42 protein-coding genes and 1 tRNA gene are annotated in these 43698 nt (G+C 55.4%); 22 read left to right on the forward strand and 21 right to left on the reverse strand.

Features of this window, described 5'->3' with window-relative positions:
• From PHP98_04850 to PHP98_04870, 5 genes are all read left to right on the forward strand, one after another.
• Nucleotides 1-74: transfer RNA gene (locus tag PHP98_04850), tRNA-Ile, on the forward strand.
• A 704-nt stretch (nucleotides 75-778) separates the two neighbouring features.
• Entirely contained in the window at nucleotides 779-1093 is a 315-nt protein-coding gene (locus PHP98_04855) for a hypothetical protein (protein MDD5482961.1), read from the forward strand.
• A complete protein-coding gene (locus tag PHP98_04860; protein ID MDD5482962.1) occupies nucleotides 1090-2988 on the forward strand; it encodes an ankyrin repeat domain-containing protein in 1899 nt (632 codons plus the stop codon). Before PHP98_04855 ends, PHP98_04860 begins: the two co-directional genes overlap by 4 nt.
• Complete coding sequence (locus PHP98_04865) at nucleotides 2985-4010, forward strand: hypothetical protein (GenBank protein ID MDD5482963.1); 1026 nt, start codon at nucleotides 2985-2987, stop codon at nucleotides 4008-4010. Before PHP98_04860 ends, PHP98_04865 begins: the two co-directional genes overlap by 4 nt.
• Nucleotides 4011-4033: 23 nt before the next feature.
• On the forward strand, nucleotides 4034-5629 hold the full coding sequence (locus PHP98_04870) for an ATPase, T2SS/T4P/T4SS family (GenBank protein MDD5482964.1): 1596 nt from the start codon (nucleotides 4034-4036) through the stop codon (nucleotides 5627-5629).
• Nucleotides 5630-5821: 192 nt separating this feature from the next.
• Here the strand turns inward: PHP98_04870 and PHP98_04875 are convergent, their stop codons facing one another.
• On the reverse strand, nucleotides 5822-6553 hold the full coding sequence (locus PHP98_04875; protein ID MDD5482965.1) for an MBL fold metallo-hydrolase: 732 nt from the start codon (nucleotides 6551-6553) through the stop codon (nucleotides 5822-5824).
• Between the two features lie 174 nt (nucleotides 6554-6727).
• Here PHP98_04875 and PHP98_04880 point away from each other — a divergent pair, with 174 nt between their 5' ends.
• Both PHP98_04880 and dapF read left to right on the forward strand, forming a co-directional pair.
• Nucleotides 6728-7006: an HU family DNA-binding protein gene (locus tag PHP98_04880; GenBank protein MDD5482966.1), complete on the forward strand. Its 279-nt coding sequence runs from the start codon at nucleotides 6728-6730 to the stop codon at nucleotides 7004-7006.
• Between the two features lie 66 nt (nucleotides 7007-7072).
• Nucleotides 7073-7900, forward strand: a complete 828-nt coding sequence (gene dapF, locus PHP98_04885; GenBank protein MDD5482967.1) for a diaminopimelate epimerase — start codon at nucleotides 7073-7075, stop codon at nucleotides 7898-7900.
• Here the strand turns inward: dapF and larC are convergent.
• The 11 genes from larC to PHP98_04940 all read right to left on the reverse strand — a co-directional run bounded on the left by larC (nucleotide 7827) and on the right by PHP98_04940 (nucleotide 19882).
• A complete protein-coding gene (larC, locus tag PHP98_04890) occupies nucleotides 7827-9170 on the reverse strand; it encodes a nickel pincer cofactor biosynthesis protein LarC (protein MDD5482968.1) in 1344 nt (447 codons plus the stop codon). The genes dapF and larC overlap by 74 nt on opposite strands.
• The gene (larB, locus tag PHP98_04895) at nucleotides 9167-9967 is read right to left on the reverse strand and encodes a nickel pincer cofactor biosynthesis protein LarB (protein ID MDD5482969.1); all 801 of its coding nucleotides are present in this window, start codon (nucleotides 9965-9967) and stop codon (nucleotides 9167-9169) included. The genes larC and larB overlap by 4 nt, the downstream gene beginning before the upstream one ends.
• A gap of 13 nt (nucleotides 9968-9980) precedes the next feature.
• Complete coding sequence (locus tag PHP98_04900) at nucleotides 9981-10880, reverse strand: Gfo/Idh/MocA family oxidoreductase (protein MDD5482970.1); 900 nt, start codon at nucleotides 10878-10880, stop codon at nucleotides 9981-9983.
• A complete protein-coding gene (locus PHP98_04905; GenBank protein MDD5482971.1) occupies nucleotides 10877-11485 on the reverse strand; it encodes a Gfo/Idh/MocA family oxidoreductase in 609 nt (202 codons plus the stop codon). Before PHP98_04905 ends, PHP98_04900 begins: the two co-directional genes overlap by 4 nt.
• A 375-nt stretch (nucleotides 11486-11860) precedes the next feature.
• A complete protein-coding gene (locus PHP98_04910) occupies nucleotides 11861-12616 on the reverse strand; it encodes a hydrogenase (protein MDD5482972.1) in 756 nt (251 codons plus the stop codon).
• Nucleotides 12617-12627: 11 nt separating this feature from the next.
• The gene (locus tag PHP98_04915; GenBank protein ID MDD5482973.1) at nucleotides 12628-14142 is read right to left on the reverse strand and encodes an NADH-quinone oxidoreductase subunit C; all 1515 of its coding nucleotides are present in this window, start codon (nucleotides 14140-14142) and stop codon (nucleotides 12628-12630) included.
• Nucleotides 14139-15623, reverse strand: coding sequence for a proton-conducting transporter membrane subunit (locus PHP98_04920; GenBank protein MDD5482974.1), 1485 nt, complete (start codon nucleotides 15621-15623; stop codon nucleotides 14139-14141). The genes PHP98_04915 and PHP98_04920 overlap by 4 nt, the downstream gene beginning before the upstream one ends.
• 4 nt (nucleotides 15624-15627) lie before the next feature.
• The gene (locus PHP98_04925; GenBank protein MDD5482975.1) at nucleotides 15628-16263 is read right to left on the reverse strand and encodes a hydrogenase; all 636 of its coding nucleotides are present in this window, start codon (nucleotides 16261-16263) and stop codon (nucleotides 15628-15630) included.
• Nucleotides 16264-16274: 11 nt separating this feature from the next.
• Nucleotides 16275-17186, reverse strand: a complete 912-nt coding sequence (locus PHP98_04930; protein ID MDD5482976.1) for an NADH-quinone oxidoreductase subunit H — start codon at nucleotides 17184-17186, stop codon at nucleotides 16275-16277.
• A gap of 9 nt (nucleotides 17187-17195) precedes the next feature.
• The gene (locus PHP98_04935; GenBank protein MDD5482977.1) at nucleotides 17196-19181 is read right to left on the reverse strand and encodes a proton-conducting transporter membrane subunit; all 1986 of its coding nucleotides are present in this window, start codon (nucleotides 19179-19181) and stop codon (nucleotides 17196-17198) included.
• Between the two features lie 2 nt (nucleotides 19182-19183).
• Complete coding sequence (locus PHP98_04940) at nucleotides 19184-19882, reverse strand: PTS sugar transporter subunit IIA (GenBank protein ID MDD5482978.1); 699 nt, start codon at nucleotides 19880-19882, stop codon at nucleotides 19184-19186.
• Nucleotides 19883-20422: 540 nt separating this feature from the next.
• On the opposite strand from PHP98_04940, the gene PHP98_04945 reads away from it, so the two are divergent.
• The 3 genes from PHP98_04945 (at nucleotide 20423) to PHP98_04955 (ending at nucleotide 21566) form a co-directional block, all read left to right on the forward strand.
• On the forward strand, nucleotides 20423-20821 hold the full coding sequence (locus tag PHP98_04945) for a hypothetical protein (protein MDD5482979.1): 399 nt from the start codon (nucleotides 20423-20425) through the stop codon (nucleotides 20819-20821).
• 18 nt (nucleotides 20822-20839) lie between these two features.
• Nucleotides 20840-21193: a hypothetical protein gene (locus PHP98_04950; protein MDD5482980.1), complete on the forward strand. Its 354-nt coding sequence runs from the start codon at nucleotides 20840-20842 to the stop codon at nucleotides 21191-21193.
• 199 nt (nucleotides 21194-21392) lie between these two features.
• Complete coding sequence (locus PHP98_04955; GenBank protein MDD5482981.1) at nucleotides 21393-21566, forward strand: hypothetical protein; 174 nt, start codon at nucleotides 21393-21395, stop codon at nucleotides 21564-21566.
• A gap of 47 nt (nucleotides 21567-21613) precedes the next feature.
• Here the strand turns inward: PHP98_04955 and PHP98_04960 are convergent, their stop codons facing one another.
• Together PHP98_04960 and PHP98_04965 are read right to left on the reverse strand one after the other, a co-directional pair.
• Nucleotides 21614-22312 (reverse strand): hypothetical protein, encoded by a 699-nt coding sequence (locus PHP98_04960; GenBank protein ID MDD5482982.1) that lies wholly within the window; start codon nucleotides 22310-22312, stop codon nucleotides 21614-21616.
• Between the two features lie 196 nt (nucleotides 22313-22508).
• Nucleotides 22509-22760 (reverse strand): zinc ribbon domain-containing protein, encoded by a 252-nt coding sequence (locus PHP98_04965; protein ID MDD5482983.1) that lies wholly within the window; start codon nucleotides 22758-22760, stop codon nucleotides 22509-22511.
• A gap of 93 nt (nucleotides 22761-22853) precedes the next feature.
• Here PHP98_04965 and PHP98_04970 point away from each other — a divergent pair, with 93 nt between their 5' ends.
• Complete coding sequence (locus PHP98_04970) at nucleotides 22854-23858, forward strand: D-alanyl-D-alanine carboxypeptidase (protein MDD5482984.1); 1005 nt, start codon at nucleotides 22854-22856, stop codon at nucleotides 23856-23858.
• 173 nt (nucleotides 23859-24031) lie between these two features.
• Here PHP98_04970 and PHP98_04975 read toward each other — a convergent pair whose 3' ends face one another.
• From PHP98_04975 to PHP98_04985, 3 genes are all read right to left on the reverse strand, one after another.
• A complete protein-coding gene (locus PHP98_04975) occupies nucleotides 24032-25003 on the reverse strand; it encodes a KpsF/GutQ family sugar-phosphate isomerase (protein ID MDD5482985.1) in 972 nt (323 codons plus the stop codon).
• Between the two features lie 47 nt (nucleotides 25004-25050).
• Nucleotides 25051-26715, reverse strand: coding sequence for a carbon starvation CstA family protein (locus PHP98_04980; protein ID MDD5482986.1), 1665 nt, complete (start codon nucleotides 26713-26715; stop codon nucleotides 25051-25053).
• 99 nt (nucleotides 26716-26814) lie between these two features.
• Nucleotides 26815-28140 (reverse strand): Gfo/Idh/MocA family oxidoreductase, encoded by a 1326-nt coding sequence (locus PHP98_04985; protein ID MDD5482987.1) that lies wholly within the window; start codon nucleotides 28138-28140, stop codon nucleotides 26815-26817.
• Between the two features lie 387 nt (nucleotides 28141-28527).
• Here PHP98_04985 and PHP98_04990 point away from each other — a divergent pair, with 387 nt between their 5' ends.
• The 5 genes from PHP98_04990 to PHP98_05010 all read left to right on the forward strand — a co-directional run bounded on the left by PHP98_04990 (nucleotide 28528) and on the right by PHP98_05010 (nucleotide 33340).
• Nucleotides 28528-29052, forward strand: coding sequence for a DJ-1/PfpI family protein (locus tag PHP98_04990; protein ID MDD5482988.1), 525 nt, complete (start codon nucleotides 28528-28530; stop codon nucleotides 29050-29052).
• Nucleotides 29053-29400: 348 nt separating this feature from the next.
• Nucleotides 29401-30282, forward strand: a complete 882-nt coding sequence (locus tag PHP98_04995; GenBank protein MDD5482989.1) for an NAD(P)-dependent oxidoreductase — start codon at nucleotides 29401-29403, stop codon at nucleotides 30280-30282.
• Nucleotides 30283-30352: 70 nt separating this feature from the next.
• Nucleotides 30353-31507, forward strand: a complete 1155-nt coding sequence (locus PHP98_05000) for a 4-phosphoerythronate dehydrogenase (protein ID MDD5482990.1) — start codon at nucleotides 30353-30355, stop codon at nucleotides 31505-31507.
• A 119-nt stretch (nucleotides 31508-31626) separates the two neighbouring features.
• Nucleotides 31627-32655, forward strand: a complete 1029-nt coding sequence (gene rlmN / locus PHP98_05005) for a 23S rRNA (adenine(2503)-C(2))-methyltransferase RlmN (GenBank protein ID MDD5482991.1) — start codon at nucleotides 31627-31629, stop codon at nucleotides 32653-32655.
• Nucleotides 32656-32674: 19 nt separating this feature from the next.
• A complete protein-coding gene (locus PHP98_05010) occupies nucleotides 32675-33340 on the forward strand; it encodes a hypothetical protein (protein ID MDD5482992.1) in 666 nt (221 codons plus the stop codon).
• 4 nt (nucleotides 33341-33344) lie between these two features.
• On the opposite strand, the gene PHP98_05015 is transcribed toward PHP98_05010, so the two are convergent.
• On the reverse strand, nucleotides 33345-34391 hold the full coding sequence (locus tag PHP98_05015) for a Gfo/Idh/MocA family oxidoreductase (protein MDD5482993.1): 1047 nt from the start codon (nucleotides 34389-34391) through the stop codon (nucleotides 33345-33347).
• 7 nt (nucleotides 34392-34398) lie between these two features.
• A complete protein-coding gene (locus tag PHP98_05020; GenBank protein MDD5482994.1) occupies nucleotides 34399-35193 on the reverse strand; it encodes a ThuA domain-containing protein in 795 nt (264 codons plus the stop codon).
• 185 nt (nucleotides 35194-35378) lie between these two features.
• Between PHP98_05020 and PHP98_05025 the strand changes: the two genes are divergently transcribed.
• From PHP98_05025 to PHP98_05035, 3 genes are all read left to right on the forward strand, one after another.
• A complete protein-coding gene (locus tag PHP98_05025) occupies nucleotides 35379-36275 on the forward strand; it encodes a helix-turn-helix transcriptional regulator (protein ID MDD5482995.1) in 897 nt (298 codons plus the stop codon).
• 178 nt (nucleotides 36276-36453) lie between these two features.
• Nucleotides 36454-38085, forward strand: coding sequence for an FAD-binding oxidoreductase (locus PHP98_05030; protein ID MDD5482996.1), 1632 nt, complete (start codon nucleotides 36454-36456; stop codon nucleotides 38083-38085).
• Nucleotides 38086-38220: 135 nt separating this feature from the next.
• Nucleotides 38221-39438, forward strand: coding sequence for a 6-phosphofructokinase (locus PHP98_05035; GenBank protein MDD5482997.1), 1218 nt, complete (start codon nucleotides 38221-38223; stop codon nucleotides 39436-39438).
• Between the two features lie 81 nt (nucleotides 39439-39519).
• Here the strand turns inward: PHP98_05035 and PHP98_05040 are convergent, their stop codons facing one another.
• Nucleotides 39520-40827, reverse strand: coding sequence for an ATP-dependent 6-phosphofructokinase (locus PHP98_05040; GenBank protein MDD5482998.1), 1308 nt, complete (start codon nucleotides 40825-40827; stop codon nucleotides 39520-39522).
• Between the two features lie 485 nt (nucleotides 40828-41312).
• Between PHP98_05040 and PHP98_05045 the strand changes: the two genes are divergently transcribed.
• The 3 genes from PHP98_05045 (at nucleotide 41313) to PHP98_05055 (ending at nucleotide 42457) form a co-directional block, all read left to right on the forward strand.
• The gene (locus PHP98_05045; GenBank protein MDD5482999.1) at nucleotides 41313-41558 is read left to right on the forward strand and encodes an AbrB/MazE/SpoVT family DNA-binding domain-containing protein; all 246 of its coding nucleotides are present in this window, start codon (nucleotides 41313-41315) and stop codon (nucleotides 41556-41558) included.
• A gap of 1 nt (nucleotide 41559) precedes the next feature.
• Complete coding sequence (locus PHP98_05050; GenBank protein MDD5483000.1) at nucleotides 41560-41967, forward strand: type II toxin-antitoxin system VapC family toxin; 408 nt, start codon at nucleotides 41560-41562, stop codon at nucleotides 41965-41967.
• A 211-nt stretch (nucleotides 41968-42178) separates the two neighbouring features.
• The gene (locus tag PHP98_05055) at nucleotides 42179-42457 is read left to right on the forward strand and encodes a hypothetical protein (GenBank protein MDD5483001.1); all 279 of its coding nucleotides are present in this window, start codon (nucleotides 42179-42181) and stop codon (nucleotides 42455-42457) included.
• Here PHP98_05055 and PHP98_05060 read toward each other — a convergent pair.
• The gene (locus PHP98_05060; protein ID MDD5483002.1) at nucleotides 42408-43520 is read right to left on the reverse strand and encodes an IS91 family transposase; all 1113 of its coding nucleotides are present in this window, start codon (nucleotides 43518-43520) and stop codon (nucleotides 42408-42410) included. The genes PHP98_05055 and PHP98_05060 overlap by 50 nt on opposite strands.
• Between the last annotated feature and the right edge of the window lie 178 nt (nucleotides 43521-43698).

The raw sequence follows: 43698 nt of genomic DNA on the forward strand, positions 1-43698 counted from the left end.
GGGCCCGTAGCTCAGTTGGTCAGAGCAGGGGACTCATAATCCTCTGGTCGTAGGTTCAAATCCTACCGGGCCCACCCCAATATTTACACGCCAAATACGCATAAAACCCTTATTTATCAATACTACATTAATTTTGCGTTGCGTCAGTTTGGCGCAGATGCAAGGCGGCAAGGGCGCCGGTGTATTAAACCGTTCCATTTAAACATGATACACTTTTGCGTAGAAGTTTAAATAGGACCGGCGGATCGCCAGCAGGGAAAGTTTTGGATGGCGGCACTGCCGCCTTAGCATACTCCAAACCCTTGCCAACACAGCAGATGCGCCAAAATGACGCAACCACTTGCTCTGGCGAACATAAGTTGTTTTGCTTTTGGTATTCATAACCTGTTGGGTTAAAAACAAACATGATGCGAAAAATTGTTTGCACGTTGCAGGCATTGAAAAAAATTATTTTAACGCTTATGTTCGCGCAAAATTAAGGTAATAAGAAGGGGGGCACATACCAAAGTGTCCGGCATTTTTTTCCGGAATTACCGGTGTGGCCGAACGATTTGCCTGATTTTCGCGCCCCGGATTTGATTGCTGCCTTTTTTTTATCTTCCCGCCCGTATTCCGCTGATATTATTGGCCAATTCCAATTTTATTCGCCCCGCTCTTTGAGTTCAAAGAATTCTGAAGCGTTGATCCCGGTTTTCTAATATTGCTATTCCTAATCGGGTGTGATAGTGTTTTTGGCAAGAATCAAAATGCTATTTTGAAAAGTATAGGAAAGTTAATCATGAATGATGAAGGAATCAAGGTAAAATGTATTTATGCTGGCAATAAATCAGATTGTAACGCCTGTAGTCACGCTGTTACTCATGTAAAAAGCATAAATTGCAGCGTGCCGAGCGACGCTTGCGCGGAGGTCGGCCAAAAACATGTCAAAACAATGGTTGTTTGTAAAAACGCGATGTCAAAACAAGAATGCAATCAATGCGCTCATGCAAAACCGCATTTGATGCATTGCGGCTGTCATGTCGTTACTCAATCCTGTAATACAATCTGCGCGGAAGAAGGTAAACAGAAAAGCGGAAGCGAGAATTGTCCATGAATGAGACAACAGCGCAAAACGAAAAGGAACTCTGGTATTTTACCAGAGGCGGGCACGATCACGGGCCATTTACGAGCGACGAATTGATGGATGCCGCCAATAACGGCCATATTTTTCCAACTGATGAAGTGTGGAACGATGAGATGGACTATAAAGTGAAAGCTTCGGAGGTGGAAGGTTTATTCAAAAGCACGGCCGCCCGAGACGAACTCCATCAGCGCATCCTGCAGGCCGAACATAAAATTATGCGCGAGTTAAGGAAATCCGGGTTGGATAAAGCCTTTTCCAGCTCGCGCGCCGCACCGCACCGGGTTCCATTCGTGGATACGCTCATATCATTGCCGGGTCGTATTCCCGCCTCCCAACGTCGGATCAATGTTAAACGGATTTTGATCATCGGGGTTGTTATGGCTTTTGTTGCCATTGCGGTTTTTGTCATTACCAGGCGTTCAGCCCTGTTGCCTTATTCCATAATAGGAGGCAAAGATGTTGTCTGCCTATCTCTGTTTGAGGCCGTTACGCGCGGCAACTTTAACCAGGTTAAAGCGAATCTGGCATTGCCGGAAAATAATGTAAACGTTAAAAACTCAGACGGCTGGACGCCGCTGCATTTGGCCATTATGTTCAATCGTTTGGAAATCTCCGGGTTGTTGTTATCGCATGGAGCTGATATTCAGCCCGCAGATATGGTCCATGGGTTGACTCCTTTACACTTGGCCAGTTATCAAGGGCAGACGGAAATTGTTGACATCTTGTTGGCGCGCGGGGCGGATGTTAACGCCCGGGATGCGAGTCAGGCAACCCCGTTGCATAAAGCGGCGCTGAACGGTCACGCTGAAACTCTGCGCCGGTTGCTGGCCAAGGGCGCCGACATCAACGCCGCGCAGTCTGATGGCTGTTCGGTATTACATTTGGCCGTCGGTATGAGGCATAAGGATGCAGTCGCGGCGCTATTGGAAAAAGGGGCCATGCCTGATACGTTCAACCGTGGCGATCAAACGCCGCTTCAGACCGCCGCGATTTTTGGTTACAAGGAGATTGCCGAGCTGCTCATCGCCAAGGGTGCCAACACGCATGCCATGCAAAAAACAACATGGGCTACCCCGCTACATCTTGCGGCAGCCCATGGACAGCGGGATGTCTGCGATCTTTTATTGGCCAAAGGCGTTGAAATCAACGCAAAAACACGCCAAGATGCCACGCCGCTTCTGCTGGCCATCGTAAACGGCTCCGAGGCGGTTGCCGGCCTGTTGATTGAACGGGGCGCGGATGTCAAGCTTGGAGACAAGGCCAGCCGATTTCCGTTGTTGGAGGCCGCAAAAAAAACATCATGTTTACTTGTGCAACAGTTGCTTGACCGCGGAGCCGACCCAAATGTTAAAGATGACCTCGGCTGGACGCCGTTGCATATTGCCGCCGACGGCAACAATCTGGAATTGGCTGGATTATTGGCTGCCCGCGGTGCGGATTTAAACGTTATGATGGCCTATCATTGGACCCCATTGCGCTTGGCGGTAGAACGCGGTCAGACTGAAATAATGGTCTGGCTGATAAACAAAGGAGCAGACGGCAATATAGGTGATTATTCAAAGCTGATTCCGTTGAACGCGGCCGTGTCTGCGGGCAAAAAGAATATCGTGGAAATTCTCTTGTCCCGCGCGACCAATATCAACGTAAACGCGGTGACAACGGAAGGGCAAAGCTCATTACATGCGGCGGCGGCGAGCGGTAATCAGGAGATGGCCGTTTTGCTTATTGCCGGAGGAGCTAATCTTTATCTCAAGGATAGCGCCGGGCGGACGCCCTCCGACCTGGCCCGGGCCAATGGCTATCCGGCGTTGGCTGAGCTTTTGGAACCGAAGACTATGAAAAAACAAAACGGCAACGCGTTATGAAATATCTTACAACAATTGTCAGCATTAGTTTGATGTTTAGTACCGTATCCCGGGTTTATTCTGAGCCGGCTCCGGCCAGTAATGCCGCTCCAGTAATTGCTTTTGAGTTTTATAATTCGTATTGCTGGCCAAAGGCTTTGGAATTGTTTTCCGAGTATAAAAACAATTTGCGGCAAGGCCGGTTTGACAAGGCCGCTGCGACGCAGGCTCTGATTTATTCGTTACTTGCTACCAACGAAGAACAGACGCGGTTTTGGCAAAAAGTTATTCCAGACGGTCAGCGCCAAGTTCTGGAAATCTATCAGATTTGTCCTGACTGCAAAAACGGCCATTGTCCGGCCTGCAACGGAAAAGGGGGTTGTCCTCTGTGCCAGGGAAAAAAATATTGTTTGGAATGCCAGGGCAAAGGATCGTTTTCTAAAAAATGTACTGCCTGTCAGTGCCGGCGTTGCGGGGCCAGCGGCGTCTGTCAGATCTGTTGGGGATATAAAATTCTCAAATGTCCCGCTTGCAAAGGCACCGGTATGGCCAATCGGGAGTTGGGTCAAAAATGTCCCCAATGCGGCGGTAAGGGACGCGTTAATTGCACTGAGTGCGGTGGCAGTGGTAAATGTCCGGTTTGTGCCGGTAAAGGCCGAGTTAGAAACTGTCCCCAATGCGGCGGCAAAGGCGTGGTCATTACAAGCTGTCTTGCCTGCAGCGGCACCGGCCAATGTCTTTGCTGTCAGAATTCTGGCGTCTGCCCGGTATGTAAAGGTTCCGGCGTCTGTCCGCGTTGCGGCCAAAAAGGTATTATTATGCGTTATCGTTTTCCGGTTCAAAACGACTGGACGCGCGTATCGCCGGGGATCATTCTGCGCCGCGAACAGCCGGTCGCCACCAATCAGATATTCAAAAACACGGGCGCCGTTAATATTGCCGTCGGTTCGCATAACTTGAATCTCAATATTCAACCCGACGAGATATTCTGCATATCAGATACGGAACGGTTTGACTGGATCAAAAATCAGGTATTACAGTAATTTTGCAAGAAGGAATAATTGCCATGGTGTCCTCTAATTCCACCGATGAGCCGCGCATTTCTGACCCTGAACGCGAAGTGCTGGCCGCGGATGGCACGCAGGAGACGATTACGGAGATTGTGCCCGAAATGCTGAATCCCGAGCTGGTGGCCGAACTCCCGCTTGAATGGGCGGAGACGCACCTTATATTGCCGATCCTGTATCACGGAAAAATTCGCGTATTAATGGCCAATCCCAAGGATGTTGCCGGATTGAATCATCTGGCTTCTCTTCTTGGTATTCAACCCAATCCCGTACTGGCACCACCCGATGTTGTGACTCATGCCATCCAACAAACTTACACCGCTTTACAAGAGTTGCCGCATTCTTTTCTGGGTAAGCTCGATAAAAAGGGATTATCCATTCCGAAAAAGACGGCTTCTGACGAGGTGGCGGATCTTCTGCAAACGGCCGAAAGCTCTCCTGTTATCCAGCTTGTGAACCTGATCCTGCTGGAAGCTGTCAAATCAGGCGCCTCAGATATTCATGTGGAACCATTTGAATCCCGGCTGCGCGTGCGTTATCGGATTGACGGCTTGCTCTATGAACTGGCTAAACCGCCAAAGGATGTTGAGGCGGCCTTAATTTCCCGTTTTAAAATCATGGCGCGTATGGATATTTCCGAACGACGCCTTCCACAGGATGGCGTTACGCGCATCCGGATTGGCGATCGGGAAATTGATATCCGGGTTTCCTCGGTGCCGGTGGCCGAAGGCGAACGGGTCGTTTTGCGTATTCTCAACCGCGATTCCACACTTCTCTCGCTGGCGGAACTTGGCATGTCGGATGATATTTTCAAACAATGGCAAGCTCTGATCCGGCAGCCCAACGGAATTATTCTTGTCTGTGGTCCGACCGGTTCCGGCAAGACAACCACGCTCTACAGCAGTATCCAATTGCTTGATTATAATACCACCAATATTCTTACCATTGAAGACCCGATTGAATATCAATTGCCGAATATTAACCAGATACAGGTGCGGCCCAAGATTGGTCTGACCTTTGCCAACGGTCTGCGGCATATCTTGCGCCAGGACCCCGATGTTATTCTGGTCGGCGAAATCCGCGACTTTGAAACCGCCCAGATTGCCGTGCAGTCCTCGCTTACAGGACATCTCGTTTTCAGCACATTGCATACCAACGATACTTCCAGTGCCGTGATCCGCATCATGGATATGGGGGTGGAACCGTATCTATTAGCAGCTTCTCTGCGCGGCGTAATGGCTCAGCGGTTGGCCCGCCGCCTATGTCCTCAATGCCGGACTCCGGCCGCGTTGACCGCCAATGAACAGGAGATATTGGCGCCGTGGAAAGATAAAATAGATCTGGAGAAAATGTTAGCTCCCGCCGGTTGTGAGTCTTGCCTGGCGGGATATCGCGGCCGGGTGGGATTGTATGAGCTTATGATCGTGGATGCGGATATTTTTGAAAAACTCCGGGCGCGCCAGAGCAGCTGCCGTGAAATCCGTGAATTATCAATTCGCAACGGCATGCGTTCCATGTGGGAAGACGGCCTTAATAAAATGGCTCAAGGGATAACCAGCTTGAATGAAATCATACGCACTATAGGGGTTACATAGGGCTTGTTAATCAGCGAGACGGAGGACGCGTCCATAACATTTCATTGCATCCGATCTTTTTTTAGTTTTTTGCGCATCCTACCATCGAAGCCGAAACTCATATCCGCGAAGGAGTGCCCGTTCGGATCACCAATCCTGCCAAAACCGTGGTTGATCGTTTCAAGCATCGGAACAAAAATCGGAAGGTTGTGATTATCGCAGAAAGCGGTTGGATTCCAGTTCGCGGGCAATGGTCGTTTCCGGGCCATGGCCGGGATAAATTTTTGTCTGCGGCGGCAGGGCGGCGATGATTTTCAGGGATGAGGCCAATTGTTCCATGCTGCCCCCCGGCAAATCGGTCCGGCCGACGCTATCCCGGAAAAGGGTATCGCCGGAAAACAGAATGTGGTCATCCGGGAAATAAAAACAGACGCCCCCCGGAGAGTGGCCCGGGGTATGGATGACGCGAAAGGAGAAATCTTCCGCATGCCGGAGTTGTAATTTTCCGCTTGATGAAGGGCGGCTACCCCTTTGTCCGGCGGCGGCCGGCCCGCCCTTTGGTCCGGCCGGATCCAGCGCGGCGGATTTCATGCCCCCAAATATTTCGCCGCCCTTCAGGAGGCATTCAATCCGTCCCGGTTTTTGCGGAACTGAACAGTAAGGCGGCAATTGGTTGCTTTCCGTGAATGCCCATTTGAGGTCGGCGCCGTGCATGGCGATGGGAGCCGGAATATGTTCCTGAAGCGCCGCCAGGGCTCCGACGTGGTCGGTATGGCCGTGGGTTATCAAATAACCTTTAACCGTCAGGCGGCAATGAGCGATGGTTTTCGCGATTGCGCCGGCATCCGCGCCCGGATCAACAATCAGCGTCTCAAGCGCGCCGTTCCGGACGATGTAACAGTTGACGGACAGGTTCCCGACAACGATTTTGGCAATGGTCAGCATCTGGCATCATGAATAAACCGTGCCGCTGTGTAAAAAAATGATTTTTTTGCTTGCAATAGGCATAAATATATGATTTTCTCTATCGCAGAACAATGCCAAAACTTCAATATTGACGATTTTTAAGTCATCCATTGATGCGCTTGGCAAACAACAATAAACAGAGGAGGAGTTCAAATGGCAAAGTCCATGACAAAAAGCGATATTATCAAGGGTATTGCTGAAAAAGCGGAGATCAGCAAGAAACAAGCCGTAGCCGCCCTGGACGCGCTTGTCGCCATGGCCTATAAAGGCGCGGTAAACGGCTTCCCGATTCCCGGACTTGGCAAATTGGTTTTGGTCAATCGCAAAGCCCGCAAAGGCCGCAATCCCGCCACTGGTGAAATTATTGATATCCCGGCCAAGAAAGTCGTCAAGTTCAGGGTCGCGAAAGCCGCCAAAGAAGCGATTTTATAAAGCATATTTTCAAGCAAGTTTAAAAAAAGGCCGGGGGAAAACTTACCCGGCCTTTTTTTTTGTCCGATGAAAATCAAATTCCGGAAAATGCACGGCGCCGGCAATGATTTCATTCTCGTTGACGACCGCGCCGGAAGTTTTCCGGCCGCGGACCGCCGCTGGATCCGGCATATCTGTTCTTCCCATGACGGGATCGGGGCCGAAGGCCTGATTCTGTTGCAAACCTCGGAAGAGGCTTCTTTTTGCATGCGGTTTTTTAATCCGGACGGTTCCGAGGCCGGCATGTGCGGAAACGGCGCCCGCTGTGCGGCGCGGGCTGCCTGCGATCTTGGAATCGCGCGCAAAACGATGACCATCCAGACCGAGGCCGGCATCCTGAAAGCCACCGTGGTTAAAAAAGGCGCGCAGGTTGCCATGCCGCCCGCTTCCGGAATCCGGCTGAATTTTCCGGTGCGTGCCGGCCGCCGGGCCGTCATTTGCAGCTTTGTCAATACGGGCGTGCCGCACGTTGTCGTGGAAACAAAAAACATTGAAAACGTTGATTTGGAACGCTGGGGGCCTCTCCTGCGCCGGCACAGGGATTTCGCCCCGCATGGGGCGAACATTGATTTCATGCAGATTACCGGCAAACGCTCGTTGCGCGTGCGAACTTACGAAAGGGGCGTTGAGGCGGAGACCCCCGCCTGCGGCACCGGCATCACGGCCTGCGCGGTCGTTGCCGCTCTGAACAATAAGGTCAAACCGCCGGTGCGGGTAATATGCCGGCACGGCGACGCGTTGCAGGTTGATTTCAGGCGAAGCGGGGAAGACATGGAAGGCATCACGCTTTCGGGGCCGGCGGAATTTGTGTTTCATGGGGAAATTTCATACCCCGGGCGCCGGAATTCAAAGTGAAGCGTCCCGCGGCCGCTTCATAAATTTTGCGCAGGGGCGCGCCGGTTTTTGCCGCCAGCTTGCGGCAGTCATCGTATTCCGGCGCGCGGGTGATTCTTCGGCCCCGCCATGATCCGATTTTCACGCGCACTTTGCCGTAGGGCGTTTTGACTGTCTCTGAACACCGCGGCAGAACCGTCCGCCGGACATCATATTCCCGCACGCCGAATGTCGTACTTTCACGAAAGATAATGTCCAGCATTTCGTTCCTCTGCTCTCCGGCGCAGAGAACGGTCAGCATCGCGCCGGGCCGGTTTTTTTTCATCTGAACCGGAGTAATGAAGACATCCAGGGCGCCCCGCTCCAGGAGCCGGTTGAAAAGATGGCCGGTAAGTTCCGGCGACATATCATCCAAATTGCATTCCAGCACGAGGCATTTTTCATGGCCGGCTTCCGTGGATAGAGCGGAACGGCCCTCTCCCGCCGTTTTTCCGGCATTATTTCGGCCGCCCAGCTTATGCGGCCCCGCCTCTTTCAAATTGCCGGTTTCCAGCAAAACCGCCCTCAGGAGATTGGGGCGGTTGTTGAGTTGAAAATGCCCGAACCCGCCGCCGGCGCGCAATATTGTTGCCCCGGCCGGCGCCCGGTCTATATTTTTCCAGCTTGTCAGAAGGGCGGCGCCGGTCGGCGTAACCAATTCAAAGGGTTCCTCCGTCTGCTCAACCGCGAACCCCTTCAGCAATTCCACCGTGGCCGGGGCGGGCGAGGGCAGAATGCCGTGCGCGCATTTTATCGTTCCGCATCCAAGCGGCAGGCGGCCGAGCGCCACTTGGTCGGCGCCGAGCTGTTCAAGCGCGATACAGGAGCCGACAATATCAACGATTGAATCCAGGGCGCCGACTTCATGAAAATGGATTTCCGAAAGCCGCGCGCCGTGCGCTTTGGCCTCGGCCCGCGCCAGCCGGCGGAACACGCCGCGCGCCTGTTCTTTAACGCGGGGTGAAAGCCGGCTTTTGTCAATGAGCTTTTCAATATCATTCAGATTGCGATGCTGATGCTCATGGCCGTGCCTGCCGTGCCGGTAAATATCAACCTTGACGCGCGTGCCCCGCAGGCCGTTTTGCCGGACTGGCCGGGGTTTAATGTCAAAGCGGTCCTTGACCATTGTTTTCAGTCCGGCCCGGATTGCCTGCAAGTCGGCGCCCAGGTCCAGGAGGCAGGCCAGGATCATATCGCCGCTGGCCCCGCCCACGCTGTCAAAACAAATAATTTTATTCCGCCGGGCCTTCATCGTTTTGCGCTTTCCCCGGCGATCATCGCGGCCGCCACGCCCGCGCTGAATCCGTTGTCAATATTGACGACGGTGATCCCCGGGACACAGGAGTTAAGCATGGCCAGCAGGGCGGAAAATCCTTTCAGGTTGGCGCCGTAGCCGACGCTGGTCGGGACGGCAATGATCGGGCGGTTAATCAAACCGCCGACCACGGAAGGCAGGGCGCCTTCCATGCCGGCCGCGACCACCAGGGCGCGCGTTTCCCGCAAAACCGGCAAATGTTTGACAAGGCGATGTAAGCCGGCCACGCCGGCGTCATAAATGCGCACAACCCGCGCGCCCATGAATTCGGCGGTTAGCGCCGCCTCTTCCGCCACGGGGATGTCGGAAGTGCCCGCGCAAATGACCGCAATCTTTCCGGCAATTTCCGGGGGACGCTTGCTGATCAGCGTGATTATCCCGGCCTGCTCGTGATAAACGGCCCGCCGGCATTTTCTGCGCACGACCGTATACTGTTCGGGCACGGCCCTGGTCGCCAGGATGTTTTGCCCTGTTTTGAGCATGGCGGCCATGATTTCGGCAATCTGGCGGCCTGTTTTTCCGGGGCAGTAAATCACTTCCGGCAATCCGCAGCGTTTATGGCGGTCAACGTCAATTCTGGCAAAACCGAGGTCGCGCTCGTACTTTTGACTGATGAGCCTGGCGGCGCGTCCGGCGGACAATTTTCCGCTTTCAATGCTTTTAAGCAAATCGTCCAGGACGGCGGCGCCCTCCGAAATTTGCGGTTGGCGGTTCGTTTTTGAAGTTTTACGCATTGAATTCTATGCTTTAAAGCGTTTCCACTCCGGCCGCTCTTCCGGTTTCAACTGCTTTGCGGGCCGCGCACATCATGGCCAGGCCCTCAAAGGTGGTTTCCATGCGCACCGGCGGCTCTGCGCCGAGGAAAAAGGCTTTTATCAGCCGGAGAATATTGCGGTAACTGAACGATGGGTTCAGCACGAAAGGGAGGGCCTTTTTCTGTTCGTTGGCCGTTCCCCAGACAAAACCGCCGTAAATCCAGGTTCCCGGCGTCAGTTCAACGACGCCTTCGCGGCCGTCCTTGAATTCCACCGCCGTAACGATGGCCGCGGGCGACTCAAAAGCGCGCACTTGCGCGGCGCCCGGTCCCATGATCCGCTGGAGCGTTTCAAACGAATGCACGCCGTACCAAATAAGGGAATCGCCAGCCGGCGCGCGCCCGAGCGCTCCGAAGACATGCGCGCGCTGAACGTTGCCCGAGTTTTTTATGACTTTTTCCAGCGGCGGGCAGAACGGGATGCTGGAGCCGCACCAGACGCGCGTGTTGTGTTTTTTGGCCAGCTCAAGAATAGCCCGGCCGTCGGCCAGCGTCATGGCGAGGGGCTTATCCAGAAAAACGGGCTTGCCGAGCGCGGCAACCTTTCGGAAATATTCCAGGTGAAAACTGCCGTCGTTAATTTCCAACATGACGGCGTCGCATCCTGCCAGGGCTTCATCAATATTTTCAGTAACTTTAACGCCCCATTGCTCAAGCTGGCGCTGGCGTTTGTCCAGGCCTTCCTTGTTCTGGTAGGGGGTTTCAAACCTGAGACAGGAAACGGCCCTCATGCCCGAAACACGCTGGTTTTTCGGAGAGTCCGGCGCCTGCATACGCCTTGGAAATTCAATGCTGTGGCTTGTATCTAAACCAATGATGGCTATCTTGATCATTTTTTACCCTTCATATTGTCCAATTTATCCTGTTTTTTGTTCTTCAGATTTCTTGCGCATCCCCGTCTCTTTGCGGCTGGCCTGACGTTTTTTATAAAACCGGCCAGACTCTTTTCCCGGCCGGCGGCAATGTGCTCCGCCGAACCGACGGCGCCATCCCTGATCAGCCGGCGCGCCTGAACGCACAAGGGCGAGACGCGCAGCGGGAAACTGACCGCCACCGGCGGAGATTTCGCGCGCGAGTAAGCATTCTCAAGATCAAGGGCCTGGCGCATGCTGACGGCCACCGGTTTTTCAAGAAAAACCGGAATATCGTATCGGGCGGCCTGGATTGCGTAAAACGCATGCAAATTGCACCGCGTGCCGATCAGCAAGCCGTCCAGCCTGGCGCGGCGCGCCATTTCATCAAGGCTTTTATAAAAAACAACATCTTTGCGGTCGCATTCATCAAGCCGCGCGCGGGCGCCGGCCTCGTCCGGATCAACAATGCCGGCCACGCGGATTTCCGCCTGAAACGCCGCCGGCTCAGCCTTGCGCAACACGGCCCCGATAAAAGAGCTTATCCGATGTCCATACCCCGCCACTCCCAGACGAATGACTTTCACGATTTTGTTCTCCTCGTTGTTAAGTTCGTTCTTTTGCGCGATGTCATAATGCTCTTTTGTAAATGGTTACAAGACTATAATGATTCAGGCAAACTTCAATCAAAATATGCTCCCGCGAATTGCGCTTAATTTAATGCATAGGAATTTCAAACTTGCCGCAAAAGAGCGCAAAATCGTGGGTAGGAGCCGAACCCCTGTTCGGCGATGCATCTGGTGTTTGGAATCGCCGCATGGGGATGCGGTTCGTCCGGAATCGCCGCATGGGGATGCGGCTCCTACGTCTATTAAATACGGTTGCCGCTTTTGGCGGGAGCGAATGGTCATTCCCGCCCGGGCTGTTGACCGTCAAAAGTTGTTCCGCGCGGCTCGGCGGGGTTATAGCTTCCCAAGCAGCCGCAAAAGCCCGTCCATGATTGTCCAGGGGTGGGGCGGGCAGCCGGGGATGAGCAAATCCGTTTTGAGCAGACTGTCGGCGCCGCGGCATGTTTCCTTATGGCCGGCAAATATCCCGCCTGAAATCGCGCAGGCTCCCGCGGCGATTACAATTTTCGGCTCGGGAACTGCGGCGTAAGTCTTCTGGAGGGCGAGTTCCATGTTTTTGGTAACCGGGCCCGTGATCAGCAATCCGTCGGCATGGCGGGGCGAGGCGACGAACTGGATGCCGAAGCGGCCCAGGTCAAAGGCGGGCGTATTCAACACGTTGACGTCAGCCTCGCAGGCGTTGCATCCGCCCGCGCTTACCTGGCGGAGTTTGAGCGAACGGCCGAACAATCTCAGGGTGTTTTTTTCAAGCGCATCCGCCAGCTTCTGCTCTTTCCCGGCCAGAACCAGGTCTGCGCGCCGCCGCGCGGCGAGCGAATGTTCGCGCGAGAATTTAATTCCCTGGCCCGAACATGCTTTCTCGCATTGCCCGCAGAAAATACAGAGTCCCATGTCCAGCCGCGGCGTTTTGTCTTTTCCGGCGGACAGCGCTCCGGTCGGGCAGGATTGCACAACCCGGCCGGCATCCTTCAACGGTTGCCCGTCCAAAACCGGTCTGCCGCGGAACATTTCCGGCAAAACCGGCTCCAGGCGGGGATAGTCATAGGTTCTGTATTTTTGCCTTGTCCTTGCCTTGAAAATGTTCCACATGGCGCGTTCCTTTACAAATCATGTCCGCAATAAGAAAGATTGAAGCTTTTATTGCACAGCGGGAAGTCGGAAATCTGTTCCCGGCGCATGGCGAGGGCCAGCCCGAACCAATTATGGAACGAGGGGTCTACGATTTTATAATGCTCAAAACATCCCTCTGAATCCGTGAGGGCCACGTGGCAGATTTCCCCGCGCCAGCCTTCAACGAGGGCCGCGGTTATGGCGTCAGGCCGGAGAGGAGCCATGACCGCGCTGTTTTTGACGCCGCCACCGAGCATCGGCAGTTGTTCGCGGATGAAGGCGATGGAACGTTGAATTTCCAGCCAGCGCACGAAGGCGCGCGCAAACACGTCCCCGCTCTGCCAGGTGGAAACCGGTATTTGCGCGTAGCGGAAAATCCCGGAAGGAAAATCCTGGCGGACGTCGCGCGTTATGCCGCAAGCGCGGGCGGGCGGCCCCACCAGGCCGAGGGCCGCGGCCTCGTGGGCGTTCAAGACGCCGGTTTCTTCAAAGCGGGCCATGACCGATCCGCTCTGCCACAGCAGTTCAACCGCGCCGGCCGTGTCGCGTTCGGCGGCGTCAAGTTTTGATTTCAGTTCCGTTATGACGGCATCCCCCAGGGCATAGTCCGCGCCGCCCGGGCGGATTAAACCGCGGCCGAAGCGGTTGCCGCAGAGCATGGCGGTCATATTGAGCCAGTCGCCCCGGATCCGGCCGCAATAGGCGGCGGTCGGCAGGAATCCCACATCGCCGGCCATGGCTCCGAGATCGCCGGCGTGGTTTGCCAGGCGTTCCAATTCAAGGGCGATGGCGCGCACGATCTGGACGGCGGCGGTCAGACGCGCGGAACTCAAGGATTCCAGAACATTACAATAGGCCGTGGCATGGGCGACGGTGCTGTCGCCGGCGGCGGTTTCAATGTAATGAATGGTTTTTTTGTCCGGAGCCTTCCGGAGCCGCCTTTCAATGCCGCGGTGCTGGTAACCGAGCTCAATTTCAAGATGGAGAACATTTTCGCCGTGGCATTGGAAACGGAAATGACCGGGCTCAATAATACCGGCGTGAACCGGCCCGACGGCGACCTCATGGACCTCTTCGCCTTCCACTTGAAAGTAATCCGCCAGACCCGGCCCGGCCAACGGGAAGCAGGGCTTGCGTCCGGCGGAATAAGGGGCATGAAAGCGAATCGGTTTCAGCCAGGGATGGCCGGTCGGCGTGATGGCCCATTGTTCCGCGATCTCCCGTTCAAACCAGTGCGCTTGCGGACAATCCGGGGTAAGCGCGGGATAAGTTTCGGCGGCCAGCGCGGAGGTTGTTGCCAGGGCGCCGCGCGCGTCGTCCGCCAGCACCGCGATCAATTCCACAAGGTTGTTTTCCGCGGGATGGCCGAAAAAGGCCGCAATCCGGTTGCCGCGGCTGACGGCTTCAATGACCGCCGCCCGGAAAGAGGGCACGGTCAGCCTGGGTATGGCCGCGCGTTGAACGCTTTCGCCGTGGACGAGCGGAAGAAATGATTTTTCGTTCATGGCCGGCCTCCGGTTACTATGGCGGCGGCCAGCTCCAGGGCGTTCCGGAAACAAGCGGGCATCCAGACCCCGATCAACAGCAGGGCGGCCAGGGGCAGGATAACGATCAGCCGCTCAATCAAACGGCTGGAGGGTGCGGCAACCCCCTCCGGTTTATTGCCCCAGGCCATGTCAATGGCGTGCCGCAGGGCGCCCACAAACACAATGCCGGCCCCGGCCAGGAACAGAATGATGGCATAATATTGCCGCGCGTCCGCGGCGGCCTTGAGAATGATAAGCTCGCTCATGAAAACGGCGAACGGCGCCACGCCGATGAGGGCGAGCAGGCTTCCGAACAGTCCGCCGCCCCAGAGCGGATCAACCCGCAGGGTGCCCTTGATGGAGCGCATGTCGTGCGAGCCGTAGATCTGGCCGATGCGGCCGGCGCTGAAAAAGCCGAGCGTCTTGCAGAGGGAATGGTTCAGCGTGTGGAAGAGCGCGGCAAAGACGCCCAGCGGCCCCAGGCCGAGCCCGAGCGCGATGATGCCGATGTGTTCAACGCTGTGGTAGGCCAGCAGCCGCTTTAAATCGTGCTGGGAAAGGATGAAAACCGCCGCAATCAGAATGGAGGCGAGCCCGAAAAAAACAAGGAGATTGTTCGCCCAGAGCGAGTTGCCCTGCGCCCGGGCGGCGATCGGCAGATGGCGCATGATGCAGTAGAGGGCCATGTTAAGCATAAAGCCGGAAAATATCGCTGAAACCGGCGCCGGGGCCTGGCTGTGGGCATCGGGCAGCCAGCTGTGCATCGGCGCCAGTCCGGCCTTGGTCCCGTATCCGACGAGCAGGAATATGAAGGAGAGTTTTACCAGGCGCGGGTCCAGCGTTGCGGATATGGACTGCAGATGCGTCCACTGCAAAATGGTTGAGCCGGCCGCAAGGTTTCCGGTTGAAGCGGCGAGGAGAAGCACCCCCATGAAGGCGAAAGCCACGCCGACGGAACATACGATCAGATATTTCCAGGTTGCCTCAAGCGAGACGGCGGATATATGCAGGCATATCAGGAAGGCCGTCAGGAGGGTCGTGGCTTCCACCCCGACCCACATGACGCCGATGTTGTTTGAAATCAGCACCAGGGTCATGGCGGCCAGGGCGCCGTGCCAGATCGCCGAGAATTTCCGCGCCAGAAAATGATTCAGACGCAATGCGGCCGGTTCATTGCGGAAGTAGGAACAGGCGTAAAACGAGCTCATCAGAAAGACTATCATCATTACCGCGAGGTGATAGGCCGAAAGCGCGTCAAGCCGGAACCAGGCGTTGTTTGAGGATATTGTTCCTTTCAGGAAAACGCGGGCGACAACCCATAAATCAATGCCGGTGATAACCAGCATGCCGGCGGCGATTGAAGCCAGGACCCGCCGCGGCGAGGGCATCAGGAGGCTGATCATTCCGCTGAAAACAGGCAGAACCGCCAGCAGCCAGATCGCATTTTCAAACAAGCTCATTACATCAGCCTTTCAAGGCGCTCAATTGATCAACGTCAATATGCTCAAACTCGCGGCTGATATGATAAATCATGATCGCCATGACAAATATCGCCACGAAAGTGTCCAGGAGTATGCCGAGTTCTATCAAAAGGGGTATTTCCGAAACAACCGCCAATCCGAAGGCGGCAATTCCGTTTTCCATTACCAGGTACCCCAGGACCTGCGTTACCGCTTTTCGGCGGCTTACAATCATGAAAAGTCCGGTGAAAATTGTCCCGATTGCGCCGGGCAGGACAAGGCTCATGCCGCTTGGGGACAAAGAAAGGGGCAGTTTGGTTCCCAGCCAGAAGGCAATTACGGTCAGGGCGGTGCCGATCATGAGCGAAAATCCATAGCCCACAAACGGCTCCACCTCCCGCCGGACGGCGGCGTCGCGAACGGTATTGATCAGAAGGCGCGGGAAAACAATGCCTTTCAGAATGACCACAAAGGCGGCCAGCAGGAATCCCCGCAAAGTCAATCCTTCCTGGGCAAAGAGAGGCAGAAGTCCGATCGCGATGCCTTGCACGGCAACCAGATTTATGCAGCCCCCCAGACGGCTGCTCGCCGTCAGGGCGAGGTTGATCAGGATGAGCACCGCCATAATGTTTTCGGTCATGCCTTGCATTGTCACCTCAGCACGAGAACGAGCGCGAGAATTGAAAAGGCGCAGGCCGCGATGAGCAGCTGCGGCGCGCGCAGAAGCCGCAGGCGCGCTTTGGTTGACTCAATTATTCCGACGGCCGCTGCCAGCAGCAACATGCCGGCGCCGAACATGCCCAGGTCAAGGAGCGGATTGCCGGTGTGAGCGGGGATAAGCAGGTTGACCAGCAGAGCGCCGATCAGCCACATCTTGAGGGCCGCTCCGTAGAGGATGAACGCCAAATCGGGGCCGCCGTGGTCCAGCGCCATAACCTCATGAATCATGGTCAATTCCAGATGGGTGTTGGGATCGTCAAAAGGGATGCGGGCGTTTTCAACGAGGAAGACTATGAACCAGGCCATCAGCAGGAGAATGATTATCGGGCTTGAGGCCGCCGTCAGGCCGAATGAGAATGACTGCAGGCCATCGGCCAGCGCGAGCTGTCCGGTCATGCGGATGATCACCGCCATGCCGAGCAAAAGCGCCGGTTCGGCTAGCGCGGCAAACTGTACTTCGCGGCTGGCGCCCATGCCTTCAAAGCTAGAGCCGGTATCCAGCGCGGCAAGAACCGTGCCGAAACGCATGACGCCGAGGAGATAAGCCACGAGCAGAAAATCGCCGTTGAATGAAAAAATGGAGCCGATCCCTCCAAACGGCATGAAGGTCAGCGCCAGCATGACTGCGGCCAAACCAACCAGCGGACCGGCTTTGAATACGTAACCGGTGGCGCCGCTGTAAACCGCGCTTTTCCGCAGGAGCTTGAAAAGGTCATGGTAAGCCTGCAAAACCGGCGGCCCCCGCCGGCCGGCGAAGAAAGCCTTGACGCGATTTATCACCCCGAGCAGAATCGGCGCCGCAATCAGGGCCAGAACGTATCCGCAGACGCTTTCCAGTTTCATCAGTTATTCCTATAACGCGAAAAGCAGCAAAATCAAAAGAATCACGTTGATATAAAGCACATATATCTGAACCCGGCCTTCCTGGATCCAGCGCAGACAGGCCAGAGCCCGGTCAACGGCCCGGAAAACAGGGGCGAATAAATAACGGTGCGCCGTGTCGTCGGCATGGGCGCTGAACGAGGCGTTTCCGGGAAAAAATTCTTCGGGCAGAATGCCGCTGGTTTTGATATCCAGCGCGCGGCGGAACATATTGGTAATCGGCTGGGCGAATGACGAGGCGGTGTATTGCATTCGGGGGGAAGGTTGCGCAAAACCGCAGTCCCAGGTACCCGTCTTTGCCGTTGAGCGGCCGCGAAACAGACAAATTCTTAAAATGGCCAGCAGAAGCAATAGGAAAATTAACAGCAAAGAAGCCGCGCTGATCCAAAACGTAACCGTTTTCAGCATAAGCGCGGCGCCGCCGTTTGGATTCACCGGTATTCCGGCGATGTTTCCCGTTGCCGCGCAGAGCGCCGGCACGAGAAACGGCGCCGCGAGAGCCATAACCAGACAGGCCGCGGAGAGAATGAGCATGGGCAGCCGCATGGCCAGGCCGCATTCATGAGCGTTTTGCATTTCCGGGCTGCGCGGTTCTCCGAGAAAGACCACCCCGCATGCCTTTGCAAAACAAGCCGCCGCCAGCCCGCCGATTAAAGCCAGCGAGCCGATTACGGCTATGCCGGGGATGAGCACGCCGGTTTGGTTGTGCAGGACGCATAATAATGCCGCCGTATAAATAAGAAATTCGCTGACAAACCCGTTCAGGGGCGGCAGACCGGATATTGCGGCGGAACCGGCCAGAAAAGCCGCGCCGGTTACCGGCATAACTTTCAAGAGACCGCCCATTTTTTCCATGTTGCGGCAATTGACCGCATGCAGAACGGAGCCGGCCGACAGGAAAAGCAGGCCTTTGAAAATCGCGTGATTGGCGACGTGCAGCAGGCTTCCGGCAAACCCGGCCAGCATTATGAAACGGCTGCCGCAGCTCCAGCCGATTAGTCCCAGTCCGAATCCCAGGGCGATGATGCCGATATTTTCAACGCTGTGATAGGCCAGCAGCCGCTTTAAATCGTGCTGGGCGAGCGCGAATACAACGCCGAGTATGCCTGAAACCGCTCCGGTTAACACGAGCAGCCAGCCCCACCAGGCCGGCGGCGGCCCGGAAATGGCAACGAACCGGATCATGGCGTAAATGCCGGTTTTTATCATTACCCCCGACATTAAGGCCGACACATGGCTCGGGGCCGCGGGATGAGCTTCCGGCAGCCAGACATGCAGGGGATAGAACCCGGCCTTCGTGCCGAATCCGATCAGCGCCAAAATGAAAAGCAAGTTGAGAAAAGCGGCGTTTTTACCCTGGATTGCGGCAAAAGCGGCAAAATCAAACGAACCGGCGGCGGCGCCCATGAGAACAAACATGGCCAGCAGAAACGCCGTGCCGAGATGGGTGGCCACCAGATAGGTCCAGGCGGCGCGCCGCACTTTTTCCCGGCCGTTTTCAAAGGCAACCAGGAAAAAAGAGGAGAGCGACATGAGCTCCCATGCCAGCAGGAATAAAACGGCGTTCCGCGCAACCACGACGAGCGCCATGCCGGCCGCCAGCAGGCTGAGCCAGAGCCAGGCGGAACGGTCGCCGGGATTCTTTCCGGTAGCCGCATTGTAACCCCACCCGTATAAAGCGCAAAGGATTGTCATGGAAAAAATCACACAGAGAAAAAAGCCGGAGAGCGAGTCAATCTCAACCGCAAACGAACCCAGCGGCAGGGGCCAGGCCGGCCGCAGCGCCAGCGCGCGGCCGTTTATCAACGGCCGTATCGCCACGGTCAACGCGCCGAGCGAGCCGAGGATAAGGCCGGCCGCGCCGCTGAAGGCGGATAACTTTCGGCGGCGGCCGGTGAAGGCGGATATAATGCCGCCGGTGATCATGAGCAGGAGATAAGCAAGAAATGCGTTCATCATCATGTTTTGCCTGTGGCCGGCGCGAAGGATGCTTCCACCCTGGCCAGGCCGCATATGATTTGAGCGCTCTCGGCCTGCCGCATGATAAGCTCGCGGAAGCCATTGTCCTGAAGGGCGAACGCCAGGCGCGAGAGGAAATGCAGATGCATCCGGACCGCGGGCGTGATTATGGAAAACAACGCGAAAACCGGTTTGCCGTCAAGCGCCTGAAAATCAACCGGAGTCTGCAGAAAGCCGATGGTAACCTGCGGCTCCGCGACTTGCAAGACGAGCGGATTGCGCGCGTGCGGCACGGCGATTCCTTCCCCGATGGACGTGGAGGCCATTTCCTCGCGCGCCAGGAGCATTTTAAGAAGCAGTTCGCGGTCGGCGCCATGGGGCAGCCGCAGGGCGGCGACCAGCGAGCGCAAGGCGGATTTTTTATCCGTCCCTTCCAAACCGTAAAAAACACCGCCTGATTTCAGGGCTTCCGAAAGCAGGGGCATGCGCGCGGCGGATGCCGCTTTTTCGTCGTTTTTGACAAATTCACGGGAAATGGCCTTATGATGCTTAATGGCCCATTCCAGCAATTCGGTCCGGTTGAAACGGTATTGGTCATGGACCTTGCGGGCCGGAATTTCGCCGTGCCGTATCATCCGGTAAAGCGTTTTTTCGGAGATATTTAGAAACCGCGCAACGTCGTTGATTGTAAGCTGCATTTTTTTCCTTCAGAGGGGGGACAATAATAGCTTTGCGGTTTATGTCAATAGGTCCCTTCGGCGGACGCGGCCGGGCCGGGGGGGGGGGGCATATCACTTCCGGGTTGGGGCGAAAAAGCGGGCAGTTATCTCCATCGGCCGACATGCAAATTCTATTTGCCTTGATTTTCACAGTTTGTCAGCTAATGTTTTTTGTATAAGTGTAATTACGCAAACTTAATGACACAAGCCGAAGCCATGCCGGTTGTCAAGGCGTCAAGCCTGATCAAAAATGCGGCGATATGGCAATTTGTTGCCGACTATTTTGTGGAAGTTCTGGAAAAACATTGTTTGGGACAAGCCCTATGTATGAATTTGATCCGGCGGCGGCACGTTTTCGCGGGCTTGGTTACGGCAGGGTGAGCGAAAAGTTTGAAATCAAGATACATCGTTCCCTGCATCTTATGCGGGACGGACAACCTATTTCGTTATGATCCTGACAAGGATGAAATTCACTATTACAGGCATGCTCTTCCCAAGACTAAAGAGTCCTGTAATCTCATGTATCCGGGGGCAGGCCCCGTTGATTCCATGGTCAATGGCGGCGACGGGTATCTTTATATCGGCGAGGCTTTCGGCAACCTTGACCGGCTTGATCCCCTTACCGGCGCGGTAACGGAATTGGGCAAACCCACAAAGCATACCCGCCTGGCCGCCCTTGAAAAAGGGCCGGACGGGCGTTTGTACGGCATCGCCGGTTTTCTCGGCAATTGCCACCTTTTTGCTTATGACACGCAACGGAATGCGTTTGAAACGTTCGGCCGTATTGTTGATTCGTTGACCGGAGAGCCGCTGTTCATCGGGCATGACATGTGTTTTACGGAACCGGACACCATCATGCTGGGCGAGACGGACACCGCGCATCGCGCCGGGTATCTCTGGGAATGCAAGCTCAATTAAGGAAAGAAATAAGCAAATATGAACAAGATATTGCCGACTCCGCAATGGGCGTTGCCGGGCAACGCCCGGTGGGCATGGTGGTGCTGGGAACCCATTGATCATTACCGCCGTTCGGGGTTGCAATACGCGCCGAACGGATCCGAATGGCTGGAAGACTGGTATCAAAGGATTCATGACAAAAACACCGTGAAAATGATGGCTGACCTGGGCGTTAATATCGCCGTCACCCACTATTTTAAGGGGATGGGAATTGACTTTGAAAAGCCCGAAATGGAAAGAACGGCAAAACTGGCGGAGATATGTCATAAATATGGCATAAGGGTGATCGGTTATACTGCCCCGGATCGGACAGCAAAAAGATCAATCTTTTAAAAAAGGAGGGATTCCGCGAAGCGGCGCGCTTGAAGGATTATTCCTCCCGCGATGGGAAACCTTTTGACATGGCGATCCTCCGCGCGGAAAAAAAAAGAGTCATCAGAATACGCGGGGAACATCCGAGAAAGACCGGGGTATAGCCGGCCTTTTCAGCCTGATCGTGGGCGGGGCGGCCGCTGGAGTTTTAGCGCCGGAAATGTCAAAAACCGTGATGAAAAGCAAGAAAATAATGCTGGGTAAGGATGATGTGGGTATGAAATATATGCGCGCCGCGGATTATTTCGCGCCGCATCGGCAAGACGGCATCAATAACATTGAGCCGCGGGTATGGTCCGCTTTGGGGCAGACGTATCCCGTGAAATCCTTTTAAGGAAAGAGGCCTTGCCGCAGCCGCCCGCAGCGAATGCGTGGGCAGGGTCAGTGTTTTTTTCCGAAGAGGGCGAAAAAGCGATCCTCGTATTCTTCAAACAACCCGAACTTGTGAAGTTTGTTTCCGAGGGGGGAGATCATGGATTTATCGCGGCTGGCGATGAGAAAGCCGCGCTCTATCTCATCGCGAACGGCGCGCGGGGTTCCGTTGATGTTTTCCAGGAGGCGGCTGCGCCCCAATTCGTTGAAATTATGCGGGGCCGAGCTGCGGATGACGTCCACCATGAATTTCAACAAACAGACGTCCCACGGATCGTCCACGCCGTGAATAAGAGCGGCCATCGGGTCGTTTTTTCCGGCAAGCCGTTTTTTAACCTGCTCAATTATTTCCTTCACGTTGCCGGAAACAATCTGTTCGCTGGTTTCCGTCTTCTGGATCTTGAAGCCGTATTGCAGTATGCGCAAATCCTTGGCGTGCTCCTTGAGCCAGTCAATGTACTGGTTGGCCTCGCTGCCGAAGCCCTCCAGCATTTCGCTGGCATAATAAGTCGGGGTGATAATCTGCGGCCGTTGCGACTGGATGGCGCCTTCGCGGATGCGGATGCGGTTCACCGTATCCATCAACTCGCTGACTATGTGGTAATGGAGGCGGGTTGCGCCGAAAGTTTCCAAATGATTTTTCGGCATAACGACCACTTCGGTGTTATTGACCGCGTACCAGAAACTGTCGCTCTTGATTTTACCCATGTTTGTTTTTTTAACAGGCCCATCCCGGCATGTCAAGACGGGAATACGCTCTGATAAAGTTAATTATAACGACAAAAAACAAGAAAATTACAAAGACAAGCAATATGCATATTCTCACAGAGCGCCCAGAGAACACAGAGAAAGCAGGTTTTTTTTATTCCGCGGCGGAATAAACATAGAGGTCTTCGCCATAACCTTAATAAATTTTTTCGTATTCGCCGCGGCTGATTTTTTTGAGCTTGTGAAATCCAGCCTGTTTCGCCCGCGCGTCGGCGTTTGACTGCGAAGCGCCGACGTTTGGAGCGGAGATCAGGCGGACAATTTTCGCACCGCATTGCGGGCATTTTAAGACAACCGGGCCGCTCCCGCGCTCAAACCGCTCAAAACCGTTCCGGCAGAAGGCGCATCCCCCGGCCGGATCGCCGGCCTGGTATTCCCGAATAGGCATCGCATCCCCCTTTGCTTGTCTTTTCTGCTTGACTAGACGGCAAGGCCGTCTTAGCTTTGAAACCGATTAATTATAATGGAAAGGAGCGGATAATTGAAGATTAAAATCATTTCATTCCTTGGCGGCCTCGCCTGGATTCTTACCCTAACCTCCCCCTCCCCGGCCGCCATGGAATCAAGGGCGGCCGATCCCTATCTGGGCGCAATCGTGATTGACGCCGGCAGCGGCCAGGTGCTGGTCGCGGACCATGCCGACGAAAAAGGCTGCCTGGCCAGCGTTTTGAAGCTCATGAATTTGCTGGTTGTTCTGGAGCATGTCCAAGCGGGCGCCCTGCGCCTTGACGACAAAGTAATCATATCGGCCGAAGCGGCTAAAATCGGCGGATCCCAGGTTTATCTGAAAGAAAACGAGGTTTTCACGGTGGATGAATTGCTTTACGCGCTCATGGTGCAATCGGCCAATGACGCGGCCACCGCGCTGGCGGTTCGGACCGCGGGCAGCAAGGAAGGATTTGTCGCGCTCATGAATCAACGCGCCCTGGCGCTGGGCATGAAATCAACCGTATTTTATTCGGTCCACGGTCTGCCGCCGGATGGCGCCCAACTCCCCGATACAACCACCGCGCGCGATATCGCCCGCCTTTCCAGGGAACTGCTCAAGCATTCCGACTGTCTCCGTTACACTGCGTGCCGCGAACACGGATTCCGCAACGATCAATTCATCATGCGCAATCACAACCGGCTTTTGGCTTCATTCCCCGGTTGCGACGGGCTGAAGACCGGCTATTTCCGCAAGGCCGGCTATTCCATCGCGGCCACGGCCAAACGCGGCGATGAACGCATAATAGCGGTTGTTCTCGGGAGCAAGTCCAGAATAACCCGCGATAAAACGGCGGCGGAATTGCTGGCCAGGGGATTTGCGATCATGGCTCAAAAACGGTCGTTTGCGCCGCGCGCCGCGCCTTTGCCGGATGAGCCGCCGCCGCCCGAAAAGGAAACGCCGCGCGCCCGGCGCGGTCTTCTACTGGTTATTCCGCTGGTTGTCCTGGCGGCCGGCGCGATTACCTTTTACTGGCATTTCTTTCGTCCGCGGAAATGATGATTCGCGGGGAAGGGTTTAAACCGACTTTCTTGAGCTTGATTCAGGTTAATATTTAATCATGGAAGGCGCCGCATCCCCATGCGGCGATCCCGAACGGCACATCGCCGAACAGGGGTTCGGCTCCTTCCTTAATTTTGTGTTTTTTGCGGCAAGATTGGAATTCCCATGCCTTAAAGTATCTTGAACTTGGGCAGGTCCTGAATATCCACCATGCCCACCAGCCGTTGGGCGGAGTCAATTACCAGCAGATCGTCTATATCGCGCTCTTCATATATTTTCAGCGCGTCAATCGCGAGCGCGTTTTCCCGGATGGTAACGGGGTGCGGCGTCATGACCGACCGGACCGGCCATTCGGGGATATTGCGTTTCCGGGAGATCATCCGGCGCAAATCGCCGTCGGTGAAAATACCGGCGATTCTGCCCATCTTGTTGACAACACCCACCGAGCCGGACCGCGCGCTGGTCATTGCCAGGATGGCGTCCTTGACTTTGGCGTTGACGGGCACGCTGGCAAGCCGGTCGCCCTGGCGCATGATATCGGCAACTTTCAGGAGCAGGGTGCGGCCGATCGCCCCGCCGGGATGCAGTTTGGCGTAATCCTCCTTTTTGAATCCGCGCGCTTCCAAAAGCACGATCGCGAGAGCGTCGCCCACTGCCAGGGCGGCGGTAGTGCTGGCGGTGGGGGCCAGGTTGAAGGGACAGGCCTCGCGCGCGACGGGCGTATGGATGATTTCATCCCCGGCCAGAGCGGCCGCGCTTTTCTCCACGCCGGTCATGACGATGATTTTTGCCCCCTGGCGGCGCGCGGCCGGAATGATCGCGAGCAGTTCGTCCGATTCGCCGCTGTAGCTCAGGGCCAGCAGGACGTCGGCTTTGCCGATGATGCCCAGGTCACCGTGCATGGCCTGCGAGGGATGCAGAACAACGCTGGGCGAACCGGTGCTGGAGAGCGTGGCCGAAATCTTCTGGCCGATATAATAACTCTTGCCCACGCCGGTTACGACGATTTTGCCGCCCTGCTTCAGGCTTTCCAGGATCAGCCGCGTTGCCCGGCTGAACCGCTTGTCAAGACTGCGTTTGACCCGGTTGATTTCCAGGATCTCAACCGCAAGCACCTCGCGCGCGCGTTTGATTGCTTTCATAACTTTTTTTCCGAAACTACAATATTTGCATAAGACCGCCCCCGGAGTCAAGAACGGCAAACCGGTTGTCCGGCGCGGCCGGCCGGCGTATTTTTCAACAACAGCACCCGCGCGCCCTCAATAACCAGCAAAAGCGCCAGCAGGAGCAGGAACGCGGCAATGATCCCGATCAGCGTCAATTTGTATTGGCCAATTAAAAGAAAGAGAGCCCAGACCGTCATAACCACCATAAATATCATCGGCAGAAAGATAAACGCTGTCCTTTTTCCGTTACTTTTCAGCCAGACCATCACCACCAGCAGGGCCAGCCCGGCCAGGAGCTGATTGGTTGCCCCGAAAACCGGCCAAACCGCTTTCCAGGCCGGCAGGGGATTGCCTTGCGCATCCTTTATGGTCATCAGCACAAAAAGAAGCGGCAGAACCAGCGTGGCGGCCGTTGAAAAGTAACGGGAAACAGCGCCGCGGATATTGAAAAACTCCTCAAAAATATAACGGCTTAACCTGGTGGCGGTGTCAAGCGTGGTAAGTATGAAAGTTGAGAGGGCCAGCAGACCAAAGGCGGAACCAATACGTATCGGCACGCCGAATACGCCCAGGAATTTTGCCATGCCGTTGCTGTAAATCGCCAGGGGCGCTTTTTTTACAAACTCGCTCTCCAGCGGCAGCATGGCCACCACCAGCAGGGCCATAACGGCCACCACCCCTTCCACCAGCATCCCCCCGTAGCCGATTTTTAAAGCGTCCCTTTCGCGGTCTATCTGCTTGGAGGTGGTGCCCGAGGCCACCAGCGAATGAAAACCGGAACAAGCCCCGCAGGCAATCGTGATGAAAATAATCGGGGCCAGGTGGCCGAGCTGGTGATCGTGCCAGGATTTAAACGCCGGATAGGAAAGCGTGAAGCCCCCCATGAGAATTCCCAGGAACCCGCCGATCACGGAAACATACAGCAGGTAGGAAGAAAGATAATCGCGCGGCTGAAGCAGCATCCAGACAGGAACGGTTGAGGCAACAAAGCAGTAAATAATCAGAATAACGCACCAGGCTTTTTTAGGGTCCATCCCCGTCCATTCCCGGAGCACGGTTTCCGGTATGGGCGCAAGCTGGCCGAGCCATACGAACAGGAACACGAGGGGCACAAAAAGCAGCGACATCAGGCGGATGGAAAACTTGAAACGATAAATGCAAACGCCAAAACCCAGGGCCAGCAGGATAAAGCCCATTGAAGAGGAAGCAACCCCGCCGTCGTTCACGAAAGTTTCCGCCGTCAAATCGGTAAAAACGGTCAACACATAGACCAGCGCCAGCCAGATAAATACGAGCAACAGCCTGAAAGCCAACGGTGACATTGACGCGCGGGCAATCTGCGCCAGCGAGCGGCCGCCGTGCCTGATTGAGGCGAATAATGCCGCAAAATCCTGCACCCCCCCGATGAAAACCGCGCCGATCAGCACCCAGAGCAAGGCCGGCAGCCAGCCGAAGGCCAGCGAGGCAATGATCGGCCCGACAATCGGCCCCGCGCCGGCGATTGAAGAAAAATGGTGCCCGAACAAAACCGCCGGCCGGGCGGGAACCCAGTCAAAACCGTCGTAATGCGCATGGGCAGGGGTCGGCCGCGCGTCGTTTACGCCGAGCCGTTTCTCCAGAAAACGCCCGTAAAAAAAATAAGCGGCGATAAAAAACAGAATTGCGGCAATAAAGATAATGGTCAACATGATTCTTTACCGCCGAGACGCAGAGAACGCAGAGGGTTGAATATCCTGAAAATATTACTCGTCAGCCCCCGCGCCTGCGGTGAATTTTTTTGTGGTTCCTTATTCAGGCATCGGCGGCAGTTTCGGCTTCGGCAGGCCTTTGACCAAAAGGTCAATCCTGACCGGTTTGTCCGTCCGCATGCTTATATTGGCGGCGGCGCCGATGAGAATGCTCATCGCGCCGCTGGCGTAATCCGCCGCCCGCATAAGTTTATCCCCGGCCGGCTGCGCTGAAAAGAGGTCTTTCATCAATGCGTCATCGCCGCCGCCGTGGCTGCCCTTGCCGAATTTTGTCGGAATGTTCATGGCCGGCTTGAAATGCGGATACAGCCGGATGTGTTCGCCGGCCTTGACGGAATCCGGCAGTTTTTTGCCGCCGCGGATCGGAAAACCGATATTGTCAAATTCCAACCGCCCTTTGGTGCCGTTAAAGGCGAAGTGAAAACCTTCCCACGGCGTAAAGGCGTTCAGGGAATACGAAAGGAATGCGCCCGAATCGTAACGGACCGCAAGGTTCATGGTGTCCTCAATATCAATGCCCTTGCCGAACACGCAGCGGTCGCGGACGTAACGGTCGTATTTTTCACATGCCAGGTACATTGCTTTCGCGTCCTCACTGCCCTTGAGATCAAAAAAGAACGGGCATTTTTTCTGATGACGGCATTCCAGACAGCGCTGGGCATGGCCCTTTAAGCCCAGCCGCTCCGCCGTGCCGCTCTGGTCTCCGTAAAAACTGCGCGCGCCCATGGCAAAAACCTCCACGGGATTGGCGGAAAGGAACCAGTTGACCAGGTCAAAATGATGCGATGCCTTGTGAAGCAGCAGGCCGCCGGAGGATTTTTTTTCGGCATGCCAGCGCCGGAAATATGAAGCGCCGTGGTTGACATCCAGCATCCAGCGCAGGTCAACCGAAAGAATCCGGCCGATGACCCCGCTCATGAGAAGCTCTTTGACCCGCATCATCGGCGGCATGTAACGGCAATTAAAGGTTATCATGAGCCGCCGGCCGGTTTGTTTGACCGCCTTCACGATCCGCCGGCATTTCTTTTCATCAATCGTCATCGGCTTTTCGCAAACCACGTCGCAACCGAGATTCATGGCCCTGACGATGTACTGGTCGTGGGTGGAATCCTTGGAGGTAATCACCGCCACGTCCGGTTTTTGCTCCCGGATCATACTGTCAAACTGCGTGTCAAGATAAACCGGAACAGGTCGGCTTTTCAATTCAGCAACGATGCGGCGGTTGCGCAAATCAAGCCGGCCGCGGTTGTTGTCGCAGAGCCCGACCAACTCGCACTCGGCGCGCATCGTTTTCCCCAGCGCCGCCGTGTAAGGCCAGGAGCGGCCGCCGACGCCGACCTGGACATATTTTTTCCGTCTTCTCATTTTTGTCCTCCAGAAATAAAGACCGCCAAAGGCGGCAACCGTATTTGATCAAGGTAGGAGCCGCATCCCTATGCGGCGATTCCGGACGACCAAACATACATCGCCGAACAGGGGTTCAGCTTCTGCCTTGATTTTGCGCTTTTTTACGGCAAGATTGTCCTCCGTAGGCGGATCCGCCTCAGGCGGAAAATTCCTATGCCATAAATCACTATTGCAAAAACCGCATCGCCGCATAATATAACTCTCGCGTTCAAGGTCAAGCGGAAATCCTTTTGTTGCAAACGCGTTCGCCGGCAGACGAAGGGGTCGCAATTCATGCGCGCGTTCATCGCTATTGTTTTAACCGCCCTTGCGGGTGGAACATCCGTTTACGGAGAGGAGGCATTCATGGCGGGAAATCTGGAAGGCAGGAAGGTGTTGATCATTATAGGGGCGGAAGGTTTTCAGGACGAGGAGTTCGGCCAGCCGTTCGCTCTGCTGAAAAAACTCGGGGCAACGGTGAAAACAGCCTGCTCGTGCAAAGACCGGGCTTTGGGAAAATTCGGCCGGCAGGTGACTCCGGATTTCACGCTGGACGAATGCCGGGCTGGCGATTACGACGCCGTCGTTTTTATCGGCGGCCCCGGCGCCTCCGAATATTTCACTGACGCCCGGGCCCATGCCCTGGCGCGCGGCGCCGCCGCCGGAAACAAGGTGCTTGGCGCAATTTGCATCGCGCCCGTTATCCTGGCCAACGCCGGAATATTGAAAGACAAAGAAGCGACCGTTTTCCCTTCCGGAGAGGATGTGCTTGTCCGCGCTGGCGCGCGGTTGAGCAGAAAAGACGTGGTAATTGACGGCAAAATCGTGACCGCCCGCGGCCCCCAGGCGGCGCGTGAATTCGCCGAAACCCTGGCGCGCCTGATGCGATGACGGCCCGCAGCATCCAAAAAACTTCCGCGGCCGCGATTGCAAACCGCTGAATGCGTTATCATGCGCGCCCCGCCGGGAAACCCGGGTTAAAACAAAACTCCCCGCGCTAAAGGCGCGGGGAGTTTTCGTTTTAAGCGAAGGATTGGTTTTATTTCTTCCGGCCCTTGGCTTTGGCTTTCTTGGCGGAACTCTTTTTTGCCGGCCGGCACGGTTTGCATCCACAGGTTTTACACATGCTTTCACCCCCTTTATTTACATTCTACACCCGGCATCCGGCCATGACCAGAAAAAAGCTTTATTTTTTTGCGGAATTTGCTATTCCTAAACATGACGTAAAAATTACAAATTATGAAAATAGCATGGATAGGCGCGGGCGTGATGGGCCAGGCCATGGCCAACCGGATTTTATCGGCCGGCCATGACCTGGCGGTTTTTTCAAGGACGAAAAAAAAGGCCGCCGGCCTGATGGCGCGGGGCGCGCGTTGGGCCGGCAGTCCCGGCGAAACGACCGTTGGCGCGGAATTTGTCTGTTCAATGGTCGGTTATCCCTCCGACGTGGAGGAAGTTTGCCTGGGACCGCGCGGCGCCCTGCGCCGCATGCCGCCCGGAACGGTTTATATTGATTTTACAACCAGCAGTCCCGCGCTGGCCATGGAAATATTTGAAACGGCCAAAAAACGCGGCGTGGCCGCGCTGGATGCCCCGGTTTCGGGCGGAGACGTCGGCGCACGGGAAGGGAAACTTTCCATCATGGTCGGCGGCGCGCGGGCGGCATTTGAAAGAGCCATGCCTCTTTTCAAATGCCTCGGCAAAACAATCGTGTTCCAAGGGGGAAAAGGCTCCGGCCAGCATGCCAAAATGGTCAATCAGATCATGATTGCCGGGACAATGATGGGGATGTGCGAAGGACTGCTTTACGCAAAAAGGGCGAAATTGAATCCGGAAACCGTCATGGCAAGCATCGGCGCCGGCGCGGCGGGCTCGTGGAGCCTTGCGAATCTTTATCCGCGCATTATCAGGCGGGATTTCGGCCCCGGGTTTTATGTTGAGCATTTCCTCAAAGACTTGCGCATCGCCTTGCGCGAGGCCCGGCGCATGAAACTTGATTTGCCGGCGCTCAAGCTGGCCGAGAAATTATACGCCCGGCTTAAAACCACCGGCGGCGCGCGCCGCGGCACGCAGGCGCTGATCAAGGAACTGGAAAGGAGGCCGAGGCGCAAAGACACATAGGCAGAAGGCACAAAGTTGAGATGATCTTTTATCCTATATGCCTGTGCTGTTCTGTGCCTCACTTGCACACATGAAAATAATATGCACAACCAGCATTCCTTTCGCCCGGGAGGTTTTCGGACCGCTGGGCGAGCTTGAAATCATTGAGCCGCGCCGGATTTCGCCGGCCGCGGTCAAGGACGCGGAGATCTTAATCTGCCGCTCAACCCTGAAGGTTGGCGGCGGACTGCTTGCAAACAGCCGCGTAAAATTCGTCGGCACCTGCACCATCGGGCACGACCATCTTGACGCCGATTACCTGGAAAAAAACGGCATAACCTGGACCGCGGCGCCCGGCTGCAACGCCAACAGCGTCGCCGAATACGTTACGACCGCCCTCCTTTACCTCGCCCGGCGCCACGGCTTTCAATTGCGCGATAAGACCATCGGCATTATCGGCGTGGGCAATGTCGGCCGGCTCGTGCTCAAAAAGGCCAAAGCGCTCGGCATGCGCGCCCTCCTGAACGATCCCCCGCTCTACGATCAGACCGGCGAGCCGGCCTACCGCCCGCTGGACGAAGCGCTTTCCTCCGCCGATATCGTTACCCTGCACGTGCCTTTGACAACATCGGGAAAATACCCTACTTTTCATCTTGCCGGCCGCGATTTTTTCAGCCGGGCGGGAAAAGGTCGTATTTTTATCAACGCCGCGCGCGGCGCCGTTCTGGATTCGGATTGTTTTCTTGAAGCCGTCCGCGGCGGCATTGTTGCGCACGCCGTAATTGACTGCTGGGAAAATGAGCCGGCTTTCCGGCTTGACGTCATGGAAGCGGCCGACGTCGCCACGCCCCATATTGCCGGTTACTCGCTTGAGGGCCGGGTCATGGGAACGGTGCTGGTTTACCGCAAGCTGTGTAAATTCCTCGGGAGGGAGCCGGCTTTATCGCTGGAAAACCTTTTGCCGCCGCCGGTCGTGCCGGAAATCCGTCTGGATGCTTCCGCGCTGTTGGATGAAGAGGCGCTTGCCAGTGTTGCCGGCCGGATTTACGATGTTGCCGCCGATGACCGCCGTCTGCGGGAAAACGCTCCGGAGGACGCCGCCGTGCGGAGCATAAATTTTGAACTGTTGCGCAAACATTATCCGGTGCGCCGCGAATTCCGCTACAGCCGGGTCGTTTTGCAAAACGGCGGCGAATCCCTGGCCGAGCGCCTCCGCAAACTGGAGTTTCAAGTTGCTTCCGGATAATGTTCACCGCCCGCTTCGCCCTGAAGTTAAACGAAGCGCATGCTTCAGGGATTCGCTTGACGCAGAGTTCGCAGAGGTAATCCATTTTCTCTGCGTTCTCTGCAGTAAAAAAACATATTTTGAAAAATTTAATCCACAGTTTGAACCTGGATGAGATCACGCAATTTTGCGCCAGCCGCAGCCAGCCGCAATACCGCGCGCGCCAGATATGGCAATGGCTCTATTGCCGTTACGCGGAAAGCTGGCCGGAAATGAAAAATCTTCCCGGGCCGTTCCGGGATGAACTGGCCGGCCGTTTTTCGGTTGCGCCGCCGGAAATCGCGAAAATGCGCAGCGAAAGCGGACCCGGCTCCACCGCCAAGGCCTTGCTGCGTATGTCCGACGGCGAATTGATAGAAATGGTGTTTATCCCCGCCAAGGGCCGGACCACGCTGTGCGTTTCCAGCCAGGCGGGGTGTAAATACAAATGCGCTTTCTGCGCCAGCGGCCAAAACGGATTCCGGCGCAGCCTGTCCGCCGGCGAAATAGTCGGCGAGGTGGTCCTGGCGGCGCAACAGCTCGGCGGACCTCCGGGCCATGTGGTCTTCATGGGGATGGGCGAACCATTTGACAATTATGAGAACGTGTTGAAAGCTGTCAGGATTATAAACGATCCCGAGGGCTTGAGCATCGGCGCCCGCAAAATCACCATCAGCACCTGCGGGGTTATCCCGGGTATTGAGCGTTTGGCCGGCGAAGGTTTGCAGGTGGAACTATCCGTCTCGCTCCACGCCGCCGATGACGCGCTCCGCTCGCGCTTGATGCCGGTGAATAAAATTTATCCGCTGGCGGATTTGCTGGCGGCCTGCCGGAAATATGCGGAGATAACGGGACGGATAATCACGTTTGAGTGGACCCTGATTAAAAATGTCAATGATTCGCGCGAGCAGGCGCGGGCGCTGGCGCGGGCGTTGGATAAAATCCATTGCCGCGTCAACCTGATCATGTTCAGCCCGGTGGAAGAATTTGAAGGACGCGCGCCGCCGCCTGAAACGGCCGGGATGTTTGTGAACACGCTGGAACGCGCGCGGATCAACGCCACCATCCGCGCTTCCAAGGGCAAAAACATTGATGCCGCCTGCGGACAACTGCGCCAAGCGGCATTATAACCGGCAAAAAGGAGAAACCGTGCCGAAACAATGGCTGCGGACATTGCAAAAACTCGTCAGGGAACCGGTTGCTTTTGACCCCTCGCGGTTTGAAGACCCGCTCGCCGCCCGGACGGCCTGGACGCCGTTAAAGAGGGGTGGCGCAAGTTTTTGCACCCGCAAACTTGTCAGGATCAAAAACTACCGGATTGAATTCCACGCGGCGCCGCAGGCCGTCTTGTTTTATTCTTTGTTTCTGGCGGGCGGCCTGGCGGCCATGCTTGGTATAACTTACGTTAATTTCACCGATGGCGCGCTGGGGCTGAACGCCAACACAATAATACCGATCGGGTTAGGCGCCGTATTTGCCGCCGCCGGCGGGGCCATGCTTTATTTTGGAACGATTCCGGCGGTCTTTGACAAAATGCGCGGTTGTTTCTGGCGCGGCCGGTCGGCGCCGGCCGGCGCGCGCGGCGCGGACATGACCGGAACTTATACCGAATTCAGCCGGATTCATGCGCTCCAGATTATCGCCGAGCTTTGCCGCGGGAAAAACAGTTCCTATTACAGTTATGAATTGAACCTGGTCCTGGATGACGGCCGAAGAATCAATGTGGCCGATCACGGCAATCTTAAGAAAATCCGTGCGGATGCCGTCGCGCTCGCGGAATTTCTCGGCAAACCTCTCTGGGACGCCGCGGGCTGAGGAATTATGCCCGGCTCATTTTCACCGGAGCGTTCTTTTTCGCGCTCAGGTAAATCGCGTCCAATAGTTTCATCACGGTCAAGCCCTCCTCCCCGGTCGCAATGTGCGGTGTCCCGTTTAAAATGCATTCCACGAAGTGGTGCATGGCGCTTTTGGCGGCCGGCCCCGGGGGATGGAGTTTCATATCAAACTGGCATCCCGCCCGCTCCATAAAAATCTCGGCCTCAAATTTATAACCCTCGCCGATATTACGCTGGACCAACCCGCCTTTTGTGCCGTACAAACGGGTCTCTATGAATTCCTGCTCGGCGATATTGGCCGCCCAGCTTGCTTCAACCTCCAGCGAAGCGCCGTTTTTGAATTTGATAAAGCCGGCCGCAAAATCCTCCACGTCAAATTTTTTCTTTTCCTTTCTTGCCAGCGGGCCCGCGATTTTATTCCAGGCGTCGCCCATTACCCATTCCGGCCTTGGATAGTTCATCAGCCAGAGCGCCAGGTCAAGCCGGTGGACACCGAGGTCAATCAACGGGCCCCCGCCGGCCAGCGCCTTTTGGCCGAACCAGCCGCCGAACCGGGGCATACCCCGGCGCCGGTGCCAGACCGTACGCGCAAAATAGACATCGCCCAGGATGCCGCTTTCAACCTGCTTTTTCAATGCCCGGGATTGTTCCGTGAAACGGTATGAAAAATTGATCATAAGGCGTTTCCCGGACTTTTTTGCGGCCATGATCATTTCCCGCGCTTCGGCGGCGTTCATGGCCAGTGGTTTTTCGCAAAGAACATGGCAGCCGGCGCTGAACGCGGCCAGAACCAGCGGCTTATGGAATTTGTTCGGAACGGCCACGCTGATTATGTCCAGTTTTTCCTTGTTCAGCATGGCCTCCGCCGATTCGTACCGGCCGGCGATTTTGTATTCCGCGCCGATTTTAGCCAGACGTTCCTTGTCCGGATCGGCCACGGCCGCCACTTCCGCGGCCGGGTGACTCTGATATCCGGCGATATGAGCGCGACCCATGCCGAGCCCGATAACTCCAACACGTATTTTTTTCATGTTTTCCTTATTTTTTTTCTTCCGCGCTTTGCACATCCTGCACGACGCCGGTATGGTCATATTGGACTTTTCCGGGATGGATTTTTTCAAGCGGCTTGACGTTCGGACAGGTCTGGGAAAGATTAATCCGCGGCGCCGCCCAGCGCACGGCATTGGCGATCACCCGCATGATCTGCGGATTATAAAAAGTGGGGTAACTTTCGTGGCCGGGCTGGAAATAGAATACGCGGCCATGGCCGCGTTCCCAACAGCAGCCGCTGCGGAAAACCTCCCCGCCCTCAAACCATGAAATAAAAACGACTTTATCGGGCGGCGGAATGTCAAATCGTTCGCCGTACATTTCCTCGCAGGGCAGTTCAATGTATTCGCCGATTCCAGCGGTAATGGGATGTCCGGGCTCAATGTTCCAGAGGCGTTCTTTTTCGTCCGCCTCGCGCCATTTCAGGGCGCCGGTGGTGCCCATGAGCGCCCTGAAGATTTTGGAAAAGTGTCCCGAGTGCAGCACGATCAGGCCCATGCCTTCCAGAACCCGTTTTTGGACGCGCGCAACCACTTCGTCGTCAACCTTGGCATGGGCAATATGGCCCCACCAGGTCAGGACGTCGGTTTGCGCCAGGACCTCCTCGGTCAGGCCGTGTTCGGGTTCGTCCAGGGTGGCGGTGCGCGTTTCCAGACCGGGATATCCAGAGAGATTTTGCGCGAGGGCGCCGTGGATGCCTTGCGGATAAATTTTTCTCACGGCCTCGTGTGTTTTTTCGTGGATGCCTTCATTCCAGACGGTTACCTTTATTTTAGTGTTCATGTCTTTTTCTCCTGTGCGGTGTTTTTTTTTGGCAACTCCGGCTTTTAGCAGCCGCGTTGCGGCCTACGCCGCTCACGATTTTCGTGCAATATTCGGGTAGTAAAAAGGTAGGATAATTACGCTTATTTTCAACTTGATTTATTGGAAGAAAACTTATATTTTTAGGATAAAACATAGTAAAAACCATGCCTTCTTCCGATACCCTCCGTCTCTACCGTGAAACCTTGCAGGCCCAGCTCCATTGCCTTCAAGGGGGGTGTTTTAAGTTTCATTTGCCGCGTCCTTTGGGAAAGATGGCAAGAATTGCCGGGACGCATTTTCATTTTGACCCCGAACTTTTCATCCAGATCGGCGGGTTGACCGATTTCACTTTTCCGGAGGAAAAGACGCGGCTAATGGCGGGCGAAAATCTTTTGGTCCCGCGCAGGCTGCCGCACAGCGAGATTGCGCGGGATTACAAAGGGAATTTTCTGAACATGGTGGTCATGTTTCCGCGCGAAGGCGTCAGCATCCATGCCGCCGCCAGGAATAAACAGGGGCATCCCCAATCCTATGGCTTGGAATATTTCCGGACAACACAAGGGCTCCGGATTGAACAGTATCTTGATGATATTGCGGATTTCTATCATTCCGGCGGGGATGAAAAAAAAGACCCGGAAGTTGAAAAGGCCGTCCGGGGGCTTTTCCAGGCGGCTTTTGCCGCGCTGCTCCTCATCGTCAACCGGAACGGGGCGCCCGCCCGGACCGGAGAACATCCGAAGATTGAGGCATGCCGGAAATTAATCATCAGCCGCATTTACGATTCATCGCTTTCGGTCCAAAAACTGGCCGGACAAATCCATTGTTCCCCGGATTATCTTTCCCATCTTTTCGCAACGGAAACGGGCGAGCGCCTCGTTGATTTCATCCATCAAGAACGGATTGCGCTGGCCAAACGGCATCTGCGCAATCCGGCTCTGAGCATCAAGGAAATTGCCTGGGCCTGCGGTTTTGCCGACCAGGGTTATTTCACGCGCCTGTTCAGGCGTCTGGCGGGCGAAACGCCGAAAGTTTTCCGTAAAAAATGCGGAGAATCCCCCTGATGCGATAACGCGAAACGCATTGACAGATCACAGGCGGGAAATTAACTTGATACGCATCATTATTTTTCTTATTTTTCCCGTCAAAACAACTGGGATGAACGCCGGCCGGGAAGGGCGGCGTTGCCCGGCGTGACGCCCGCAGATCCGCCCGGACCGCGGCGCGCCCGGAATTAATAAAATGAAGTGCCGTCTTGAGAGCCGCAAAATTCCGGAGAAAGAGGTTCTTCCGCAGGAGAAAAACCCCGCCGATGCGGTGGCCTACCTTTCCGATGAATCGCGTTTGCCGGGCCGCGCCGAAAAAATATTTTTTCCGCAGTCCGAAGGCGGCATTGCCGCCATTTTACATGCGGCCAAAACCGGGGGCAAATCCGTAACCGTTTCCGGCGGACGCACCGGCATTGCCGGCGGAGCCGTGCCCGGCGGCGGCTGGCTCATGAGCGTTGAAAAAATGAACCGCGTGCTCGGATTGCGATTTGATGAAAAACGCGATTGCTTCTTCCTGCGCTGCCAGCCTGGAACAATCCTTGAAGCCCTGAACAGGATGATTGCCGAAAAACATTTTGAATCCGAAGACAGCTGGCCGCCGGAATCAAAGGCGGCTCTTGAATTGTTCAGGAAACCGGGAAAATGGCGCTTTGCGCCGGATCCGACCGAAGGCTCGGCCGCCATCGGCGGCATGATCGCCTGCAACGCTTCCGGCGCGCGCACTTTTCACTACGGCCCCACCCGCGCTTACGTGGAGGCCCTGCGGCTGGTTCTGGCCGAAGGCGTCCTGCTGGATATCCGGCGCAACCAAAGCTTTGCCGCGCCGGACGGCTCCTTCACGCTCGTGCTCCCGGACGGCCGGGAACGCCCCGGGAAAATTCCATCTTACCGGATGCCGGCGGTAAAAAACGCGGCCGGTTATTTTGCGAAGCCGGGCATGGACCTGCTGGATTTGTTTGTCGGCTCGGAAGGCACCCTGGGAATCGTGACCGAAGCCGAGCTCATGCTCGTCAAGGAGCCGGAAATGATCCTGGGGGTGATCGGCTTTTTCCCCTCGGAAGAAAACGCGCTTGATTTCGTCCGGGCGGCCCGCGGCGAAAAACTTTCCGGCCATCTCCCGCTTTTGGGCGCCCGTCCGCTGGCCATTGAATATTTTGATTATCGCGCCCTCAATTTGCTGCGCGAACAAAAGCTTAAACTCGGGTCTTCGGCTGAAATTCCAACCCTGCCGGAAAAGGCGCACACAGCCGTTTACATTGAATTGCCGGCCACGGAGGAAGAAATGGAAAACCGGGCCGAGGAGCTGATGGCTTTGCTGGAAGCCTGCGGCAGCAGCGCGGACACGGCCTGGACCGCCTTGACGCCGGAAGAAACCGAAAGATTGAAAAAATTCAGGCATGCCCTGCCCGAAGCCGTCAACCAGCGCATCGGCGAACGCGCTGCCGCGTGTCCCGGCCTGACCAAGCTCGGCACTGATTTTGCCGCGCCGGACGCATTCCTCGCGGAAATGTTCCGCTTTTACCGCCGGACCCTTGACGAGGCAAAACTGGAATATGTGATTTTCGGGCACGTCGGCAACAACCATGTCCATATCAATATCCTGCCGGGGGACACGGATGAATACCGGCGCGGAAAGGAGCTTTACCTGTGGCTGGCGCGGACAATCCTAAAATGGGGCGGCACGGTTTCCGCCGAGCACGGCATCGGCAAGCTGAAAAAACCTTTTCTGGCCCTGATGTTCGGCGAAGAGGGCATTGCGGAAATGCGCCGGGTTAAAAAAACGTTTGACCCCGAAGACCGCATAAATCCCGGCAATATGTTTTAATGCGGCAGCGCCGTTATCCAAAACTTTCCCGGCCGGAGGCGCGAAATCAAGTGTTTAAAACATATTTTTTGCATTTCGCGGATTTTTTTGTTAAATTACACCCCTTAATACCCAAAAGGAAAGGAAACAAAAAAAATGAGTGCGCTTAAAGGAAACATGCTGATCGCCCAGAGCGGCGGTCCCTCAATGGTTATCAATCAAAGCCTGGTCGGCGCCGTGATTGAGGCCAAAAAACACAAACAGATAAAAAATATTTACGGAGCCCTGCACGGCATCAAGGGCGTGCTGGAGGAAAAAATGATTGATCTTCGCCGGGAAAGCCCCGCCGCGCTGGAAGCCGTGGCGCAGACTCCCTCCTCGGCCCTGGGCAGCGTCCGCAAAAAACCGACCGCCGACGAATGCGTCAAAATATTCGCGATCCTGCGCAAATACAACATTCGCTATTTCTTTTATATCGGCGGCAACGACTCGGCCGAAACTGCCAATATTATCCACGAGGAATCCAGGAAGGAAAATTACGACCTGTGTTGTTTCCATATTCCCAAGACAATTGACAACGATCTGCTGGAGAATGACCACACCCCCGGCTTTGCCAGCGCCGCCCGGTTCGTGGCGCATGCCCTCATGGGCGACAACCTTGATAACCGCGCCCTGAAGGGCGTCAAGATTGACGTCGTCATGGGCCGGCACGCCGGTTTTCTGACGGCGGCCTCGGCCCTGGCGAAAAACTATCCCGATGACGGTCCGCACCTGATTTACATTCCGGAGCGGCCTTTCTCCATGGAAAAATTCTGCGAGGACGTCAAAAAAGTTTACGACCGGCTCGGCCGGTGCGTCGTGGCGGTTTCGGAAGGCATCTCCGATGAATACGGGATCGCCATCGCCACCAAGTTCATCAAGGAAACCGATTCGCACGGCAATGTACAGCTCAGCGGCACGGGCGCCCTGGGCGACCTGCTGGTAAATGAAATCAAAACCAGGCTCCAGATCAAACGCGTCCGGGCCGACACTTTCGGCTACCTGCAGCGTTCATTCCCGGGCATGACATCCAATGTTGACGCCCGCGAGGCGCGGGCCGTCGGCATTGAAGCGGTCAAAACGGCGGCCGGCGGAGAATTGCAGGGCTCAATCGCCATTCGCCGCAAACCGGGCAAAAAATACCAGGCCTATTTTGAGCTGGTTCCCCTGCAGAGCGTGGCGCGCAACGCGCGCCCTATGCCCGATGAATTCATCAACGCCGCGGGAAACAATGTAACTGAAAAATTCCTCGCCTACGCCCGCCCGCTGCTCGGCGACCTGCCGAAAATCGGGCGATTCAAGGGCGTAGCTGTCAAAAAAACGGCGGGAAAATAAGCGGCTATTGCCGGAAGGTTTTAAAGAGGTCATGTTGAAAGTGGACTGAGCGCGGAAATCTTATCGCGTTCCGGTTCTCGTTCAACAGAGCACCGGCGGCTGGTTGGTCGCCGCCAGCACGCTCAGCCATAAATCGCCCTCGGGATAAACGCGCTTCTTGTTCCGGACGACGGTCGCGATCGGGACATGGACGCGGATGTTGTTGGTAAGCCCGATCAGCATGCCGGTTTTGCCCGCCATGCCGGCGTGCACCGCCAACCGGGCCAGCTGGTCGCAGAGAATGCTGTCGGCGCAATCCGCGGGCACACTGCGGATAAAATAAGAAGGGTCAAAATATTTTATCCTGACCGGCATGTTCTCCGCCTTGAAATAGGCGGTTATCTTCTGCCTGAGAAATTCGCCGATGTCATTCAAAAGCACGTTGCCGGAAGCGTCCATTTCTGTGCGCAACTCTCCCATCAGTTCCTGGCCGGCCCCTTCGGCCACGACAATGACCGCGTGATGCCGCGCCAGCAGACGCTTGCGCAAGGCCTCCAGGAACCCGTTTCTGCCTTCCAGCTTGAACGGCGCTTCGGGGATAAGCGTAAAATTGACGTTTTGGCTGGCGAGCGTCGCGCCGCAGGCGATGAAACCGGCGTGCCGTCCCATTAATTTCACAAGGCCGATGCCGTTAAAGACGCTGGTGGCCTCGGTATGGGCGCAGTCCAGGATTTCCTGCGCTTTCTGGATTGCGGTGGTGAAACCGAACGATCTGGAAACAAAAGAAATGTCGTTGTCAATCGTTTTGGGAATTCCAACGATGGCGATCGGAAGTTTGCGGCGCTGTGTTTCGCGGAATATTTCCAGAGCGCCGCGCTGGGTGCCGTCGCCGCCCACGCAGAGCAGGAGGTTGATTTTTTCCTTCTTCAGGAAATCAACCATGACCCCGGTTTCCACTTTCCCGCGCGACGTGCCCAGAAACGTGCCGCCGTCTTCCTGGACGCCTTTAACCGTATCCATGTCAAGCGTCATCGGCGGATCGCCGACCGTCGGGTTGAGCCCCTGATAGCCGTAACGGATGCCCAGGACCTCACGCACGTCATAATTCACGGTCAACTCGTGCACCGCCGATCGGATCACGTTGTTGAGTCCCGGCGAGACGCCGCCGCAGGTTACAATGGCCGCCTTCGTTTCCCGGGGGTTGAAAAAAATCATCTCGCGCGGGCCGGCGATTTCAAAAAAAACGTCGGCCGGACGCTCGCGGGTTACGCCGATTTCCGCCTGGTAACGGGCTTTGGCCCGGTCGGTGATAAAAGGCGTGCCGCCCGCGCTCCACTCCTTTTCCCTCAGCGGCGACGGATATTTTGCCTCGCCTAAAACGGCAATTCGGGTGTCTTGCGGTGTGATCATTTGTCGCTCCTCCAAAGGTAACCTTGCCCCTGAACAATTAGTGGAAATTAACACAGCTTCCTGATAACATAAAGAATATACTGCCGGATTTTCAAGAGCGGGAAAGAAGGGGTTATGGCGGAAACAATTTTCATGCTGGATCAAAGCTTTATGCCTGGTTATAGCTTGAAACATGCCGGCAATCCGCGTAAACGCATGCCGTCATTCTTTCCTGTCAATATCAATCGGCCGCGCTTGCCGTTTTGGTTTTTCGTGATGTTCCATGGACGGCGCGGCGGCTTTCCCTCGGCAATGTCCCGCCCGGAAAACATTCTAACATTCTGCAGAATGTTGGAATGTTTTTTTCGGGGGATGAGACGACCGCCCGTCAAATGAGACGCGTTTCCAATCTCCTGGCCGGCGGACTTTAAATCCGGAAAGCCGATTGTGTAAATTCCTATATTTTTACGTTGACTTACTTTTAGTTATACGCTTTACTTGAGGGCATGAAAACAACAGTAAGAACGGATGACGTTTATTTCTCCACCAAGGGCCAGGTGGTCATCCCGCGCTGGCTGCGCAGGGAATACCAGATTGAAGAAGGAACGCGCGCAGTTGTCTATCCGGAAGGCGACCATATCATTGTGAAACCTGTTACCGGGCGGTTCATTCGCGGACTGCGGGGGTCGTTGAAAGGGACGAAGGCAATGGCGGTGTTGCAGGAAGAACGTCGGCGCGAGAGGGAGTTGTAACATGGCAACCTGTGTTCTGGACAGCTGGGCGCTGATGGCTTTTTTCCAGGATGAACCGGCGGCAGAACGGGTGGAACGCTTGTTGGAACAGGCGGCCGCGGGCCGCGGCAAACTACTGCTCTCGGTTATTAACTGGGGGGAAATATATTACTCAATTCTGCGGACGGCAGGCGAAGCAATGGTGGAACAAAAAGCGCGGGAAATTACCGCATTGCCGATTGAAATTGTCCCCGTGGAATCCGACCTTGCCCTGGTGCGCCAGGCCGCCAGCTACAAGGCCGCAAAAAAGATGTCTTACGCCGACTGTTTTGCCGCAGCCCTGGCAAAAATCAAAAAAGCCGAACTTATCACCGGCGATCCGGAATTCAAGCAGGTTGCAAATGAAATCAAAATTGGCTGGCTGAAATGACAAGGAAGTTCGATTTTCGCCACGTTTTATACGTGAAGATACGCGCAACAATTCTCATTATGGCGGGGATCGTGATGGGCAGAAGCGGTTGGGGTGGTTTGGTATGACCCGAATATTGCACGAATTTCGTGCAATATTCGGGAATTAATTTGATGTATAGGAATTTCAATGTTCATTTTTCGAATTCAAAAGAAAAGGTTGTGTGGGTGGCGTGGTCAATAAAGATGCGTTTTTTGATTTGATCGAGCATAAAGCGGTTTCCCTGGTCATCGGTGTAATCGACCGGAGCCAAGAAACCAGTTTTGCAAGCAGGGCAGGGGATCAAAAATGGGCAAATGGGGTTCTGATGGCAGAGTTTGGCAACCAGCCGGAGTTGCCGGCGTGTGAGAGTTTTCTCGTCATGGCATTCGGAGCAACGGAAGAGGATCGGGGGATGTTTTTTAAAGAAGTTGAAAATGGCCATGCGCGATCTCCTGATAAAAAGGGTTGAGAGAGCGAGCAGGAAGGACGAGATACGAGAAACGGAGCTGGGTGTTACAGCTCGGACAGCGGAGCGGATCGGCGCCAAAAGATGAGATAAGCATTTGCCGCCAGCGGCAGAAAACGGAACGAGCGTAGTTTTGGGACTGTTTAAGAAGCTTATAGACGACAGGAAGGAGTTTGCCGCGAACGCGATTGGCCAGAAAGCCGTAGTAGCGGATGTTGCGGAAATAGCGGTCTGGGATATGAGCGATGAGTTTTGCGAGGAAGTCGCGGGCGGCAAGAGAGACGGTTTGGGTGGTGTTGGTATAATGATCAAGGTATTCAAAGACAACTTGTTTGCCGTCGTAAGATTTAAGGCGTGATTCGCCGAGCGGCGGGCGTTTGAGATATTTGCCGAGATATTCTATGGTGGCTTTGCGATTATTGGACTGTTTATTGAGATGGACGACCCAGGTTTTTTGATAGAGGAAATTGAGCCAGGAATTGAAGGCGGAATAGGAATTAAGGTGCTTGAGCTGATGCGGGAGTTTAAGGCGGCCGGCCTTGAATTCGGAGCGGAAGAGGGCGATAACAGCATAACGCCAGATGGATTTGAGGACAGCATGATGAAAATAAGCGTTTCCAATCCAGCTTTTATAATCCAGCGCCAAGCCGCCGGCTGTAGTGGAAAGATGAATATGGAAATTACGTTTGAGATCGCGGCCGAAAGTATGATTGGCAGAGTAGATGCCCGGGATGAAATGCTGTTGGGCGGCAAGGTCTTTAATGATGTTGGCCGGGATAGGACTAAGTTTATTGAAAAGGCGACGGTTGAGCCAGAGGAAAGGCTGAAGATGATCCGGCAGGGTAAACGTGATGTGTTGCCAAAGGGTGTCAGGGAGGATATTAAAAGCGGTTTTGATCCAATTATCAGTGTTCTTTTTGCCGCAGGAGGAACAGAAACGGGATTTACAGGAATGAGGCGCCTTGATCGAATGGAAGCATTTTGGGCAGACAAAAACATGCCAGCCAAGCAGAGAAGTCCGGCAGGAAAGCATTTTGAAAACATTAACGATAATGGCCTTGCGCATCAACTCGCGGTGGGCGAGAAAAAGTTTCCACCAGTTGCCGTTATCAATGAAGATATCCCGGATTTTAATTTGACCGCTGACGAATTCCATAAAGGTAATATAGCAAATTAAAACGTTGATAAAAGATAAAGTTGCCCTCCCGATCGCGCTTCGCGCATCGGGATGGGCCTAATTCAAT

The organism is Kiritimatiellia bacterium (assembly GCA_028715905.1).
Lineage (GTDB): Bacteria > Verrucomicrobiota > Kiritimatiellia > JAAZAB01 > JAAZAB01 > JAQUQV01.

Coding starts and splice junctions, on each gene's coding strand:
- PHP98_04855 (MDD5482961.1), top strand. CDS start 779: ATGAATGATGAAGGAATCAAGGTAAAATGTATTTATGCTGGCAATAAA.
- PHP98_04860 (MDD5482962.1), top strand. CDS start 1,090: ATGAATGAGACAACAGCGCAAAACGAAAAGGAACTCTGGTATTTTACC.
- PHP98_04865 (MDD5482963.1), top strand. CDS start 2,985: ATGAAATATCTTACAACAATTGTCAGCATTAGTTTGATGTTTAGTACC.
- PHP98_04870 (MDD5482964.1), top strand. CDS start 4,034: ATGGTGTCCTCTAATTCCACCGATGAGCCGCGCATTTCTGACCCTGAA.
- PHP98_04875 (MDD5482965.1), bottom strand. CDS start 6,553: ATGCTGACCATTGCCAAAATCGTTGTCGGGAACCTGTCCGTCAACTGT.
- PHP98_04880 (MDD5482966.1), top strand. CDS start 6,728: ATGGCAAAGTCCATGACAAAAAGCGATATTATCAAGGGTATTGCTGAA.
- dapF (MDD5482967.1), top strand. CDS start 7,073: ATGAAAATCAAATTCCGGAAAATGCACGGCGCCGGCAATGATTTCATT.
- larC (MDD5482968.1), bottom strand. CDS start 9,170: ATGAAGGCCCGGCGGAATAAAATTATTTGTTTTGACAGCGTGGGCGGG.
- larB (MDD5482969.1), bottom strand. CDS start 9,967: ATGCGTAAAACTTCAAAAACGAACCGCCAACCGCAAATTTCGGAGGGC.
- PHP98_04900 (MDD5482970.1), bottom strand. CDS start 10,880: ATGATCAAGATAGCCATCATTGGTTTAGATACAAGCCACAGCATTGAA.
- PHP98_04910 (MDD5482972.1), bottom strand. CDS start 12,616: ATGTGGAACATTTTCAAGGCAAGGACAAGGCAAAAATACAGAACCTAT.
- PHP98_04915 (MDD5482973.1), bottom strand. CDS start 14,142: ATGAACGAAAAATCATTTCTTCCGCTCGTCCACGGCGAAAGCGTTCAA.
- PHP98_04920 (MDD5482974.1), bottom strand. CDS start 15,623: ATGAGCTTGTTTGAAAATGCGATCTGGCTGCTGGCGGTTCTGCCTGTT.
- PHP98_04925 (MDD5482975.1), bottom strand. CDS start 16,263: ATGACCGAAAACATTATGGCGGTGCTCATCCTGATCAACCTCGCCCTG.
- PHP98_04930 (MDD5482976.1), bottom strand. CDS start 17,186: ATGAAACTGGAAAGCGTCTGCGGATACGTTCTGGCCCTGATTGCGGCG.
- PHP98_04935 (MDD5482977.1), bottom strand. CDS start 19,181: ATGAACGCATTTCTTGCTTATCTCCTGCTCATGATCACCGGCGGCATT.
- PHP98_04940 (MDD5482978.1), bottom strand. CDS start 19,882: ATGCAGCTTACAATCAACGACGTTGCGCGGTTTCTAAATATCTCCGAA.
- PHP98_04945 (MDD5482979.1), top strand. CDS start 20,423: ATGTATCCGGGGGCAGGCCCCGTTGATTCCATGGTCAATGGCGGCGAC.
- PHP98_04950 (MDD5482980.1), top strand. CDS start 20,840: ATGAACAAGATATTGCCGACTCCGCAATGGGCGTTGCCGGGCAACGCC.
- PHP98_04955 (MDD5482981.1), top strand. CDS start 21,393: ATGTCAAAAACCGTGATGAAAAGCAAGAAAATAATGCTGGGTAAGGAT.
- PHP98_04960 (MDD5482982.1), bottom strand. CDS start 22,312: ATGGGTAAAATCAAGAGCGACAGTTTCTGGTACGCGGTCAATAACACC.
- PHP98_04965 (MDD5482983.1), bottom strand. CDS start 22,760: ATGCCTATTCGGGAATACCAGGCCGGCGATCCGGCCGGGGGATGCGCC.
- PHP98_04975 (MDD5482985.1), bottom strand. CDS start 25,003: ATGAAAGCAATCAAACGCGCGCGCGAGGTGCTTGCGGTTGAGATCCTG.
- PHP98_04980 (MDD5482986.1), bottom strand. CDS start 26,715: ATGTTGACCATTATCTTTATTGCCGCAATTCTGTTTTTTATCGCCGCT.
- PHP98_04985 (MDD5482987.1), bottom strand. CDS start 28,140: ATGAGAAGACGGAAAAAATATGTCCAGGTCGGCGTCGGCGGCCGCTCC.
- PHP98_04990 (MDD5482988.1), top strand. CDS start 28,528: ATGGCGGGAAATCTGGAAGGCAGGAAGGTGTTGATCATTATAGGGGCG.
- PHP98_04995 (MDD5482989.1), top strand. CDS start 29,401: ATGAAAATAGCATGGATAGGCGCGGGCGTGATGGGCCAGGCCATGGCC.
- PHP98_05000 (MDD5482990.1), top strand. CDS start 30,353: ATGAAAATAATATGCACAACCAGCATTCCTTTCGCCCGGGAGGTTTTC.
- PHP98_05015 (MDD5482993.1), bottom strand. CDS start 34,391: ATGAAAAAAATACGTGTTGGAGTTATCGGGCTCGGCATGGGTCGCGCT.
- PHP98_05020 (MDD5482994.1), bottom strand. CDS start 35,193: ATGAACACTAAAATAAAGGTAACCGTCTGGAATGAAGGCATCCACGAA.
- PHP98_05025 (MDD5482995.1), top strand. CDS start 35,379: ATGCCTTCTTCCGATACCCTCCGTCTCTACCGTGAAACCTTGCAGGCC.
- PHP98_05030 (MDD5482996.1), top strand. CDS start 36,454: ATGAAGTGCCGTCTTGAGAGCCGCAAAATTCCGGAGAAAGAGGTTCTT.
- PHP98_05035 (MDD5482997.1), top strand. CDS start 38,221: ATGAGTGCGCTTAAAGGAAACATGCTGATCGCCCAGAGCGGCGGTCCC.
- PHP98_05040 (MDD5482998.1), bottom strand. CDS start 40,827: ATGATCACACCGCAAGACACCCGAATTGCCGTTTTAGGCGAGGCAAAA.
- PHP98_05045 (MDD5482999.1), top strand. CDS start 41,313: ATGAAAACAACAGTAAGAACGGATGACGTTTATTTCTCCACCAAGGGC.
- PHP98_05050 (MDD5483000.1), top strand. CDS start 41,560: ATGGCAACCTGTGTTCTGGACAGCTGGGCGCTGATGGCTTTTTTCCAG.
- PHP98_05060 (MDD5483002.1), bottom strand. CDS start 43,520: ATGCGCAAGGCCATTATCGTTAATGTTTTCAAAATGCTTTCCTGCCGG.